Origin of the sequence: Azospirillum ramasamyi, assembly GCF_003233655.1 — a bacterium.
GTDB lineage: Bacteria > Pseudomonadota > Alphaproteobacteria > Azospirillales > Azospirillaceae > Azospirillum > Azospirillum ramasamyi.
Window position 1 is genome coordinate 1 of the sequence record NZ_CP029831.1, and the last position, 56,943, is coordinate 56,943.

Consider the following 56,943-nt stretch of genomic DNA (forward strand, 5'->3'; position numbering starts at 1 on the left):
CGCCCCTCGTCTCGGGGCAATCTACGATCCAATTGCCACCATCCCGTTCCGTTGCGTTCCGGAAGTTTTGCCATGTCCATGAATCTGCCCACGCCCACCGGCTCGTCTTCGACGGGAACGGGAGACGTGCGCCTGACGGTTCGCGGCCTGCGCAAGGTCTTCGCCGACGATCCGCGTCCGGCGCTGGAGATGCTGCGCCGCGGCGCGACGAAGGCGGAAGTGCTGAAGACGCTGAACGTCAATGTCGGCGTGGCGGAGGCCAGCTTCGACATCCGCGCCGGCGAGATCTTCGTCATCATGGGTCTGTCCGGATCGGGCAAATCGACCATCGTCCGCCTGCTGAACCGGCTGATCGAACCCTCGGAGGGGGAGATCCGGCTGGACGGCCGCGACCTGACCCGTTTGTCGCGCGGCGAACTGGTCGAGGTGCTGCGGCGGGACATGAGCATGGTCTTCCAGTCCTTCGCCCTGCTGCCCAACCGCACCGCCCTGGAGAATGCCGCCTTCGGGCTCGAGGTCGCCGGGGTGCCGCGCGGGCAGCGGCGCAAGGCGGCCATGGCGGCGCTGGAGCGGGTGGGGCTGGGAGCCTATGCCGACCGCTACCCGCAGGAGCTTTCGGGCGGCATGCAGCAGCGGGTCGGACTTGCCCGCGCGCTCGCCAAGAATCCGACGATCATGCTGATGGACGAGGCGTTCTCCGCGCTCGACCCGTTGATCCGCACCGACATGCAGGACGAGCTTCTGCGGCTCCAGCGCGAGGACGCCCGCACCATCGTCTTCATCTCCCACGATGCGGAGGAGGCGATGCGGATCGCCGACCGCATCGCGGTGATGGAGGAGGGGCGCATCGCCCAGATCGGCTCGCCCGCCGAGATCCTGCGCGCACCGGCCGATGACTATGTCCGGGCCTTCTTCCGCGGCGTCGATTCCTCCCGCGTTCTGCGCGCCCGCGACCTCGCCCGTCCACCGACGCCGGGGGACGCCGCCGGGGAGGGGGAGGGGACGCGGTTCCGCTACCGCACCGATGCCGCCGGCCATTTCCGCGGCGTGCTGGCCGGCGACGGCACATCGGCGCTGTTCGGGCTGGAACCGGTGGCGGCGGACACGCCGCTGCATTCGCTGTTGGGCCGGGTGGCCGCGGCGCCCTGCCCGCTGCCAGTGGTGGAGGCGGATGGACGCTTCGTCGGCGTGATCTCCCGCGCGGCACTGCTGGCCGCACTGGACCGGAACGATGGCGCCGGCCGCGAGGCTCGCCATGGCTGAGGCGCCGTTCATCGACGTGGAGCGGTTGAGCGAGACCATCGGCGGCGGCATCGCCCGCGGTTCCGAATGGCTGGTGACGACGATCCTCGACCATGGCCAGCCGGCGCTGGACGCCATCGCCGGGGTGGTCGACGGTCTGGGAGGGGCGCTGGACGGGCTGCTGCTGGGGGTGCCGCCCTGGCTGCTGGCGCTGGTGCTGGCCGGGATCGCCCTGTGGCGGGTCGGGCGCGGCTTCGCCCTGTTCACCCTGCTGGCCTTCGCTGCCATCTTCGTGATGGGCCTGTGGGAGCCGACGATCTCGACCCTCGGCCTCGTGCTCGCTTCCACCGCGCTCAGCCTGATCGGCGGGGTGCCGCTGGGCATCTGGATGGCGCGCAGCAGGCTGGCCGACGGGCTGGGCAAGACCCTGCTCGACCTGATGCAGACGATGCCGGCCTTCGTCTATCTGATCCCGGCGGTGATGTTCTTCGGGCTGGGGCGGGTGCCGGGCATCATCGCCACGGTGGTGTTCGCCATGCCGCCGGCGGTGCGGCTGACCGCGCTCGGCATCCGGCAGGTGCCGGAGGAACTGGTGGAGGCCGGCCGCGCCTTCGGCTGCCGCGACCACCAGCTGCTGTTCAAGGTCCAACTGCCCAATGCCCTGCCGTCGATCATGGCCGGCGTCAACCAGACCATGATGATGGCGCTGTCGATGATCGTCGTCGCCTCGATGATCGGCGCCGGCGGGCTGGGCAATGTGGTGCTCCAGGGCATCCAGCGCCTCGACATCGGCCTCGGCGTGCAGAGCGGGCTGAGCGTGGTGCTGCTCGCCGTCGTGCTCGACCGCATCACCCAGAGTTTCGGCCGGGGCCTTGGGAGCGGCTTTCGCCGCCCGGCTGCCGCCGGAACGGCCGAGCGGCGCCGGTGGCGGCGGTGAGGTCAGGCGTTCAGTTCGGAATCGAGGTAGCCCAGCGCCACCGCCCGCGCGGCGCTGCCGTCGATGGCTCCGGTCAGGGCGAAGCGCAGCCACAGCCCGTCGATCATCGCCGCCAGCCCGACGGCCACCCGCTCCGCCCGTTCCGCCGGCAGCAGGGGGCGCAGGGCGTGCAGCAGGTTGGAATGCAGGCGGCGGGCGTTGATCCGTTGCAGGCGCGCCAACGCCGGGTTGTGCGGCGCCTGCGCCCAGAAGCCCAGCCATGCGGCGACGACCCGCGGCTCGAACTGGCCGGGGGCGAAGTTGCAGTCGACGATGGCCTCCAGCCGTGCGCGCGGCGACTCCGCGGTCGCCAGCCGCTGGGTCGCGTCGTCGCGCAGCTGCTGCAGCATGCTGCGCATGGTGGCGGCCAGCAGCTCGTCCTTGCCGCCGAAATAATGATGGATGATGCCGGGCGACACGCCGGCCCCGCGGCTGATCGTCTGGACCGTGGTGTCGACCAGTCCATGCTCGCCCATCGAGGTGATGGTCGCGTCGATCAACTGACGGCGGCGGATCGGTTCCATTCCGACTTTGGGCATGGGGCGAGCGGTCTCCTGTCCATCTCCGCCATGGTTGGCCGCAACCGGCACCTTGGCTTGCGCCGCAACAAATGCGCCATTTTCGCCGCTCCGTCGATGACGAAAACGGCAGACCGACGAACCGGAACCACAGGAAAGAGGAGTTGAGGACATGAGCGGATGGATGGCCCTGGCCAAGGGGATCGCGGGCGTGAGCGTCGCGGCGGCGGTGGCGCTGGGGGCCGGCGGGGCGTCGGCCGCCGATCCGGCGTCCTGCAAGGCGGTCCGCTTCGGCGACGTCGGCTGGACCGACATCGCGGCGACGACGGCGCTCGCTTCCGTCACGCTGGACGCGCTCGGCTACAAGCCGACCACGACCATGACGTCGGTGCCGCTGGTCTATACCGGGCTGAAGACCAAGTCGCTCGACGTCTTCCTCGGCAACTGGATGCCGACGATGGAGCCCTTCCTGAAGCCGGTGCTGGAAGACGGCTCCGTCGAGGTGACGCGCGTCAACCTGGAAGGCGCCAAATACACGCTGGCGGTTCCGAAATACGCCGCCGAGGCCGGGCTGAAGACCTTCGCCGACATCGCGAAGTTCAAGGACAAGCTGGGCGGCAAGATCTACGGCATCGAGGCCGGCAACGACGGCAACCTGATCATCGACAAGATGCTGAAGGCCGACGCCTTCGGCCTGAAGGACTTCAAGCTGGTGGAGTCCAGCGAGGCCGGCATGCTGGCCGAGGTGAAGCGGGCCGCCCGCAACAAGGCCTGGGTCGTGTTCCTGGGCTGGGAGCCGCACCCGATGAACAAGAGCTTCGAACTGACCTATCTGGAGGGCGGTGACGACTGGTTCGGCCCCAACCTGGGGGGCGCCACGGTCGCCACCAACGTCCGCAAGGGCTATGCCGCCGAATGCCCGAATGTCGGCAAGCTGCTGTCGAACCTCTCCTTCACCCTGGACATGGAAAACGCGGTGATGGACGACATCATGAACGGCAACAAGAAGCCGGATGCCGCCGCGAAGGCCTGGCTGAAGAAGAATCCCGACGTGCTGAAGGGCTGGCTGGACGGCGTCACCACCATCGACGGCAAGGACGGTCTGGCGGCCGTGCAGGCCAAGCTGGGCGTGGCCGAGAAGTCGTGATGTGATCCCGGAGGCTTCCGGGGCATTGCTTGGCTGTGATGCGGTCGCCATATCGGAAGGCGTTCCCTCGTGCCCGCCCCGGAGCCCCCATGTTTTTCGGCCCGCTTCCCCTGTCCGACGCAGAGGGCGCCATCCTCGCCCATTCGCTCCGCCTCGGGGCGCTGGCCTTCAAGAAGGGCCGCCGCCTGTCGGCCGGGGATGTCGCGGCCCTGCGGGAGGCGGGCATCGGCGAGGTGATCGCCGCCAAGCTGTCGGATGCCGACATCGGGGAGGACGCCGCCGCCACCCGCATCGCCGCCGCGGTGGCGGGCGGTGCCGTGCAGGCCGCCGCCGCCTTCACCGGCCGCGTCAACCTGTTCGCCGAGGCGCGCGGCCTGCTCCGTCTCGACCCGGCACGCATCGACGCGATCAACGCCATCGACGAGAGCGTCACCATCGCCACCCTGCCGGATTACGCTCCGGTCGAACCGGGCCAGATGCTGGCGACCGTCAAGATCATCCCCTTCGCCGCCCCCGCCGCAGCGGTGGAGCAGGCGGAGCGTCTGGCGGCCGACGGTGCGCCGCCGCTGGCCGTTCTCCCCTTCCGCCCGCTGTCGGTGGCGCTGATCCAGACCCGGCTGCCGGGGGTGAAGGAGAGCGTTCTCGACAAGACCGTGACGGTGACGCGGGAGCGGATCGAGGCGCTCGGCGGCACGCTGGCCCATGAGGCGCGCTGCGCCCATGACGAGGGCGTGCTGGCGGAACTGATCGCCGCGCTGCCGCCCGCGGATCTGCTGCTGATCGCCGGCGCCTCCGCCATCACCGACCGGCGCGACGTGCTTCCGGCGGCCATCGGGCGGGCGGGCGGCGTGGTGGAGCATCTCGGCATGCCGGTGGATCCGGGTAACCTGCTGCTGCTCGGCCGGCGCGGGGGCAAGCCGGTGCTGGGCCTGCCGGGCTGTGCGCGCTCGCCCAAGTTGAACGGCTTCGACTGGGTGCTGCAGCGCATCGCCGCGGGCGTGCCGCCCGGCCGGGCGGAGGTGATGCGGATGGGTGTCGGCGGACTGCTGGCGGAAATTCCGACGCGCCCCCTGCCGCGCGCCGGCTTGGCGGCGGAAACGCCGCGCGCGCCGCGCGTCACCGCCCTGGTGCTGGCCGCCGGCCGCTCCAGCCGCATGGGGCCGACCAACAAGCTGCTGGCGGAGGTGAACGGCGCCCCGCTGGTCGCCCGCGCGGTGGATGCCGCGCTGGCCTCCCAGGCCGCCAGCGTCATCGTCGTCACCGGCCACCAGGGGGAAAGCGTGGCGCGGGCACTGGCCGACCGTCCCGTCACCTTCGTCCACAACCCCGCCTTCGCCGAGGGGCTGAGCAGTTCGCTGCGCGCCGGGCTGGCGGCGGTGCCGGGAGAATCGGATGCGGTGGTGGTGTGCCTGGGCGACATGCCGCGGGTGGCGTCCGGCGTGATCGACCGGCTGATCGCCGCCTACAGCCCGCTTGAAGGCCGCGCCATCTGCGTGCCGACCACCCATGGCAAGCAGGGCAACCCCGTGCTCTGGGACCGCGCCTTCTTCGCCGAGATGGCGGCGCTGACCGGCGATGCCGGGGCGAAGCGGCTGATCGGCCAGCATGCCGACCGGCTGTGCGAGGTGCCGGTGGAGGATGCCGGCATCCTCTATGACGTCGATACCCCCGACCTGCTCGCGGGCTTCACCGCGGCCGTCGGCAGCGAAGCGGTCAGCGCGCCAGATCCAGCCAGCGCCGGGTCATGACGCGGGTGAACTGCTCCGCCACCGGCAGGTGGGTGGCGATGGCATCCTCCAGCCCGTGCAGCATGTCGGCATTGCTCGCCCGCGCCTCGTCCCGGATGCGTGAGGCCCAGCCGCGCAGGATGTCGCCGGTCGCCTCCGGGTGGAACTGGAAGGCGTAGGTGGCGCGGCCGAGCCGGAAGGCTTGGCGGTCGCAGGCCTCGCTATAGGCCAGCGGCACCGCGCCCTCGGGAAACTCGAAGGTGTCGTAATGCCACTGGGCGAGGTTCAGCTCCGGGCCGAAGCCGCCCAGCAGCGGGTCGTCCTGCGCGCCGTCGGTCAGGCTGACCCGGTGGATGCCCAGTTCCGGCGTTGTGTGGCGGTAGACCTTGGCGCCATAGGCGCGGGCGGCGAGCTGCGCGCCCAGGCAGATGCTCATCACCGGCCGGCCGGCATCGGTGAACTCGCGGATAGTCTCCATCACCCGGCCGAAATGTGGGCCCTTCTCGTCGTCCCAGGCGTCCTGCGGACCGCCCAGGACCACGAGGCCGGCATAGCCGTCCTTCACGGGAATCGTCTCCCCCTCGTTGGCGGCGATGGTGTGGAGGGTGGCGCCGTTGTCGGTCAGCGCCTCGCCCACCAGACCGATGGGAGCGGTGCGGCTGTTCTGAACGACCAGGATGCGCATGGGTCTGCTCGGCTCGCGTCATTGGCACGGGTGTCATCAAGTTGTGAGACGGTAGCGGGCGGAGTTCAAGCCGCAGGCGCTTCCAAACCCATGCTTTGCCCCGCAAAGCCGCTATGCACGCTGCCGGGCCGGTGGTCTAAAGTGCCTGGCATCCATCCGTTCCGCTGCGCCCCGGAGATCCGTCCCCATGTCGTCCCGCCCCCGCACCCGCCTTCTCGCCGCTCCGCTGATCGCCGCCATTCTCGGCATGACCTTCCCGGCTTGGGCGCAGAACGGCTTGCTGACCTTCCTGCACATCAACGACGTGTACGAGATCGCGCCGGTGAAGGGGCAGGGCGGGTTCGGGCCGCTGATGACCCTGCTGAAACGCGAGCGCGACGCGGCCCCCGGCGCCTTCACCACCGTCGGCGGGGATTTCCTGTCGCCGTCGCTGCTGTCGGGCACGACCCAGGGCGAGCAGATGATCACCCTGTTCAACGCCATCGGCGTCGATGCGGTGACCTTCGGCAACCATGAGTTCGACTTCGGACCCGACGTGCTGAAGCGGCGGATGTCCGAATCGAAGTTCCCCTGGATCGGCACCAATGTGCGGTCCGCCGACGGTTCCGCCTTCGCGACGACGGTGCCGAGCTGGACCAGGACGGTCGACGGCATCACCGTCGGCTTCATCGGCCTGATTACCCCCGACTCCGCCCGGCTGTCGAACGCCGGCCCCGGCCTCAGCTTCCCGCCCGTGCTGGAGACGGCCGCCGCCGCGGTGAAGGAGTTGCGGGCCGGGGGCGCCGCGGTCGTCGTGGCGCTGACCCACCTGACCATCGAGGAGGACCGGCAGCTGGCTTCCAAGGTCAAGGGCATCGATCTGATCCTGGGCGGCCACGACCACGACCCGATCAGCTTCTACGAGGGCTCCACCCTGATCCTGAAGGCGGGGCAGGATGCGCGTTACCTCGGCGTCGTCAAGCTGGCGGTCGAAACCAGGGACGCCGGCAAGGGAGCGGCGACCACCACGATGCCGGCCGAATGGCGCTTCGTCACCACCGCCGGCGTCGCCCCGGACCCGGGGGTGGAGGCGTTGGTGGAGGGCTATACCAAGCGGCTGGACAGCGACCTCGCCGCGGTGATCGGCACCACCGCGACCGAACTGGACAGCCGCAAGGACGTGGTGCGCAGCCGCGAGGCCAGCATGGGCAACCTGATCGCCGACGCCCTGCGCGAGACGCTGAAGGCCGATGTCGCCATCACCAACGGCGGCGGCATCCGCGCCGATGCGCTGCATCCCGCCGGGGCCAGGCTGACCCGCCGCGACATCTTCGCCGAGCTGCCCTTCGGCAATGTCGGCATGCTGGTGGAGATGTCGGGGCAGGATCTGATCTCCACCCTGGAGCACGGCGTCGGCAGGGTGGAGGAGAAGGCCGGCCGCTTTCCCCAGGTGTCGGGCCTGACCATGATCTACGATCCCAAGGCCCCGTCCGGCCGCCGGGTGATCTCCGTGACGGTGGGCGGCAAGCCGATCGACCCGCAGGCGACCTATCGCGTCGCGACCAACGACTATCTGCTGAACGGCGGCGACGGCTATGCCGCCTTCCCGCGCTCCAAAGTGATCGTCGATGCTTCGGGGGCGGTATTGCTGGCGACCATCGTGATGAACCACGTGGAAGCCAAGAAAACGGTCGCGTCGGCGGTCGAAGGGCGAATCGTGGCAAAATAACGCCTCCGCCGGGACATTATCGGGCCGCGACACGACGCTCCGTTGCGCAGCCGCAGCATTTCCCATTAGGGTAGCCCGTCTGTCCTATATCCGCGCCGGAAGCCGCCGCATGTCCGATACCCTGCCCAGCCGTTCCAACGACTTCGCCCAGGCCTTCAACACCGCCCATGGCGAAGCCGGCCTGGGCCGGGTGTCGATCGCCCATATCCTGCAGCGTATCCAGGCGGAGCCGAACTTCCTGTTCAGCGAGGAATTCCGGCAGGGCGGCGGCCAGTGCCCGTTCCATGCCGGAGCCGGGCAGGACGGGACGGAGGGTGCGGCGCCGATCCCGCAGGACGATGCCGACAAGGTCGCGGTCAACAGCCTGCTGGCGCTGCTGTTCAACCGGCTTCGCGACCACATCGCGGAGAAACTGCCCTTCGATGCCGAAGGGCGGCCGATGCTGCCGATCCCGCCGCGCTCGCCGCATGGGCTGGACCCGGCCGACCGTGCCGCCATGGCCGCGGCGGCGCCGGACGTCCTCTGCTCCGTCCTGCGCGACGCCACCTGCCACCTGCTGGACGGGCTGATCACCGGCTGGGCCGTCGATCTGGTGCATGAGGAGGAGTATTTCCGCTCCCAGGGGGCCGGCGCCATCTCGCTGGAGGCGGCGGCCACCTTCGTCCTGCGCAGCGTGCTGGAGCATTCGCCGCTCTACCAGCGCGCCGGCTACGACATGCTGTCGATCACCAAGACCGGCAGCCACACCGCGATCCACATCTGCTGGGCGTTGGTGGAGGCCGCTCCGCTGCTGGTGCCCGGCCGCGACGCCGCCTTCTACGACGACCTCGTCCACCGCAGTTTGAAACAGATCGTGCCGCTGTCGATGGCCAGCCTCGGCATGCTGGTCCATTACATGGAGGAAAGCGGGATCGAGCCGGCCGACGGGCTGGCGGTGCATCGGCTGCCCAAGGACCAGACCGCCTTCGTGCTGGACGGCAACGGCTTGATCCGGCTGAACGCCGACCCCATCGTTACCTTTGCCAAACCGGGCGAGCGTTACTACACCGGCTGCCCGGCCTTCTACACCACGAACCTGATCAAGCTGTATCTGGACATCGTGGCCGGGCTGGCACTGGAATATTCCGTCTACGACCGTCTGCAGGAGGGCTGAGCCCGATGGCCCGGACCAACGATTTCGCGCTCACCTACGCCACGGCGCATGAGGAGGCCGGGATGACCCGGATCAACCTCGCGCCGATCCTGCACCGCATCGCCGAAGATCCGAACTATCTCCTCAGCGAAGAACTGCTGACGCTGGCCGGCCACTGCCCAGCCCATGCCGACACCCGCAAGGAGGATTTCGAGAAGGTCGCCATCAACACCCTGCTGGGCTTCCTCTATGTCGATCTGCGGGATCACATCATCGCCCGCATGCCGCTGAACGATGCCGGCCATCTGGTGCTGTCGACCCCGCCGGACTCGCCGCACGGGCTGGATTTCGCCGATCCCGCCGGCATCGATGCGGCCGATCCCGACCGTATGGTCGGCTTCCTGCGCGATTCCGTCTGCCACCTGCTGGACGCCATCATCAAGGACTGGGCGATCAAGGTGATGGTGGAGGAGGACCGCTGCCGGACGGGGGGAACCATCACCGATCTGGCCGCCGCCGGCTATGTGCTGGGGCGTGAATTGCAGAAATCGGTCCTGCACGGACCGTCCGGCTACGACATGCTGTCGATCACCAAGACCGGCAGTCACACCGCCCTGCATGTCTGTTGGAATTTGGTGGAGGCTGCGCCGCTGCTGCGTCCGGGGCTGGAGGCCGACGCCTATGACGATCTGGCCCGCCGCAGCCTGAAGCAGGTGCTGCCGCTCGCCATGGGCAGCCTGGGCATGCTGTGCCAGTTCATGGCGGCGGGAAGGATCGAGGCCGACGACCATCAGGCCATCCACCCGCTGCGCTCCGACCAGTCGGCCTTCCTCTATGATCCGGACAAGGATCTGATCGTCCTGAACACCGACCTGATCGAGCCGACGGCGATGGTGGGGGAGCGCCATTACACCGGCTGCCCGGCCTTCTACGCCAACGGCCTGATCAATCTTTACATGGAAATCGTGCTGACCCTGGCCGCGCAATACGGCATGTATGTGCGGCTTCAGGGGAAGTCGGCGTGATGTCGGCGTGACAGTGGTTCTTGACGGAACGGCGACCATGCCTATGTTGGCGTTCCGTCAGAGTCGAAAGGTCTAAGTTGGCGAAGAAAAGCTATCTGCGGACGGTCACCACCACCGCGCTGGCCGACGCGATCAAGCGCAGCCGCAGCCGCATGGCGACGCCGTGGCAGCGTACGCTCGGCCATCTGGAAAGCGTGTTCATTGATCACGCCTGCTTCCGGCTGATCTATTCGAACACCTACCGCATCTCGCCCAACATGTACCGGGCAAGCCAGCCCTCGCCTTCGCACATCGCCGCGGCGGCGCGCAATGGGATCAAGTCGATCCTGAACCTGCGCGGCTCGCGCGACTGCGCCTCCTACATCCTGGAGGCGGAGGCCTGCCGCGCCCATGGCCTGGAACTGGTCGACTTCCCGGTGAACTCCCGCGACATGCCCAAGAAGGAAACCCTTCTGAAGGCGCGCGAGCTTTTCAAGACCATGAGCTATCCGGCGCTGATGCACTGCAAGTCGGGGGCCGACCGCGCCGGCTTCATGGCGACGCTGTACCTGTTCGCCCATGAAGGCAAGCCGCTCGACGAAGCGATGAAGCAGCTGTCCTGGCGGTACGGCCATTTCAAGCAGGCCAAGACCGGCATTCTTGACTATTTCTTCGAGCTGTACGCCGCCTACAACCAGAAGCGTCCGATCGAGTTCTGGGATTGGGTCGAGCGCGTCTATGACCCGGTCGAAGCCAAGGCGAGCTTCCGCTCGCGCGAATGGGCCGACGCCGTGGTCGACCGGGTGCTGGGCCGCGAATAGGGCGGCCCGCTCCGCTTACCTGGCGACGTACCAGTCGGCGCGGTGATTGAAGGCGACGAAAGCGTTCAGCACCGCCGCCCCCAGGATCGAGGCGAGCAGCGCCGGCCATTCCAGAACGAAGGCGGCGGCGGAGAAGACCCCGAGATCGAACAGCGCCTGAAGCCAGCCGGCGCGGAACCCGGTCTTCTCCTGCAGATAAAAGGCGAGGATGCCGATACCGCCACCGCTGGCGCCGTGGCGGAACAGCCCGATCACCCCGATCCCGACGCAGAAGCCCGCCAGCACCGCCGCGACATAGGGGTTGATGGCGCTGAAGCTCATCATCGACGGCAGCAGGCTGGAGAGGACGGAGATGCCGGTGACGGCGATCAGCGACTTGACCGTGAAGCCGACGCCGATGCGGGCCAGCGCAAGGAGGTAGAAGGGCAGGTTGACGAGGAAGAACAGAATTCCGAAGTCGATGCCGGTCGCATAGGAGATCACGAAGCTCAACCCTGCCGCCTGTCCGGTGACCAGCCCGGCGGCATGGAGGATGGCGATCCCGAACGACGTCATCACGACGCCGAACAGTTGTCCTTGCAAATTGTCAAAGACACTGTGCGCAGCCTTTGGCCGCTCGTAAATGATCGATGTGGGGGATGACGAAATGGTCGGGGCGGAATTGTTCGTCATGCCAATCACCCTTCGGCGTCGCCTGTGTGTTTACACGCGACGCCCAATATAGGTCATTTCTGCTGACCTATCCATACTTCACTTCGGTGACGGGGGAGCTATGCGATTTGCGCGGGATGGTGCGAAAGCGGTCCTTTGGTTCTTTTGCAGGAGAGCGGGGGGTAATCACGCCGCCAATGTCCGTGCCAGCGTGTCGCCATCGACGTTCCGGCCACTCAACACCGCCACCGTCCGTCCGGTTCGCCCCAGCCGGCCGCTCAGCACCGCGGCGACACCGGCGGCGCCCGCCCCCTCGGCCACCACGCCGAAGGAGCCGTGCAGGGCGCGCATCGCGGCGGCGATCTCCGCCTCCTCCACCTCGACCACACGGTCGACCAGCGTGTCGACGATGGCCTGGGGCAGCTTGCCCAGAGCATGGACGTTGATACCGTCGGCCAGCGTCGGGCCGCCGCGCCGGGCCAGCCTCACGCCGATGACCCGCACGCGCGGACGCTGTGCCTTCACCGCGGCGGCGACACCGGCAAGCAGCCCGCCGCCGCCGACCGGAACCACCACCGTATCCACATCCGGGCGGTCGGCGAGGATCTCCAGCCCGACGGTGCCCTGGCCGGCGATCACGTCGGGATCGTCATAGGGGTGGAGGAAGGTCAGCCGCCGCTCCGTCGCCAGTTCCAGCGCCTTGCCCTTGGCCTCGCCCACCGTGGCGCCGTGCAGCACCACCTCGGCCCCGAGGGCGGCGGTCCGCTCCACCTTGCAGCGGGGCGCCGTCTCCGGCATCACGATGGTGGCCTTCACCCCCAGCCGGGCGGCGTGCAGAGCCACGCCCTGGGCGTGGTTGCCGGCCGACATCGCCACGACCCCGCCGGCCCGCTCCGGCGCGGTCAGCCGCAGCAGGCGGTTCAGCGCGCCGCGCTCCTTGAAGGCGCCGGTGGCCTGGAAGACCTCCGCCTTCAGCCACAGGTCACGGCCCAGGGCCGACGCATGGAGCAGGGGCGTGCGGACGATCTGGCCGGACAGCCGCCGGGCTGCGTCGGTCACCGCCGACAGCGGCAGCCAGGCAGGCAGACGGTCTTCATCGAAGGCGGGGGTGTGGACGGGCGTGCAGACGGACAGGGTGCGCGCGGCATCGGCATGCGCGGTGAGCATCGCGAAATTCCTCGACGAACGAATTTTGGGTAGGACGGGCTTGACCCGGACCGCCTCAGCGGACCGGGTGAATAATTCGCGCCGAGCCACACATTCGCTCGCCGAGACGGACACCGGACTGCGGTGCCGCGACAGCGGTCAGACGGAAGGACTTGTCATGATCCGGATTGAGGGTTCCGGGAACCACAGGGTGCAGCGACACGCCACACACTCCACACGACCAGTGAACACGAATACGGCAACTCTCCGACGCTCTCAGAGCGCCGGGGCGGTAATTCGCATTCGCATGGTGGCGGTGGTATCCATAGAATCTGAATACCTGCTGCCGCGGCGCCGGTCAAGGCGTGATCGAGCAAAATGTCGCAGGATCGCTCCGAAGGGCGTCAGGTAAGCTCGACCCGGTTGCGTCCCAGTGCCTTGGCCCGGTAAAGCGCGTGATCGGCGCGGCCGAGAACGCATTCCACAGTATCCGCCAGCGGACGGACTTCCGTCAGGCCGAAACTGCCGGTCAATTGGAAGCGCTGGCCGTCCGGCAGGGGGATCGACAGCGCCGCCAGACCACTGCGCAACCGTTCGGCGATCACCGCAGCATCGTTCCGGCCGGTATCCATCAGCAGGATCGCGAACTCCTCGCCACCGATGCGGCCGATCTGATCGGTTGGGCGCAGATGGCGGCGGATCTCCTCCACCACGCTGCGGATGGCGGCATCGCCGGCGGCATGGCCCAGCCCGTCGTTGATCCGCTTGAAGTGGTCGATGTCGAGCATGATGAGGCAGGCCGGCCCCACAACGGATTTGGGGTCGGCGCCGCCTTGCCGGTTCAGCCGCCGCTCCAGCAGGTCCAGGATATGCCGGCGGTTGTGGGCGCCGGACAACGGATCGGTGGTGGCCAGACGGTGCAGCTCATGCTCCATGAGCCGGCGTTCGGTGATGTCGGTGGCGATGCCGATCAGGCCGGCGGGCGCACCGTCCGCCCCGGTCAGCGGGCGCTTCACCACCAGCAGTTCGCGCGGCGCTCCATCCGGTCCCACCACGCTGGTCTCGAAGGAGAAGGTCTCGCCGCCGGTGCCCTTGCGCCCATATCCGCCGATGGTCCATTCGATCCCGCCGGCGGCATCCGGGAACAGCTCGCGGAAAGCCCGGTTGCACAGGGTGCAGCTGCCGGCGGCGTCCCGGTACCAGACCGGGCTCGGCATCATCTCCACCAGATTCTCGATGAAGCGGCGCTGCTGGTCGGCCAGCGCGCTCTGCCGTTCCAGCTCCGCCGTGCGTTCGGCGACCCGGCGTTCCAGCGAGTGGTTCAGGGTTTCGATGGTGACGAGATCGCGCCAGCCGCGCACCGCGCCGATCAGGCTGGTGAACAGCTTCTGCGCGGTCAGCTCGGCCTTGCTCTTGTAGTCGTTGATGTCGTAGGCGACGATCACCTCGCGCTCCGGCGCCTGTCCGGGCTGGCCGGTGCGCAGGATGATGCGGATGTGGCGGTTGCCCAGGTCACGGCGGATGTGATGGACCAGCCGCAGCCCGGCGTCATGGGTCTCCATCACCACGTCCAGCAGAACCACCGGCAGATCCGTCCGCTGGGCCAGGATCGCCCGTGCCTCGGCCGCGGAAAAGGCGCTGACGATGGCGAAACGGCGGTCTTCGAACTCGAAGTCGTTGAGCAGGATGCGCGTCATTGCGTGAACCTGCTCGTCGTCGTCGACCACCAGGACCGGCCAGGGATCCAGGCTTGCCGCCCGCTGTTCCGGCGGCGTCTCCGCCTGTTCGTTGCCGAACATCAGCTCGTCGGAAGACATTGTCTCGGGCGAAGGGTGTCCAGGAGAGGTTTGCATATCCCTGCCGCTCACGGGGCCTCTATATCGACGCCTGAGAAATCCTGTTTGAATATGTTGTTCGTATAATTCTTAACCTCTTTGCGGTGAGCGACGACAATGTAAGTGTTGGCTATCGGGAACCACGGCATCTCTCGGTTGAATATTCTCTGCGCCTTCCGGTAATACACGGCGCGCTTCTCAATATCGCTGTCGGCCTTCGCCTTGGTGATCTGCTCTTCGAAATCTGGATTGCACCACCTTGCGACATTGGAGCCGCCCGGATGCACCCCGGTGCAGCTCAGCAGGAAATACAGGAAGTTGTCGGGATCGCCGTTGTCGCCGGTCCAGCCATAAATCACCATGTCCTGCTCGCCCTGCGTCACCCGGCTGCGGTAACTGCCCCAGTTCTCCGTCTTCAGCGTGACCTTGATTCCGATGCGCTCCAGGTTCTCCCGGATCATTTCGGCGGCGCGCTTGCCGTTGGGCATGTAGGGGCGCGTGACCGGCGGATACCAGAGATCGAGGGTGAAGCCCTCCGGATACCCGGCTTCGATCAACAGGCTGCGCGCGGTCGCCGGGTCGAAGGGGTGGTCTTCGATGCTGTCGTCGTAAGACCACATGCTGGGCGGGATCGGGTTCTTTGCCGGCCGCCCTCCGTTCTGATAGACGGCATCCACCAATGTGCGCTTGTCGATCGCCAGTGTCACGGCACGCCGCACCCGCACATCGTCGAGCGGCGGCTTCCGGGTGTTGAGCGCCATATAGGCGACATTCTTCCCGTCCTGCTGCTCGATGACCAGATTGGGATCCTTCTCGATCTTTCCCAGTTCCGCCGGATTCGGGAAGATCATCACATGGCATTCGCCGGAGCGCAGCTTGTTCAGGCGCACGGCGATGTTCGGGGTGATCGAGTAGATCAGGTTGTCCAGGGGCTGGCGCCCCTGCCAATAGCCGTCGAACGCCCTGTAGCGGATCGCGAGATCGGGCTGGTACGACACGAGACTGAACGGTCCGGTGCCGATGGGTTCCTCGTCGAACAGTTCCGGCCGCTTCGCCTTCATCAGGCTGTCGGCATATTCCGCCGACTGGATCGACAGGAACGGCATGGCGAGATCGGCCAGGAACGGGGCTTCCGGCCGGTTCAGCGTGATGCGCACCGTATGGTCGTCCTGCTTCTCCACCGACTTCAACAGGGTGGGCAGCCCCATGCCGCGGAAGTAGTCGTAAGTTGCCGGGCCGACATCGTGGTAGGGATGATCGCTCTTCCATTGCCGCTCGATCGAGAACAGCACGTCGTCGGCATTGAGCGTCCGGCCGGGCGTGAAATGCCCATTGGAATGAAACCGCACGTTCCGGCGCAAACGAAACTCGTAAACCAGGCCGTCGTCGGAAACCGTATAGGATTCGGCAAGGGCCGGAGCGATAAGCTGCGTGTCGCGGCCGAATTCCACCAGATTGTTGAACAGCGGGCTGGCCGCATTCACGCTGGTGCCGGAGGTGGACACCTGCGCGTTGAAGCTCTGCGGATTGCCTTCCGTGCAGTAGACGAGCGACTTGTCGGCCTGTGCAGCGCCGGACGTTCCCGCAATCACGACGAGAGCAGACAGCCCCTTCGCGAGCCTTTTGGTGAATCCCTGCGTCGGCAAAGGCATTTCACTGCTCCTGCACGGATCGTGCTTCTATCGCAAGCGCGAAGTTATCAGTAGCAACTCGCCGTGGAAAGCGAATGGTGAAGCGCACGCCCTGGCCGGGTCCACTCTCGACCGCGACCTTTCCGCCCAACCTGTTCGCCACGAGATTGTAGACGATGTGCAGCCCAAGCCCGGTGCTGCCGGTGCCGCGGCGGGTGGTGAAGAACGGATCGAACACCCGTCCCAGATCGGCCGGCGGAATGCCCCTGCCGTCATCGGTATAGACCAGCTCCACCAGTTCCGGGCCGGGCGCGCCGGCAGCGATCAGAAGATGCCCCTGCTGCCCGTCCCGATAGCCATGGATGAGGGAATTCATCACGAGATTGGTCAGGATCTGAGCCAGGGCGCCGGGATAGCCGTCGATCTCGATGCCGTCGGGACACTCGACACGCAGGCTGTGCCCGGTGCGGCGCCAGGACGGGCTGAGGCTGGTCGCCAGATCCTCCAGATAGGGCCTCAAGGCGAAGCGCCGCCCTTCGCCGCTGGTCTGGTCGGTGGCGACCTGCTTGAAGCTCTGCACCAGTTCGCCGGCCTGACGCAGGTTCAGCACCATCAGCCTTGCCAATTCCTCCGCCGTTTCCTGGAAATCGGCGAAGTCGCAGCGGCGCAGGTTTCCCTCCTGGGCCAGCCGTCCGATCGAGTCCAGCCGATCCTGCAGATGGGTGGCCCCCATCAGGGCGTTGCCGAGCGGCGTGTTGATCTCATGCGCCATGCCGGCGACCAGGCCGCCGAGAGAGGCCATCTTCTCCGCCTGGATCAGATCGGCCTGGGTGCGGCGCAGATCCTCCAAAGCACGGTCGGCACGCTCCTTCGCCTCGCGGGCCGCCTGCTCCCGCAGACCGATTTCTCGGATGAAGAAGTCGGCGGCGCGCGCCATCGCGCCGAATTCGTCCTGACGGCGCGTGTCGCCGATCGGGCCGGCCAGCGGATCCTCGGCCAGCCGGGTCATTTGCCGCTGCAGCCGCAGGACCGGCCTGCTGATGGACCGCGCGACAAGGACCGCCGCGCCACCGCCCAGCAGCAGGCCGATGGTGGCCCCGATGATCAGGATCCGGGTCAGCAGCTCGCCGATGCGCGCCGCTTCGTCGCGGAAAGTCTCGTCCAGCTGGCGGGCGGTCTCCACCAGGGCGCCGGCATCGCGATCCATGGTGAACAGCAGCTGGTTCAGCCGGCGCAGGCCCTCCGCGGTCCGTCCGAGGCTGTCGCGCCAACTGCGGATGGCCGACAGCACCTCGTCCTGCAGCAGCGGCGACATGGGAATCCCGCGGACGGTTTCCAGCAACGTGCCGGCATCGTCGACGATGCGGTCGGCTTCCTCCACGTCGCGCATCGCCACGGCGTCGGCGGCCCGCCGCCCCAGGCGCAGGGCGACGATGGCGACATTCTGGGTTTCCTGCTCGGTATCGTTGGCCTGGATGGCGTAGGCGATCAGTTGCACCACCTCTTCCTGAAGTGCGGTGTAACCGGTCGCCTTCACCATCAGGATGCGGGCGGTCAGCGCCTCGATGGCCGATGCGGCTTCGGCACTGGCATACTGTGCATCGGCAAGCCGCCGCTGCGTGGCGATGGAACGCGCCTGCACCTGCTGCAACTCCTCCAGTGCCGGACGGACCGACGGCAGGAGACTGGACAGGGAGGTCACGTCAGGCTGCCGGTCGAGGGTGCCGGTCAGGACCAGCGCCCGCACCGCCGGCAGGGTCCGGTTGACCTGCTCCGCCAGCATCCGTTCCCCTGGGCCGGCGCCCGGCCTGCGGTATTCGGCGAAGCCGGCCGCCTGGACCGCCGTTTCGAACCGGTTCAACGCCGCGTCGCGCTCCGCCCGCGTTTCGTGAAGCGCCTGCACGGCGGATTGCAGGTCGGCGACCGCCGCGGCATAGCGACCGGCGGTTTCCGTCGCCGGATAGCGGCTGGCCAGCGGATCGGTGCGGCGCAGCGCCGCCTGGAGCCGGTCGGCGGTGGCGGTCAGCTTGTCGGTGGCGATGCGGAAATCCGCGGCGGTCAGTGGCCGCCCGGTCCCGAAGACTCCGACGCCGAAGGCCAGAGCCGCGACATGCTGCGCCTCCGCCCGTTGCAGCGCCAGCATCGCCTCGCGCAGTTCATGGGCCCCGTCGACCACGTCGCGGCTGTCGCGCAGGCGCTGGTCCGCTTCCGTCAGCGAACCGAGCGAATCCACATTGGCGGCATGCTGGCGCTTTCGGGCGCGATCGGTCAGCGCCATCAGGCTGGCGGCATGCCGGCCCATGTCGGCGACGGCCGCGTCGTTGGCGCCCGCCACCTCGATGAAGGCGCGCATCTGGCCGACGTAGCGCTTCAGAACCGCGGTGGCGCGTTCGACTTCGGGCCGGTGGGTGGCGGCCGATCCCGATTTGCCCAACTGCCGCAGTTCGGCACCCGCCGAGGCCGACAAGGCTTCGAACCGGGCGACACGGCCGGCACGGTCGGCGGGCGCGACCTGGAGATAATCGATCCGCGCCGCCGTCGCCGCCAGTACGTCGCGATAGACGGAACCGGCAAGCACCGCCGCCTCGTAAACCTTCTCGCTGCGGTCAAGCAGCAGCCCGCCGGTGAGGGCGATCACCGCGCCCACCGCCACCGGCACGCCCCCTACCATCGCGATACGCGACCGAATCCTCATGCGCGCCCCGCCGCGGCCGTCCGCGCGCAGGCTGTCCCGGCGGAAAGCCGGGGAAAGGAAGAGGATGACCGGCGGTCCGCCACGAACGCTCCGCACACAGGATCACTGGTGCCATATCAGAGCAACAGGCGGGGGCAAAGGAGTAATGACAACCGGAAGAGTGGAGTACCACGGGCGGGCCGCCGTCGCGCCCGCCCGTGGCCCCGCATCAGCAGGGATGGTTCTCCCCGCGCCGCACGCAGGTGATCTGCCCCATGATCGAGATGGCGATTTCGGCCGGGGTGACCGCCCCGATGGACAGGCCGACCGGACCACGGATCCGCTTGACCTCGGCCTCGCTCAGCCCTTCGTCGCGCAGGCGGTCCAGGCGCAGCGCGTGGGTGCGCTTGCTGCCCAGCGCGCCGACATAGAAGGCGGGGGAGCGCAGGGCGGCGATCAGCGCCGGATCGTCCAGCTTCGGGTCATGGGTCAGGGTCACGATCGCGGTGCGGGCATCGGGCTTCAACTCCGCCAGGGCCTCGTCCGGCCACAGGTGGTTCAGCTTGATGCCGGGGAAGCGCGCTTCGGTCGCGAAGGCGCCGCGCGGATCGATCACCGTCACGTCGTAGCCGGTCAGCGCCGCCGCCGGGGCCAGCGCCTGGGCGATATGCACGGCGCCGACGATCAGCACCCGCATGGCCGGATTGTGGACATGCACGAACAGGCGGAAGCCGTCCTCGTCCTGCGGATCGACCAGCAGGCCGGAACGGTCCTGGCGGATGCGCCGGCGCACCTCGTCCAGCAGGTCGGGCTCAAGTCCGAATCCGCCATGGATGGTGTCTTCGAGAACAAGGCTCTGCAGACCGCTGTTGAGGTCCGTCACCAGGGCGACCGGGATCGCGGCGGCCTTCGCCGCAAGCAGCCGGTCCAGAATATCGCGTTTCATTCCACGGCCTCGACATAGACCTGTACCTGCCCGCCGCAGGCCAGCCCGACTTCCCAGGCCATTTCGTTGGTGATGCCGAAGGACAGCAGGCGCGGTTCGCCGTCCTCCATCGTCTTGGCCGCCTCATGCGCGACCGCTCCCTCGATGCAGCCGCCGGACACGGAACCGGCCATGGAACCGCTTTCGTCGACGGCCATCTGGCTGCCGACCGGGCGCGGCGATGAGCCCCAGGTCGATACGACGGTCGCCAGGGCCACCTTGCGGCCGGCGGCGCGCCATGCGGCAGCCTGCTCCACGATGTTGTCCGCCATCAGGGTGTCGCTCATCCCGCCGCCTCCTTCAACCAGCGGCGCAAGCCCGGGCTACGTCGCGGACCGTCGGTCGACAGGGCGCCGGCCAGATCCGCGAGGCTGTTCAGGCTGTGGGCCGCACGAAAATCGTCCACATGAGGCAGCAGCGCCCGGATGCCCGAGGATTTCGGCGCGAAGCCTTCCCAGCGCAACAAAGGATTCAGCCAGACGAGCCGCCGACAGCTTTTGTGCAACCGATCGGCCTCCGCCGCAAGCCCTTCCCCTGCATCCCTGTCCAGCCCGTCGGTAATGAGCAGCACCACCGCGCCCTGGCCCAGCACCCGCCGCGCCCATGTCCGGTTGAAGGCGTGCAGTGCAGTGCCGATCCGCGTTCCGCCCGACCAGTCGGCGACCGCGCCCGACACGGCGTCGAGTGCCACGTCGACATCCTTGTGCCGCAGATGGCGGGTGATGTTGGTCAGACGGGTGCCGAAGACGAAGCTGTACACGCGGTCACGGTCGTTGGTGACCGCATGCATGAAATGCAGCAGCATCCGTGAATAGCGGGTCATCGAGCCGGAAATGTCGCACAGAACCACCAGCGGCGGCGGCCGGGTGCGGCGGCGCTTGCGTGCAAGGTCCGACAGATCGCCGCCGGTGCGCAGCATTCGCCGCAAGGTGGCGCGCGGATCGACGCGCGGTCCCATCGGGTCGGGGCGGTGGCGCCGGGTGGTGAACTCCGCCAGCGGCAGGGCGAGACGGGTCAGCAGGCGCTTGGCCTGCGCCATCTCCTCCCCCGTCATCTTCTCGAAATCCTTGTCCTGCAGCCGTTCGGCGGCGGAAACGGTGAAGGAGGCGTCGAGTTCGATCTCGGTCTTGTCCGGCTCCTCCTGCTCGGCGCCGCTGCCGTGCAGCGCCTCGGCGAGGCGCTGGGACATTTCCTGCCGGTCGCTCGCGGCCTCGGTCCGCACCTTCGGCAGCATCAGCGACATCATCCGCTTCAGGATGTCGGGGTTGCGCCAGAAGACGTGAAAGGCCTGATCGAACAGCTCGCTCTGGTCGTGGCGGTTCACGAAGACGGCATGCATCGCCCAATAGAAATCGGTGCGGTTGGACAGCCCGACCGCCTCAACCGCCTCGACCGCCTGCAGCACCTTGCCCGGCCCGACCGGCAGGCCGGCGGCGCGCAGCGCACGGGCGAAATGCATCAAATTGAGGGTGAGGCGGCCGGCAGGCGCGTCGTCCGTCATCGCTGCCTCACCTTGCGGTGGTGGCGGCCAGCTCGGTCTTGACCTGGGTCAGGATGCGCGCCGCCTCGCTGCCCTGGATGCGGGCGATGTCGTCCTGATACTTCAGCAGCGTGCCCAGCGTGTCGTTGATGACGGAGGGCTCCAGCTCCAGCTGGTTCAACTCGACCAGCGCCTGCGCCCAATCGAGCGTTTCCGCCACCCCCGGCGCCTTGTAGAGGTCCATGCCGCGCAGGGTCTGGACGAAACCGACCACCTGCGCCGCCAGCCGCGCGTCGGCCTGCGGCGCCTTGACCGCCAGGATCTCCCGCTCGCGCGCGGCGCCGGGATAATCGACCCAGTGGTAGAAGCAGCGCCGCTTCAGCGCGTCGTGGATCTCGCGCGTGCGGTTGGAGGTCAGGATGACGACGGGCGGTTCCGGCGCATGGACGGTGCCGAATTCCGGGATAGAGACCTGATAGTCGGACAGGATCTCCAGCAGATAGGCTTCGAACGGCTCGTCGGTGCGGTCCAGCTCGTCGATCAGCAGCACCGGCGGCCCGGCGAGGTCCGGCTCCAGCGCCTGGAGAAGCGGGCGCTTGACCAGGAAGCGTTCGGAAAACAGGTCGGAGGCCAATGATTCTCGATCCTGCCCGCCCGACGCCTCGGCCAGCCGGATTTCCATCATCTGCCGGGCATAGTTCCACTCATAGACCGCGGACGAGGCGTCCAACCCCTCATAGCATTGCAGCCGCAGCAGCTTGCGGCCGAGCGTCGCCGACAGGACCTTGGCGATCTCCGTCTTGCCGACGCCGGCCTCGCCCTCCAGGAACAGCGGGCGCTTCAGCTTCAACGCCAGGAACAGCGCGGTCGCCAGCGAGCGGTCCGCGACGTAGTTGCCGCGGGTGAGAAGCGCCAGCGTGTCGTCGACGGAGTTGGGGAGGGGGGTGGTCATGAAGGGCCTTGGAGATGGTCGATAAATGCCCTCTCCCGCCCCGGGAGAGGGAGGGGACCCACCGAAGGTGGGGAGGGTGAGGGGGATCCAGCAAACCGGAAGCGCATGGTTTTAGCACTGCCCCTCACCCTTACCTCCGCTTCGCGGCGGGCTCCTTCCCTCTCCCGGGGCGGGAGAGGGGGTAAATCACCCTGCCGCTTCGACCGCGCGCTTCGCCATCACGGTGACGAGGTGGGCGCGGTAATCGGCGCTGGCGTGGATGTCGGCGTTCAGGCCGTCTGCTTCCACCGACAGGCCGTTCAGGGCTTCCGCCCGGAAGTCGGCGGCGAGCGCCGTCTCGAACGCCTCGGCGCGGAAGACCGAGCCGGCGGCGCCGGTCACCGCCACCCGCACCTCCGCACCGAACCGGGCCACGAACACGCCGACGATGGCATAACGGCTGGCCGGGTTGCGGAACTTGGCGTAGGCCGCCTTGTCGGGGCGGGAGAAGCGCACCGACTTGACGATCTCGCCCGGCTCCAGCGCCGTCTCGAACATGCCGGTGAAGAAATCGTCGCCCGCAATGGTCCGGCGGTCGGTCGTCACTACCGATTTCAGCGCCACCACCGCCGACGGATAGTCGGCCGACGGGTCGGCGTTGGCGATGGAGCCGCCGAGCGTGCCCATGTTGCGGACCTGCCGGTCGCCGATGCCCTCGGCGAGGCTGGCCAGCGCCGGGATCACCCGCTTGACCAGATCGGAATGGGCGACCTCGGCATGGCGGGTAAAGGCGCCGATCTCCAGCCCGCCGCCATCGCCCTGGGCAACCTCACGGATTCCCTTCAGCTCGGGAATCGCGCCGAGGTCGATCAGGTCGGTGGGACGGGCAAGGCGCTGCTTCAGCGTCGGCAGCAGGGTCTGGCCGCCGCCCAGCAGCTTGGCGTCCTCCGCCTGGATGGCGGCCGCCGCGTCGGCGAGCGATGTCGGCCGTTGGTACGTGAACGCGTACATTCTCTAGCCTCCTTCTTCTTCGGCCGTCTTATTCCGCCGCCATGGCCGGGGTGAGGGCCGGGGCGGCGTCGCGGATGGTCCTCCAGACCTTTTCCGGCGTCGCCGGCATGTCCATGTGGGTGACGCCGTATTCCGACAGCGCGTCCACCACCGCGTTCATCACGGCTGCGGCGGCGCCGATGGTCCCGGCCTCGCCGCAGCCCTTCACGCCCAGCGGATTGTGGGTGCAGGGCTGGTCCTCGTGATAGCGCACGGTGAAGGATGGGACATCGTCCGCCCGCGGCATGCAATAGTCCATGTAGGAGCCGGTGACGAGCTGGCCCGATTCCTCGTCATAGACGCAATTCTCGTACAGCGCCTGCCCGATGCCCTGGACCAGGCCGCCATGCACCTGCCCCTCGACGATCAGCGGGTTGATGACGTTGCCGAAATCGTCCACCGCCGCGAAGCTGACGATGGTGGTGACGCCGGTGTCGGGGTCGATCTCCACCTCGCAGACATGGCATCCGTTGGGATAGGTGAAGTTCTTCGGATCGTAGAAGGCCTGTTCGTCCAGCCCCGGTTCCAGCTCGTCGAGCGGGAAGTTGTGCGGGACATAGGCCTGAAGGGCGATGTCGCCGATGCCCAGGCTCTTGTCGGTGCCGGCGACGGTGAAGCGGCCGTCCTTCACCTCGATGTCGGTCTCGGCGGCCTCAAGCATATGGGCGGCGATCTTCTTCGCCTTGCGCTCCACCTTGTCCATCGCCTTCACCAGGGCCGATCCGCCGACCGCGAGCGAGCGCGAGCCGTAGGTGCCCATGCCGAAGGGGATCTTGTTGGTGTCGCCGTGAACGATCTCGACATTCTCGATCGGGATGCCGAAGCGGTCGGCCACGATCTGGGCGAAGGTGGTCTCATGGCCCTGACCGTGGCTGTGAGCGCCTGTGAAGACCGTCACCGAACCCGTTGGATGGAAACGGACTTCCGCGCATTCATAAAGTCCCGCGCGAGCGCCGAGCGCGCCGGCGACATTGCTGGGGGCGATGCCGCAGGCCTCGATGTAGGTCGCGAATCCGATGCCGCGCAGCTTGCCGCGCGCCTTCGATTCCGCACGGCGCTGCTGGAAGCCGGGGTAGTCGACCAGGGGAAGGGCGATGTCCAGGTTCTTGGCGAAGTCGCCGGTGTCGTATTGCAATGCTACCGGCGTCTGGTAGGGCATCGCCTCCTTCGGCACGAAGTTGCGGCGGCGGATCTCGGTCTTGTCCATGCCCATCACGCCGGCCGCGACATCGACCAGCCGTTCGATCAGGTAGCAGGCCTCCGGCCGGCCGGCGCCGCGATAGGCGTCGACGGGGGCGGTGTTGGTGAAGACGGCCTTCACCTCGGCATAGATGGCCGGGGTCTTGTACTGGCCTGCCAGCAGGGTGGCGTAGAGGTAGGTCGGGATCGACGGGGCGAAGGTGGACAGATAGGCGCCGAGATTGGCCAGCGTCGAGACGCGCAACGCCAGGAAATTGCCGTCGGCGTCCATCGCCAGCTCGGCATGGCTGACATGGTCGCGGCCATGGGCGTCGGTCAGGAAGCTCTCGGAACGGTCGGCGGTCCACTTCACCGGACGGCCGACCTTGCGCGCCGCCCAGGTGACGACGGCCTCCTCGCCGTAGTGGAAGATCTTCGAGCCGAACCCGCCGCCGACGTCGGGCGCCACCACCCGCAGCTTGTGCTCTGGAATGCCCAGCACGAAGGCGCCCATCAGCAGGCGGGTGACGTGCGGGTTCTGGCTGGTGGTGGTCAGCGTGTATTCGCCGTTGGACTGGTCGTATTCGCCCATCGCCGCCCGCGGTTCCATCGCGTTCGGCACCAGGCGCTGGTTGACCAGATCGATCTTCGCGACATGGGCGGCGTTGGCGAAGGCGGCATCCACCGCCGCCTCGTCGCCCAGATGCCAGTCGTAGCAGACATTGTCCGGCGCATCGTCATGCACCAGCGGGGCGCCGCCGGCGACCGCGCGGGTGGATGAGCCCACCGCCGGCAGTTCCTCGTAATCGACCACCACCATCTCGGCGGCGTCGCGCGCCTGCTCGCGGGTTTCGGCGATGACCACGGCCACCGCGTCGCCGACATAGCGCACGCGGTCGCGCGCCAGCGGGTAATGCGGCGGCTCCTTCATCGGCGAGCCGTCCTTGGAGTGGATCTGCCAGCCGCAGGGCAGGCTGCCGACCTTGTCGGCCTCCATGTCGGCCCCGGTCAGAACGGCGACCACACCCGGCATCGCCGCCGCGTCGGTGAAGTCGATGCCCAGGATGCGGGCATGGGCGTAGGGGGAGCGCACATGGACCGCATGGGTCATGTTCGGGCGCTTGAAATCATCCGTGTAGTTGCCGCGGCCGGTCAGAAAGCGCTGGTCTTCGCGCCGGCGCACCGGGGCGCCGATGCCATTGGGGTTCGCCATCTCGTGTTTCCTCCCACAGGAACGCGTAAGATGCGGAAATAGCTGGGTCTGGGCTTTTCGCCCTTATTCGGCCGCGACCGGCGCCGCTTGCGCCCCCGCCATAGCCTCGGCCCCCGACTTCACCGCCTTGACGATGTTGTGGTAGCCGGTGCAGCGGCAGATGTTGCCCTCCAGCCCCTCGCGGATCTCGGCCTCGGTCGGGTTGGGGTTATCGCGGACCAGATCGACCGCGCTCATCACCATGCCCGGCGTGCAGAAGCCGCACTGCAGCCCGTGATGCTCGCGGAAGGCGGCCTGCATCGGGTGCAGCGTGCCGTCGGCCGCCGCCAGCCCTTCGATCGTCGTCACTTCCGCCCCGTCGGCCTGGAGGGCCAGCGTGGTGCAGGACTTCACCGACCGCCCGTCCACATGGACGACACAGGCGCCGCACTGGCTGGTGTCGCAGCCGACATGGGTGCCCGTCAGGCCCAGATGCTCGCGCAGGAAGGTGACGAGCAGCGTGCGCTCCTCCACCTCGCGCGAGACCGTCTTGCCGTTGACGGTCATCGAAACGGTACAGGACATCGGTTTTCCTCCCGCTGGCTGAAGTCTGTCTTGCAGTCGTTTGGCGTGCAGTTTGGACTTGTTGCTGTCGCGTGACGCGCCTTGAGCCGGAGCGGTGGTGGTGCCTGCTTCGGCCGGCGGTCTTCCGCCACAAGGATAGGGGGCGACCGGCCGTCGAGGTCAAGGAGCCTGTGCATATCTTGGCCGAAAGAATGGTTCCTTCACCATCACACTATCGGATTGTACGTACTGGCGCGCAATTTTATGACGCGTTACATTTGCTTGGGACTGCCCGCACCCTTGCGGGTACACGAACAAATCAGCCCGGCACCGATCCGGGCGCAGCAACGATAATGGGGAGAGCCGTTATGAATCGCCCGTCCGTGAAACGTCATGTCCTGGCCCTGTGCACCGCCGCCGGCCTTGGACTTAGCCTGGGACTCGCCGCTCTGCCGGCCAAGGCGGAGACCTTCATCACCGTGCTGACCGGCGGCACCAGCGGCGTCTATTACCCGCTGGGCGTCGCCATGTCGAACGTGTACGGCAAGGCGCTGCCCGGAGCCAAGGTGACGGCGCAGGCGACCAAGGCGTCGGTGGAGAACCTGAACCTGCTGCAGGCCGGCCGCGGCGAAATCGGGTTCACGCTCGGCGACTCGCTGAGCGACGCCTGGAAGGGCAACGAGGAGGTCGGCTTCAAGCAGAAGCTGGAGAAGTTGCGCACCATCGCCGCCATCTATCCCAACTACATCCAGGTGGTCGCCAGCAAGGACTCCGGGATCAAGACCCTGGCCGACCTGAAGGGCAAGCGGGTGTCGGTCGGCGCGCCGAAGTCGGGGACTGAACTGAACGCGCGGGCCATCTTCGGCGCCGCCGGGCTTACCTACAAGGACTTCGCCAAGACCGAGTATCTGCCCTTCGGCGAATCGGTGGATCTGATCAAGAACCGCCAGTTGGACGCGACGCTGATCTCCGCCGGCCTCGGCGTGGCGGCGATCAAGGATCTGTCGGCCTCGCAGGAGATCACCATCGTCAGCATTCCGGCCGATGTGGTGCAGAAGGTCGGCGACGCCGCCTACATCACCGAGACGATCCCGGCCGGCACCTATCCGGGCCAGAGCGAACCGGTGCCGACCGCCGCGGTCCGCAACCTGCTGGTCAGCCATTCCGGCGTGTCGGACGACGCCGCCTATGCCATGACCAAGACGCTGTTCGAGAATCTCGACGCTCTGGCCGCCGCCCATGTCGCCGCCAAGCAGATCAAGCTCGACCAGGCCGCCACCCAGTCGCCGGTGCCGCTGCATCCCGGCGCCGCCAAGTACTACAAGGAAAAAGGGTTGATGTAAGCAACGGAAAGGCGAAGGCCACGGAGAGCGCAGACTGATGACTCAAGACAATCAGGCGGATGCCCAAACCCGCCAAGCAATAGACCGGGAGAATCCCGCCCATGTCGCCGCCTTCGAAGGCTTCGACGGGCGGGCGGTGTTTGCCATCGCCGTGGCCTTTTCCGTCTTCCAGATCTGGACAGCCGCCTTCAATCCGCTGTCCACCGTCGTGGTGCGGTCAATCCATGTCGGCTTTCTGCTGCTGATGACCTTCACCCTGTTCGGCGCGCGCAAAACCGGCACACGCCGGGGGGTGCCCTGGTATGACTGGCTGCTCGGCCTCACCGGGTTCGCCATCGGCGTGTATCATTACGTCTTCGAAGTAGACCTGATACTACGGTCCGGCGATCCGAGTACGGCCGACATCGTCGTCGGCACTGTCGCGGTCGCCCTGGTCTTCGAGGCGGCCCGGCGCATCATGGGGCTGGCGCTGCCGATCCTGTGCGGCGTGTTCATCCCCTACGCCCTGTTCGGACGGGAACTGCCCTTCGGGCTGGCCCATCGCGGCTATGGGTTCGATCAGGTGATCGACACGCTGTTCCTGTCGACCGAGGGAATCTACGGTACGCCGACCTTCGTGTCCGCCACCTATATCTTCCTGTTCATCCTGTTCGGCGCCTTTCTGGAACGGGCGGGGATGATCAAGCTGTTCAACGACGTCTCGCTGGGCCTCGTCGGCCATACCAGGGGCGGACCGGCCAAGGTGGCGGTCTTCTCGTCAGGCTTCATGGGCACGATCAACGGGTCGGGGGTCGCCAACGTGCTGACCACCGGGCAGTTCACCATCCCGCTGATGACGCGCTTCGGCTATCGTCCCGCCTTTGCCGGCGCGGTGGAGGCCACCGCCAGCATGGGCGGCCAGCTGATGCCGCCGGTGATGGGCGCCGCCGCGTTCATCATGGCGGAAACCATCGGCGTGCCCTACAGCGAGGTCGCCATCGCCGCCGCCATTCCCGCCATCCTCTATTTCGGCAGTGCCTACTGGATGGTTCATCTGGAGGCGGGCAAGCGCAATCTGGTCGGCCTGCCGAAGGAGGAGTGCCCCAGCGCGCTGCGTGCCCTTCGCGACGGCTGGTATCTGGTCCTGCCGCTGGCGGCCCTGGTTTATCTGCTGTTCTCCGGCTTCACGCCGCTGTTCGCGGGCGTGATCGGCATCGCCGCAACCATCGCCCTGATCCTGGGCATGAGCCTGGTCACCTCCATCGGCCCCACGGCGCTGCGCGCGGGGTTCTGGGTGCTGCTGGGCCTGATCGCCGCGGGGCTTTGGCGGATGGGCCTGCGGACGGAGCATATGGCCTTCGCCATCGTCGGCTTGCTGGTCGTCCCCTGCCTGATGCTCAAGGGAGGGCGGGATACGCTGCGGCTGTTGGTGAACGCTACCGCCGACGGGGCGAAGAACGCCATCGGCGTCGGCGTCGCCTGCGCGCTGGTCGGGGTGCTGATCGGCATGATGACGCTGACCGGCCTTGCCTCGAGCTTCGCCACCACCATCGTCAACCTGTCGGGCGGCAACCTGCTGATGGCGCTGGTCCTGACGATGCTGACGTGCATCGTGCTGGGCACCGGGCTTCCGACCACGGCCAACTACATCATCACCGCGTCGATCGCGGCCCCCGCGCTGCTGACCATGGGCGTGCCGCTGATCGTCAGCCACATGTTCGTCTTCTATTTCGGCATCATGGCCGATCTGACCCCGCCGGTGGCGCTGGCCGCTCTCGCCGCGTCCTCCATCGCACGGGCCGGGCACATACAGATCGGCTTCATCGCCACGCGGATCGCGATGGCCGGCTATGTGGTGCCCTTCATGGCGGTGTACGATCCGGCGCTGGTCCTGCAGACCGAGAGCTGGATCGCCGTGGCCTACATCGTCTTCAAGGCCTGCATCGCCATCGGCTTGTGGGGTGCCGCCACCATCGGCTTCTTCTGGACCACCCTGCCGATGCCGGCCCGCATCTTCGCCGCGGCGACGGCCTTCCTGTTCGTGTTGGCGTTGCCGATCACCGACGAGATCGCCTTCGCCATGTCCGCCCTGTTCCTGCTGTGGCAGTACCGCCGCCGCAGGAGCGTTCCGGCCGCCGCCCCGGCCTGATGCGGGCGCGGCGACGTGGCCGGTCTCTGCCTGTTCGCCCTCGGCGGCGCGCTACTCGCGTCGCTGCCGGGGACGGATTTCACCCTGTCCTGGACCCATTCCATCGAGAAGACCGAATGGCGCGAACGCTGGTCGGTGGCATCCGGCCGGCTGCGGCCGGTGGAGGCCCGGATCCGGGGGACCGGCGCCGGCATGGAGCCGGGACCGGACGCCCGGCCGGCCGGCGACGGCTGGCTGGCCTGGGTGCCCGGCCTGCCGCCGCAGGAGAGCGTCACGCTGGCCGCCTCCGGCTTCACCGGCGAGCACCGGCTGTGCGCGGGGGCCGATTGCCGGCCGCTGTCGGGCTGGACCGGGGTTTCGGATCAGGCGGTGGTGATGCGCTCCTGCCGGTGATGCGCTCCTGCCGGTGATGCGCTCCTGCGTCATATCATCGAGCGTAAAGTCTGACACATCAGACTTTACGCTCGCCCTCAGACGGCGGGCGCGGCCGTCCGGCCGCTTGCCTTCGCAGGCATGGGCCTGCGGGGCCGCAGTCGCGGCCTTTACCTCCGAGCATAAGTCAGGACTTACGCTCGGCGGTATCAGTCCGTGAAAGTTGGTATGGTAGTGCCCCTTCCGGCTTGGCTTACGTTCTCTCAAATCGCATACTCCCGGTCCTTTTGTCAGCCTGCCGTTCGGACCGATGACCAACTCCTCCCCCTCCCGCCGCCCATCACTTTTCCCAGCCTTCTTCGCCGTGGCGCTGGCCGCCGGCGGCCTGTTGCTGGGCACGCATGGCGCCCTGGCGGCGGAGGTCGCCCATGGCGGAGCGCCACATCTCGACGGCCGGATGCTGAGCGCCGTGTGGGTGGTGCCCTTCGCCGGCATCCTGCTGTCGATCGCGCTGTTCCCGCTGCTGGCGCCGGTGATGTGGCACCATCATTTCGGCAAGATCTCGGCCGTATGGGCGCTCGCCTTCCTGGTGCCCTTCGCCGCGACCTTCGGGTTGGAACTGGCGACCTACGAACTGCTGCATACCGTCCTGCTCGAATACATCCCCTTCATCGTTCTGCTGACCGCGCTGTTCACGGTGGCGGGCGGCGTGCGGGTGGCCGGGTCGCTGGTCGGCACGCCGCTGGCGAACACGGTCGGGCTGGCGCTCGGCACCGTTCTGGCCAGCGTGATGGGCACCACCGGCGCCTCCATGCTGCTGATCCGCCCGATGCTGCGCGCGAACGAGCACCGGCGCGATAAAGTCCACACGATGGTGTTCTTCATCTTCCTGGTGTCGAATGTCGGCGGATCGCTGACCCCGCTGGGTGACCCGCCGCTGTTCCTGGGCTTCCTGAAGGGCGTCGATTTCTTCTGGCCGACCGTCCATCTGTTCGCGCCGATGCTCTTCCTGGCGGTTCTGCTGCTGCTGATCTATTTCGTGCTCGACGTCTTTCTGCACAGCCGCGATCCCGGCAAGCACCCGCTGATCGAGGGCGTGCACGAGCGGGAGTCGATCCGCATCGAAGGCTCGGTCAACCTGCTGCTGCTGGCGGCGATCGTCGGCGCGGTGCTGCTCAGCGGCGTCTGGCATCCGGGGGTCGGCGTCACGCTGTACCATGTGACGGTGCCGCTGGAGAGCATCGTGTCGAACCTGCTGCTGCTGGGCATCACCGGCCTGTCTCTGGCCCTGACCAGCAAGCAGAGCCGCCGCCTGAACGGCTTCAGCTGGGGTCCGATCCTGGAGGTGGCGAAGCTGTTCGCCGCCATCTTCCTGACCATCATCCCGGCCATCGCCATCCTGAAGGCCGGCACCGACGGCGCGCTGGGCGCGATCATCTCGGCGGTGAACGAAGGCGGGACGCCGAACCCGGCCGCCTATTTCTGGGCGACCGGCCTGCTGTCCAGCTTCCTCGACAACGCGCCGACCTACCTGATCTTCTTCAACACGGCCGGGGGCGATGCGACGGTTCTGATGACCGACCTGTCGCTGACGCTGACCGCGATTTCCGCCGGCGCGGTGTTCATGGGCGCCAACAGCTACATCGGCAACGCCCCCAACTTCATGGTCAAGGCCATCGCCGAGGAGCGCGGCGTCGCCATGCCCAGCTTCTTCGGCTATATGGCCTGGTCCTTCGGCATCCTGGTGCCACTGCTGGGCCTGGCCACGCTGGTGTTCTTCCTCTGACGCGCGGCCATAGGTGGCGGGATCGCGCTGCCAGGACGTCAGGCAGCCCCGAAATCGGGGCTGTCGGCTGACCGCGTGCCGTCGTCCGCCCAGCCCTGGGCGCCGATCAGCGGCACGAAGGAAACGCGGTCCCGCTCCTCCCGCTCGAACTCGCTCTCACCACGGCGGACGACCTTCACCAGCCTCTGGTCACGGCGGGCGCCGACCGGGATCACCATCCGCCCGCCGATGGCGAGTTGGTCCATCAGGGCCTTCGGCACTTCCGGCCCGCCGGCCGACACCAGGATGACGTCGAAGGGCGCTTCCTCCGGCCAGCCCCGCGTCCCGTCGCCGGTGAGCACCGTCACGTCGCCGAAGCCCAGATCCTGCAGGTGGCGCCGTGCCGACTGGGCCAGACTGGGGTGCCGTTCGACCGCGAAGACGCGGCCCCGGCCCTGACGGGCGATGTGCCCCAGCAGCGCCGCGACATAGCCGGAACCCGCCCCAACCTCCAGCATCCTGTCGTTCGCGCCGACCTCCGCCGCCTCGATCATCGCGGCGACGACGCTGGGCTGCGAGATCGTCTGCTCCTCCCCGATGGGCAGGGGCGAGTCCTCATAGGCGAATTCCGCCAGTTCGGGCGCGACGAAATGCTCGCGCGGGACGGCGCGCATGGCGTCGAGGACGGATTCGGCGCGGATGCCGCGGCGGGCGATCTGGATGTCGACCATCCGCTGGCGCTGGCGATTGACGTTGGCCACGGCTTTCTCCCCGGGGCAGGAACAAGGCGGCCGATTGCCGGCGAACTGCCGCTCGATGGCCCAACAGGTGGGAGGCGGCGGCGTTCCATTCTCCGCACCGGTGCGAACCCGATAGGGCTCAACAAAAAAACGCCCGGAGGCCGATGCCGCCGGGCGCCAGGTCACAGTACGAAAGAGGTTCATCAGCGGTGATGATGCAATCGGGAGATCGATTGTGGAGGCACCCTCGCATGGACCGCAGGGGGCATCCCTTGACCTCGATCAAGCTTGAGCCAAAGAGTTGGGCATCAATCCCCCAGCGCCGGATTCGGCAGCGCGCCGTTCGGCGCGTTGTTCTCCGCCTCCTCCGTCTCCGGCCGGGGCACGCGGAACCAGGCGGCGTAGAGCGCCGGCAGGAAGAAGATCGTCAGCACGGTGGCGCCCGCCAGACCGCCCATGATGGCGACCGCCATCGGCCCCCAGAAGACGCTGTGCGTCAGCGGGATCATGGCGAGGATCGCCGCGGCTGCGGTCAGGGCGATGGGACGGGACCGGCGCACCGTCGCCTCCACGATGCTGTCCCAGCGCGACCGGCCGCCGCGGATGTCCTGCTCGATCTGGTCGACCAGGATGACCGAGTTGCGCATGATGATGCCGGCCAGCGCGATGACGCCCAGCATGGCGACGAAGCCGAAGGGCAGGTTGAACAGCAGGAGCGAGGCGGTGACGCCGATCAGCCCCAGCGGCGCCGTCAGCAGGACCATGAACACGCGCGAGAAGCTCTGCAGCTGCAGCATCAGCGTGGTCACCATGATCAGCAGCATCACCGGAATCATGGCGTTGATCGAGTCCTGGCCCTTGGCGCTTTCCTCGATGGCGCCGCCCATGGTGATGGCGTAGCCGTCGGGCAGGGTGGCGCGGAGCGCGTTCAGCTGCCCGTTCAGCTGGGTGCTGACCACCGGGGCCTGCAGCCCGCCGGTCACGTCGCCCTTGATGGTCATCGTCGTCTCGCGGCCCCGGCGCCACAGCACCGGTTCCTCCAATTCGTAGTGGACGCTGGCGACCTGGCTCAAGGGCACGGTGGTGCCGCGGCTGGTGCGGATGTTCAGCTCGCCCAGCCGCGACAGGTCCGCCCGCTCCTCCGGCGTGGTGCGCAGCAGGACACCGATCAGTTCGGTGCCCTCGCGGTACTGGGTGACCGGCATCCCGTTCAGCAGCAGTTGCAGGGCGTTGGACAAATCCTGCTTCGACACGCCCAGCGCACGCGCCTTGGCGGTGTCCACCTCCAGCCGGACGCGCTTGGACAGCTCGTCCCAGTCCAGATGGACGTTGGCGGTGTTGGGGTGGGCGCGCATGGCGTCGCGCACCTGATAGGCGATCTTGCGGATGGTCGCCGGGTCGTCGCCGGTGACGCGGAACTGCACCGGATAGCCGACCGGCGGGCCGTTCTCCAGCCGGCTGATGCGGACGCGGGCGGCCGGGAAGTCTGATTCCAGCGTCGGCTCCAGCCGCCGCATGAAGTGCTCGCGTTCCTCCAGCCCCTTGGTCATCACCATGAACTGGGCGAAATTGGCGGCCTCCAACTGCTGGTCGAGCGGCAGGTAGAAGCGCGGGGAGCCGCCGCCGGTGTAGGCGACCCAGTAATCGACGTCCGGGTCCTGGGCCAGCACCGCCTCCATCCGCTTCACCTCGGCGGCCGTCGCCTCGAAGGAGGAGCCTTCGGCAAGGCGGATGTCGATCAGCAGTTCCGGCCGGCTGGCGGAGGGGAAGAACTGCTGCTGCACATGACCGAAGCCGACCAGCGCCGCGGTGAAGGCCGCCGCCGTCACGCCGATGGTCAGCCAGCGCGCGCGGACGCAGGACTCGATCATCCGGCGCAGGATGCGGTAGCCGCGGGTGTTATAGATGTCCAGCTCGTGCCCGTCCGGCACCATATGCTTGGGCTTGGGCAGCAGGAGCCAGCCGAGATAGGGGGTGAAGATCACCGCCACCACCCAGGACAGCATCAGCGACAACGCCACCACCCAGAAGATCGAGTTGGTGTATTCGCCGGCCGCCGACGCCGCGAAGCCGACCGGGACGAAGCCGGCGGCGGTGACGATGGTGCCGCTCAGCATCGGGAAGGCGGTGGAGGTGTAGGCGAAGGCGCCGGCCTTCAGCCGGTCCCATCCCTGTTCCATCTTCACCACCATCATCTCAACCGCGATGATGGCGTCGTCCACCAGCAGGCCCAGCGCGATGATGAGCGCGCCCAGCGAGATGCGCTGCAGGTCGATGTGCAGGATCTGCATCGCCACCAGCGTCATCGCCAGCACCAGCGGCACGGCCAGCGCCACGACGATGCCGGTGCGCCAGCCCAGGCTGACGAGGCTGACCAGGATGACGATGCCGAGCGCCTCCGCCAGCGACCTCATGAACTCGCCGACCGAGTTCTCGACCACCGTCGGCTGGTCGGCGATCTGCGCCACCTCCAGCCCGACCGGAAGCTCGGCCTTGATCTTCTCCATCGCGGCGTCGAGCTGCTCGCCCAGCGTCAGGACGTTGCCGCCCTTCGCCATGACGACGCCGAGCCCGATGGCGTCGCGGCCGTTGTAGCGCAGGGTGTAGCGGCGCGGTTCGACATAGCCGCGCTTGACCTCCGCCACGTCGCCGATGGTCAGCAGCCGCCCGCCGCTCTCCACCGGGATGGCGCGCACCGCCGCGGCGGTGTCGAGGCCGAGGTCGAGGCGGACATAGACCCGCTGCGATCCGGTATCGACATCGCCGGACGCGGCGATGGCATTCTCGCGCTGCAACGCCTGGATCACCGACTCCACCGGCAGGCCGAAGCTGGCGAGCCGCTGGCTGGAGATCTCGACATAGACGCGTTCCTCCTGCGGGGCGATCAGGTCGATCTTCTCGACGCCGGGCAGTTTCAGCAGGCGGGCACGCGCCTGCTCCGCCACCTTCTTCAGCTGGGCCGGGGTGAAATCCTCGCCCATGAAGCCGTAGATGGCGGAATAGACGTCACCGAACTCATCGTTGAAAAAGGGACCGACCACACCGTCGGGCAGCGTATAGGCGATGTCCCCGATCTTCTTGCGCACCTGATACCACAGGTCGGCCACCAGTTTCGGCGGGGTGTAGTCCTTCAGCTGGACGAAGACCACCGACTCGCCCGGCTTGGAATAGCTGCGGGAGACGTCGTAATAGGGCACCTCCTCCAGCTTCTTCTCGATGCGGTCGGTGACGAACTGCTCCACCTCGCGCGCGGTGGCGCCGGGCCATTGGGTACGCACCACCATCACCTTGAAGGTGAAGGACGGATCCTCCACCCGGCCGAGATTCACATAGGCGAGCGCGCCGGCCAGCACGCTGGCGAGCATCATGAACAGCACGAGCGTGCGGTGCGCCAGCGCCCAGGCCGACAGGTTCATGCGGGAGTGGTTCATCGCGCCGGCTCCGTCCAGACGCGGACCTTCTGCCCGGCATCGAGCTTGTGGACGCCGGCGGTGACGACACGCTCGCCGTCCTTCAGCCCGCCGCCGATCAGCGCGAGATCGCCGGCATAGGCGGCGACGGTGACGGGGCGCAGTTCCAGCCGGTCATCCGGCGCGGACAGCACCCAGACCGCCGGCTTCTGCTCGTGCTGGGTCAGCGCGCTCAAGGGCAGGCGGGCGACCGGCGCCCCATGATCGGATGCGGCGATGACGGTCGCGGTCATGCCGAGCTGGACCGTCGGCGGCGGATCGACCAGCGCGATCTTCGCCTGGAAGGTGCGGGTGCCGGCATCGGCGCTGGGCGAGACCTCGCGCAAGCTGCCGGCAATGCTCCGGCCGGGATGGGACCAAAGCTCCACAGACAGTTGCTGGCTGGGCAGGGCGCCCACCTGCTGTTCGGGGATGTTGGCGACCGCCTCAAGCGCCCCCAGCCGGGCCACGCGCAGGGCGGTCTGGCCGGATGCCACGACCTGTCCCGGCTCGATCAGCGTCGCGGTGACGATGCCGGCCTCGTCCGCCGCCAGCGTCGCATATTGGGCGGAGTTGTTGAGGACGCGGAGCTGCGCCTCCACCTCCCGCACCTTCGAATCGGCCTTGTCGAGGGCCGTCTTGCGGCGGTCGTATTCCTGGCGGGTCGTCCATTCGCCCTGTCGCAGGCTGGCGTAGCGCTGGAAATCGCTGCGCGCGTTGGCCGCGTCGGCCTGGGCGGCGGCAAGCTGCGCCTGCGCGGCGCGGATCTGCAACTCCAGGTCCGTGGGGTCGAGACGGGCGAGCGGCATGCCGGGTTCGATTCGGGTGCCGACCTCCACCAGCCGGGCCGTCACCTTGCCGCCGACGCGGAACCCGACATCCGCCTCCACCCGCGGGCGGATCACCGCCGGATAGCGCACGCTGTCGACCAGCGGTTCCAGCGCGACCGTGGCGACGCGGACCGGCCGCACCTCGGCCTCCGCGGGGGCGGACGCCGAATGCGTCTCGTTGCAGCCGGTTAGCAGGCCCGCCACCGCCAGCATCGCGGCGGTCGCCGTCACTGTGGACGCAAACCGTCTTTCGCGGAATTGGGCCATACCACGTCTCCACACTGGACTGGACTGTATCGTACTGCTACCGTCCTACTCCGGCCTCCGGGCAACGTCAAGAGTGAACGGTACAGTTCAGTGCAGTCATTGGAGCAGAAACAACCGACCGCGCCCGCTGCCCATGACGCGAAGGCGGAGCAGATCCTCGCCGCCGCGCGCGAGGTGTTCCTTGAACTCGGCTACGCCGCGACCTCGATGGATCAGGTGGCCCAGCAGGCGCGCGTGTCCAAGACCACGCTCTACACCCGCTTCCCGTCGAAGGAGGAGCTGTACACGGCGGTGATCTCCGCCGAATGCGAACGGCGCGGCCTGCGCTTCGCAGCGGAGATGTTCGACGGCCTGCCGCTGCGCGAAATCCTGGTCCAGGTCGGCCGCCGCTTCGTCGATCTGGTCTGGTCGGAGGCGGCGATCCGTGTCCACCAGTCGGTGGCGGGGGAGGCCACGCGGATGCCGCTGGCGGCACAGCTGTATTTCCAGGCCGGGCCGGAGCAGGGCATCGCCAGTTTCGTCGCTCTGTTCACCCGCCTGGCCGAGCGCGGCGTGATCGCGACCGACGATCCAGCCTTCGTCGCCCGGCAGTTCCTGGCGGTCCTTCAGGGCGGCTCATACTGCCAACTGGTGCTTGGCCTCTGCCCCCGGCCGACGGAGGAGGAGCGTTACGCCTTCGTCGACAAGGCGATCGACCTGTTCCTGCACGGCGTGGCACCTGCTACACGATAGCCGGCCCCGATTTTCGCCGCCTCGATTTTTCTGCGATGGAATGCCTGTCCATGTCCGCCTGCCCCTGCGGTTCCGGCCGCGACTTCGACCTTTGCTGCTGCCCGATCCTGGCCGGGGAGCCCGCCCCCAGCGCCGAGGCGCTGATGCGGTCCCGCTACACGGCCTTCGTCCGCCACGACATCGACCATATCGAGCGCAGCTGCGCGCCGGAGACCCACGCCGCGTTCAGCCGTGACGATGCCGTCCGCGTGGCGGAGGAGTGCGAATGGGGACCGCTGACCGTGATGAAGGCGGAAGAGAATGGCGACGACGGCATGGTCGAGTTCTTCCTGACCTTCCGCCGCGACGGGGAGGACTGGCCGGTGCATGAGCGGTCGCGCTTCCGCCGGATCGATGGCCGCTGGCTCTATGTCGACAGCGTGCTCAATCCCAAGGACCCGCCGCGCCGCGTGGTGAAGGTCGGCCGCAACGATCCCTGCCCCTGCGGGTCTGGGCGCAAGCACAAGGCCTGCTGCGGGCGCTGACCTCGACGCCCGCAGCCGAACCTCAGCTCATCCCCAGATAGCGTCCCGGCTTGTGGTTGATCGCCAGCGTCAGGTTGACGATGGCAGCGCCAAGCACCGACAGCAGCAGCCGGTCCGGCGCCAGCACGAAGAAGGCGCCGGCCAGGATCGCCAGATCGACGCCCAGCTGGAAATAGCCGGCGCGGATGCCGTGGCGCTCCTGCAGGTAGATCGCCAGGATGTTGACGCCGCCCAGCCCGGTGCGGTGGCGGAACAGCATCAGAAGGCCGGTGCCGCACAGGCCGCTGCCCACCACCGTCGCATAGACCGGGTCGAGATGGGTGAACCCCACCCATTGGTCGGTCAGGCGCGAGAAGATCGTCACCAGCCCGACCGCGATGAAGGTGCGGGCGGTGAATTTCCAGCCCAGCCGCTTCCAGGCCAGCCAGTAGAAGGGCAGGTTGATGACGAAGAAGATGATGCCGAACTGAACCTTGGTGACGTAGCTCAGCAGCAGGGACAGCCCGGCGGTGCTGCCGGTCAGCAGCATCGTCTTCGAATAGATCAGCATCCCCAGCGCGATGAACAGCGTGCCCATCAGCATGGCGAGCGCGTCTTCATACAGCTGGTGGCGCTCCCCCGCCGCGGGCGGGGCCTGAAGGGTCGCGGCCATCCTCGTCGTCTCCCGGATCAGCGAAGGGCGGCGAACTTCGCGACCACATCATCGACCTCGGCCGTCTTCAGGCCGGCGATGTTGATGCGGCCGGAGGTCGGCATGTAGATGGCGTGGTCGGCGCGCAGGCGCAGCACCTCCGCTTCGGTCAGCGGCAGCAGGGAGAACATGCCCTCCTGCTCCGCCACCGCGGTCAGGGAGGGGAAGGCCTCGGCGAGGCCGGCGGCCAGCTTGCGGCGGATGCCGGCGATGCGGGCGCGCATGCCGTCCAGCTCGGCCGTCCAGTCGGCGGTGAGCGCGGCGTCGCTCAGGATGGTGCGGACCACAGCGGCACCGTGGTCGGGCGGCATGGAATAGCTGGTGCGGGCCAGCGCCATCAGGTTCGACTTGGCGAGTTCGGCCGGCCCCTGGGTCGCCGCCACGGCGAAGATCGCGCCGGTGCGCTCGCGGTAGAGCCCGAAGGACTTGGACGACGACACGGCGACAAGCGCCTCCGGAACCGCGCCGATCAGGTGGCGCAGCCCCTCCGCATCCTCGTTCAGCCCGCGGCCGAAGCCCTGATAGGCGAGGTCGACCAGCGGCAGCGCGCCGCGCTTCTCCAGCACCGCCGCCAGAATCTTCCACTGGTCGAGCGACAGCGGCGCGCCGGTCGGGTTGTGGCAGCTGCCGTGCAGCAGGGCGACGTCGCCGGGCTGCGCCGCCTCAAAAGCCGCGACCATGTTGTCGAACAGGACGGTCTGGCCGGCGGTATCGAAGAAGGGATGACTCACCACCTCCAGGCCGGCGGCGGCGAAGATGCCGACATGGTTCGGCCAGGTCGGCTGGCCGACCAGCACGCGCGTCGAACCGCCGCGCAGGACGAGATCGGCAGCCAGCCGCAGCGCGCCCGACCCGCCGGGAGTCTGCACGCCGGCCGACGCTACCCTGGTGCCGGCATCGCCGCCGACCAGCGACCACAGACGCTCCAGATACAGCGCATCGCCTTCCAGCCCCAGATAGGACTTGCTGTCCTGCCCGTCGAGCAGCAGGCGTTCCGCCGCCTTGACCGCGCGGAAGACCGGGGTGCGCCCCTCCTCGTCACGGTAGACCCCGACGCCGAGATCGACCTTGCCCGGCCGCGGATCCTGCCTGTACAGCCCGATCAGGGCGAGCAGGGCGTCGTCGGGCTGGCGGGATAGCGCGTTGAACATGGCGGTTCGTCCGGTCCTTGAGTTGGAAAGCCGATGATGACGGACCGTTGTAACGGGAAGCCGGCCCGGCCGCGGCGATCCTCCACCTTTGCCGCCCCGCCGACAATGTCGAAGATCGCAACGGCGCATTGTCGCGGCGCCTATGCCATACTCCCGCAGGTCTTCCACCTGACGAAGGCGCTGCCGGCACTGTACCCGCCGGTCGCCTGCGCAGCCCGACGCCATAAGGATCATCGATTATGACCGACGCCAATGCCGCGACTCCCGCACCGGTGAAAATCGGGATCGTCACCATCTCCGACCGTGCCAGCCGTGGCGTCTACGAGGACAAGGGCGGCCCGGCGATCCGGGATGAGCTGACACGCATCGTCGCCTCGCCCTGGACCGCCGAGGTTCGGGTCATCCCGGACGAGTTGGACCTGATCGCTGCGACCCTGGTCGAGTTGTGCGACGTCGCCGGTTGCGATCTGGTGGTCACCACCGGCGGCACCGGTCCCGCCCCGCGCGACGTGACGCCGGAAGCCACGGAACGGGTTTGCGACAAGATGATGCCGGGATTCGGCGAGCTGATGCGATCGGTCAGCCTGCGGGTGGTGCCGACCGCCATCCTGTCGCGCCAGACCGCCGGCATCCGCGGCCGCAGCCTGATCGTCAATCTGCCCGGCAAGCCGTCCGCCATCCATGACTGCCTGGAGGCGGTGTTTCCCGCGATCCCCTATTGCCTGGACCTGATCGGCGCCGGCCGCATCGAAACGGACCCGGCCGTCTGCGTCGCCTTCCGCCCGAAGTCGTAGCGGGAAGATCCCCATTCGTCGCACCGAATAAAAGCCGGCGACAATGCCACACCCAGGCATTCGAATCGGCGGCGGCAAAGGGAGAGGGGCTTTTAGGATCCCATACCCGAAAAACAAAGAAGGGCCGCCGTTGCCGGCAGCCCTTCCATTGTCAATCCGTGTGTCGTCGACACCACGGCGCAGTCCTTAGCGGACCGAAATCCCCTTCGCGAAGAAAGAGACCTCGGCCTTGGCGCTCGACGACGAGTGAGACGGACAATGAGACACGAGATCACCTCCTTTCTGTTGTTGGCGTACGACACCCTATATAGGCCGGTTCGGGCGCACCGCAAGGCGATTTGTTGACCGCCCCGCTGTGACATTTGCCGGTGGTCTCACATCAGCGCGTTGGGAACGAACAGAACCAGGCCGGGCCACAGAAGCATCACCACCACCAGACCCACCACCGCCACGACGAAGGGGAGGGATTCGACGATGTATTCCTCGATGGGGCAGTCCAGCAGGCTGCACACCGTGTACATCGCCACACCCACCGGCGGGGTCATCGAACCCAGCGTGACGATGGTCATCATCAGGATGCCGAAATGCACGGGATCGACGCCCAGCGGCTGGACGATCGGCAGGAAGATCGGCGTCAGCAGAAGCACCAGCACCGTGCTTTCGATGAACAGGCCGGCGATGAACAGGAAGACCAGGATCATCGTCACCACCAGCGCCGGCTCCCGCGTCAGGCCGGTCATGGCGGCGGCGATGCTCTGCGGCGCCTGTTCGAAGACGATGGCGTAGCCGACCATGCCCGAGAACAGGATGATCAGCATGATCAGGCCGGTATCCGTCACCGCCTCGACCAGCGCATCGATCATGCCCTGCATGGTCAGTTCCCGGTGGGCGAAGAAGCCCACGAGCACGGCATAGACGACGGCGAAGGCACCGACCTCCGACGGGGTGAACAGGCCGCCGCGGATGGCGACCAGCAGCGCCACCGGGAACAGCAGGGCCCATTTCGCGTCGACCACCGCCGCCCACACCGCCTTGGCGGTCGGCCGCTGGGTGGTGGCGGCGCGATAGCCGCGTCGCCGGGCGATCCACCAGACGGTGACCATCAGCACGGTCATCATCAGGAGGCCGGGAACGATGCCGGCCAGGAACAGCCGGCCGATCGATACGTTGCCGACGAAGCCGTACAGGATCAGACCCAGGCTGGGCGGAATGGTCGCGGTGATCAGCGACCCCACCGCGATGACGGCGGAGGTGAAGCCCTTGGAATAGCCGCTGCGGATCAGGTCCGGGCCGAGGATGCGCGCCTCCATCGCCGCGTCGGCGACGGCGGAGCCCGACACGCCGCCCATCAGCGTGGACAGCACGATGCAGACCTGCGCCAGACCGCCCGACATCCAGGAGACCAGCACGTTCGAACAGGCGATCAGCCGGTGGGTGATGCCGGTCCGGTTCATCATGTGCCCGGCCAGCACGAAGAAGGGAACAGCCAGGAGCGGGAAGCTCTGCGAGGCGGTGGCGACCTGCTGCACCCCGATGGACATCGGGATGATGCCGTTGGTCAGGAAGAACGTGAAGCCGGCGATGCCGATGGCGAAGGCGATGGGAACGCCCAACCCCATCAGGACGAAGAAGGAGACGGCGAGCAGGATCACGGCATCACCTCCTCGGCGAGCGGAACTTCCGACGGCGTGTTGAAGATCGGGCGCGGGGTGCGGCGCAGCCGGCCGATGGCGGCCACCGTCTGCCCCAGCAGGGTGAAGGACAGCAGCAGGCAGCCGACCGGCACCGCCGCCGTGACGAAGGCATAGCTGATGCCGCTGTCGCCGAACTGCCGCTCAAGATTCAGCATGGTCAGCTGATAGCCCTTGACCGCCATGGTCAGCAGGAAGGCCAGCACCACCAGCGCCAGCAGGATGTCCAGCACCGCGCGCGGCCGCGCCGGCAGGCGCTTGACCAGATAGTCGATGCCGATATGGGCATGCTTGCGCAGCGCGAGGTCGGCGCCGAGGAAGCTGGCCCAGGCGAACAGCAGCTGGGCGACGTCCACCGACCAGACCAGCGGGTAGCCGAACCAGCGGCTGATGCCGGCCAGGAAGACCAGCAGGACGATGACGGCGAGCAGCGTCGTCGCCAACACCGCCTCCGCCTTGACGTACAGGGATTTCATCGCAAGGGGATGCTCCGGTCCGGCCCGCCGGGGTCGTCACCGCGGACGATGGCTGCGAGCGTCGGTTGCAGGAATGGGGAGCGGGAGGAAAGGGGGTGAACCGGGCAGGACACCCCCACTCCGATTACTGCTTCAGCAGCGCCTCGACCTGCTTCTGCAGGTCGCCATAGCCGAGCTTCTCGTAAACCGGGGCCGTGGCGGTACGGAAGGGCGTCACGTCGATTTCGACGACCTGCATGCCCTTGTCCTTCATCTGCTTCTCGAAGTCGGCGAGCGAATCCTCGGTCGCCTTCGAGGCGCTGTCGCCGGCCTTCAGCGATTCCTCGCGCAGCAGCGTCTGCATGTCCTTCGGCAGGCCGTCGAACCAGGCGGCGCTGGTGACGATGCCGGTGATCAGGTTGATGTGGCCGGTCTTGGTCAGGTACTTCGCCACCTCGTACAGGCGGGAGCCGTAGATGGCCGGATCCTGCGCCTCCGCCCCGTCGATCACCTGCTGCTGCATGGCGGTGTAGACCTCCGACCAGGGCAGCGGCGTCGGCGTGGCGCCCATGGCCCGGATCGTCTCCATCCACACCGGCGCACCGGGGGTGCGGACGCGCACACCGCTGAGGTCGGCCGGCACCTTCACCGGCTTGTTGGTCAGCATGTGGCGCTCGCCCTGCCACCAGTTGAAGGACAGCACCTGATGGCCCGAGGCCTTGCGCAGCTTCTGCACCCACTCCTCGAACATCGGGGAGGTCACGACCTTGCGGATGCCGCCATAGCCCTGGGCGACATAGGGCGCGCCGAGAACGCCGAACTCCTTCACGAAGACGGCCAGCCGGCCGCCGTCCACCACCACCGCGACGGGCGCGCCGGCGCGCGCCTGCTCCAGCAGATCCTCGTCCTTGCCCAGCTGCGAGGCGGGGAACAGCCGGACGCTCATCTTGCCGGCCGACCGCTTTTCCACATTGGCCTTGAACTCCTCCAGGCCCTTGTAGAGCGGGTCCTGCGGCGACAGCGCCGTGTTGACGCTGAGGATGTAGTCGGCGGCCGACGCGCCGAACGAGGCCAGGGACATCACCGAACCGAACAGCGCCGCGCGCACGGCCTTCGCCATGACAGACATCTCTTTTCCTCCCAGCAAATTGGACTGTCGGCGGCATGGAAACCGCCCTTCGACTGGTGCGTGTTCGGCCCGACGCCGGGGTGCCGGCAACGCCCCGCATCACGGGACTCCGGCAGGGAAGGGAATGGCCGATGACCAGATTGTTTAAACACTGGTATGGTAGTATGTATGAATCGGCTTGGCAATAGCGTTTCGGACGGAATGTCCGTTTTGCCCGCAGGACGGCCCTTGAGCGGTATCCCCATAAGCGAAAGGCCGGCACCCAGGGGAATGCCGGCCCTTTTCTCATGCGCGTTCAGCAAGCCTAGCGCGGCCGCGGCGTCATCCTGCTCATGGCGAAGCCCAGCCCGCCCGCCAGGATCAGCCCGGCGGCGACCGCCAGGCCGCGGGCGGTGCCGCCGGGGGCGGCAAGCCGCAGGCTGTTGTGCGGCAGGCCGAAACGGCCGCGGGTCCGGTGCAGCCCGTCGACGGGGTGATAGAGGTTGTCGGGCCGGCCGGGGATCTCGCGCTCCTCCGTCAGCTGGCCCTCAACCGCATGATTGGCGAGGTAGCGGTCGGCGAAGCCGGGAGCGAGGAAGTTGCCGAGGATGGCCTGCATCGCCGATCCGCCCAGCCAATATTCGCGGCGGGGATTCTCGGCGGCGTGCAGGATGGCGCGGGCGATGTCCTCCGGCTGGAAGATCGCCCCCATCGGGCGGGGACGGCGCGGCATGTGGCTGCGCGCCCAACCGAACTGCGGCGTGTTGACCGCCGGCAGATGCACCGCCGTCAGGGCGATCCAGCTGCCGTCGTGGATCAGTTCCGGCCGCAGGCTGTCGACGAAGCCCTGCACCGCATGCTTGGCCGCGCAATAGGCCGACTGCAGCGGAATCGACCGGTAGGCCAGCGCCGAGCCGACCTGCAGGATCGTACCTTGCCCCCGCGCCCTCATCCGCCGCAGCGCCGTCTGGATGCCGTAGGCGGAACCGAGATAGGTCACCTCGGTCACACGCCTCAGTTCCTCCGCCGTCACCGCGTGGACAGGGCCGAAGACTGTGACCATCGCCGCATTGATCCAGACGTCGATTGGACCGAAGGTCTCCTCCACCCTTTCCGCGGCGCTGTCCAGCGCATCGGCGTCGGCCACGTCCAGCGGCAGCACCAGTGCCCGGCCGCCCAGCCGCTCAACCTCCGCCTTCACCTCCTCCAGCGCTTCTTCGGAGCGGGCGATCAGGCCGATCGAGGCCTGCCGATAGGCGGCGAAGGCCAGCGCCGTGGCACGGCCGACCCCGGCCGACGCGCCGGTGATGCAAACGACTGGGGCGGACGGAAGGGGCATGGGGATTGTCCTGATGATGGAACCGTCAGGCGGCCGGCGGGGCGCCGCCGCTTAACTCTGTCCAACGACCGGCATCGCTCCCGGTTCCCCGCCGGTCGCTCAGCGCCTCCTCCTCAACCTGGATGCGGCGGCGGGTGAGGGGAATGTTCAGCAGCGTGGCGGCGACGGCGACCCAGACATTGCCGAACACCAGCGGCAGCACCGCCAGTTCGCCCGCCACCACCAGATAGTTGGGATGCCGGACCCAGCGGAACGGGCCACGGCGGACCAGCGGCGCCCCGTCCAGCGTGATGATCCGCGTGGTCCAGAAGCGGCCGAGCGTCGCGATCACCCAGACCCGCCCGGCCTGCAGCAGCACGAACAGAGCCAGCAGCCAGCCATTGATCGGCGCATCGGCCGGCACCGTAAGGAACAGCGCCAGCAGCCATCCGGCATGGAGCACGACGAACAGCGGATAATGGGCGGCTCCGACCTCCCGCGCGCCTTCGGCCAGCAGGCGGGCGGTGTTGCGGCGGGCGACCACCAGCTCAAGCAGCCGCTGCGCCGCGACCGCCAGCAGGATGACCTGCGGCCAACCGAAAAAATCCATGGTCACAGATCCACCAGGGTGAGACCGGCGGTGAAGCCGGGGCCGAGCGCCAGCATCAGATGAGGCCCGGTGGCCCCGCTGCGCATCCGGCGGTCGAGCACGAACATCACGCTTGCCGCCGACATGTTGCCGCAGTCGCCCAGCACCGCCCAGGAATCATCCATGCCGTCGGTGGCGGGGGCCAGCACCTCGGTCAGCGCCTGAAGCACCTTGGCACCGCCGGTGTGGCAGATCACCCCGGACAGATCGGCGCGGGTCATGCCGCGGCCGGTCAGGAATCCGTCGACCACCGGGGCCAGCCGCTCGCGGATCAGGCGGGGGATGTCCTGGCTGAAGACGACGCCGAAGCCCTCGTCCTCGATCCGCCAGCCCATGATCCGCCGGGTGCCCGGCCAGGTGTGTTCGGCACTGTCGACGAAGCGCGGGCCGGGGGCATCGCCGCCGTCGGCCGGCGCCCGCAGCAGGGCGGCGGCGGCACCGTCAGCGAACAGGGCGCTCGCCACCACATTGGTGGGGGAGGCCTCTTCCGGCCGGTGCGACAGGGTGCAAAGCTCGACCACCAGGAACAGCACGGTACGCCCCGGCATGGCGCGCGCCATCATTCCCGCCCGCGCCAGCCCCAGCGCCCCGCCGGCACATCCCAGCCCGAAGACCGGCAGCCGCACCGTGTCGGGCCGGAAGTCCATGCGGTCGAGCAGCAGCGCCTCCAGGCTCGGCGTGGCGATGCCGGTGGTGGTGGCGCAGACGATGGCGTCCACATCGGCGGGGCGCAGCCCGGCCTCGTCCAACGCCTTGCCGGCCGCCTGTTCCAGCAGATCCAGGGCGACCCTCTCGAACACGGCGGCGCGCTCGCCCCAGCCATGGGGTTCCAGATACCAGGACAGCGGGCAGGCGGCATGGCGGCTGCGGATGCCGGTGTTGGCGAAGACGGGGGCCAGCCGGTCGAAGTCGCGCAGGCGATGGGCGAACACCGTCCGGGCGACGGCCAGCGTCTCCTCCTGCTCGAAGCGGTGGGGCGGCAACGCTGTGGCGACTGCCAGCAGCCGCGGATCGAATGACATCCTGCCTCCTGAATGCTGCCGTCGGACGGGGGGCGCCCGCCGAACCGGCAAGCCTGTCCACCAGTGGTCCGACCAACAGCGGGAACGCGGCGCTGTTGCCTTCCCGCCGGCCGCATCGGAGGGCTAACGCCTTTCGGCATGCCCCGGTTCCAACGGAAGGGGCGGCGCCCCTTCGAGCGCCGCCCCCGGTCATTTCATGATGATCCGCGTCGGGATCACGGCCCCTCAGGCCTGTCGCGGCCGCAGCGGCGGGCCGTCGCGGAAGGGCTTGTCGACACCGCCCTTGTCGTTGGTCTGGTTCTCGACGTCGCCCTCGAAGGTGCTTTCGCCCTGGGCCAGATCCAGGTCGTCCGGCGTCATGCCGGCGGCGCGGGCGCCCTTGGACCCGCCGATCTGCGGGTTGTTCTTCAGGTCGGTATCGGTCGGCTTGTCGGTCTTTTCGTGCTTGCTTGCGCTCATGGCGGCGTCTCCGTTCCGGTTCCGCGAATGTCCTTCTCTCAACCGATCCCGCCGCCGGTTGTTGCGGTCCCGCCCCTTCTCCGGTCCATCCGCCTTCGGTCCATCCGCCGCGGCGATTGCCTCTTCTTCCGGCCGGGGAGATGGTTAGGATGAGGGGGGCCGGCGTCGCCGGAGAACTTCCGAAGGGCTTCCATGTCCCATGACGACGAGCGGCTGAGGCTCCGCGTGCGCGGACGGGTGCAGGGCGTGGGCTTCCGCCCGCACGTCCACGCGCTCGCCCGGCGCTATGGCCTGACCGGCTGGGTGCGGAACGACCCGCAGGGTGTGCTGATCGAAGTGCAGGGCGCCGACACCGCCGCCTTCCGCACCGCGCTGTCCGATGAGGCGCCGCCCCTTGCCCGCATCGACTCTGTGGACTGCGAGGCCCTCGTTCCGATCCCCGGCCCAACCGGCTTCACCATCCGTCACAGCGAGACCGGCGGCGCCATGGCCACCGGAATCGGTCCCGACGCGGCGGTCTGCCCCGCCTGCCTTGCCGAGTTGTTCGATCCGGCGGAGCGCCGATACCGCTATGCTTTCCTGAACTGCACCCATTGCGGCCCGCGCTATACCATCACGCGGCGGCTTCCCTATGACCGGCCGCAGACGGCGATGGCCGGGTTCCCGCTCTGCCCCGACTGCATGGCGGAGTACGAGGATCCCGCCGACCGCCGCTTCCACGCCCAGCCGACCGCCTGTCCGGCCTGCGGCCCCCACCTTTCGCATCCGCCGGAGGACATTCTGGCCGCCCTTCGGGATGGCAGGATCGTTGCCGTCAAGGGGCTGGGCGGTTTCCACCTCGCCTGCGACGCCGCGCGCCCGGACGCGGTGAAGCGGTTGCGGCGGGTCAAGCAGCGCAACGGCAAGCCCTTCCCCCTGATGGTCGCCAATGCCGAATCGGCCGCCCGCCATGTCGGCATGGACGATGACGAGCGCCGGCTGCTGGAAGGGGCGGCGCGCCCCATCGTCCTGCTGCGGCGGCGGGAGGATGCGCCGGAACTGGCGCCCGACATCGCCCCCGGTCTGGCATGGCTGGGCGTCATGCTGCCCTACACGCCGCTGCATTACCTGCTGTTCCACGAGGCGGCGGGACGGCCGGAGGGCACAGGCTGGCTGCGCGAGCCGCAGGAACTGACCCTGGTCATGACCTCCGCCAATCCCGGCGGCGAGCCGCTCGCCATCGGCAACGAGGAGGCGCGGGAGAGGCTGGCCGGCATCGCCGACCTGATCGTCGACCATGACCGCGACATCCTGATCCGCGCCGACGACAGCGTGACGCGCAAGCTGGCCGGAGCGCCCGCCTTCCTGCGCCGGGGCCGCGGCCATGTGCCGGAACCGATCCGGCTGGCCCGCCCGGTGCCGCCGATCCTGGCGGTCGGCGGTCATCTGAAGGCGACGGTCTGCGTCACCCGCGGCGACGAGGCCTTCCTGTCCCAGCACATCGGCGACCTCGACAATGCCGCGACTCTGGATTTCCTGGAGGAAACCGTCGCCCATCTGCTGCACATCCTGGATGTCGAGCCGGTGGCGGTCGCCCACGACAAGCATCCCGATTTCCAGTCCACCCGCTTCGCCGAGAGAACCGGCCTGCCATGCGTCGCGGTCCAGCACCACCACGCCCATGTCGCCGCCGTGATGGCCGAACACCGGGTGGAGGGGCAGGCGCTGGGCCTTGCCCTCGACGGCTTCGGCCTGGGAGAGGGGGGAGGATCCTGGGGCGGGGAGATGCTGCTGGTCGACGGCCTGCGGTCGGAGCGCCTGGGCAGTCTGGCCCCGCTCGCCCAGCCCGGCGGCGACCTCGCCGCCCGCCAACCCTGGCGAATGGCCGCCGCAGCTCTGCTGCGCATGGGCCGTGCCGACGAGATCGTTCCGCGCTTTGCCGGTCACGGTCCGGCCGAGGGCGTGCGCCGGATGATCGAACGCGGCATCAACGCGCCGCCCACCAGCTCCTGCGGGCGCTGGTTCGATGCGGCCTGCGGGCTGCTCGGCATCCGTGCGATGGCGGGTTTCGAGGGCGAGGCGCCGATGGTGCTGGAATCTCTGGTGCGCCGTCCTCGGGTGGCGGCGGGGGCTTGGCGGATCGCGGGCGGCGAGCTTGACCTGACGCCCCTGCTGGAGCGCCTGCTGTCCGCCGCGGATGCGGTGGAAGGAGCGGAACTGTTTCACGGCACGCTGGCTGCGGCGCTGGTGGATTGGACGCTGCCGGCACTGCGCGCGCGTGGCCTGGACCGGGCGGTGCTGTCCGGCGGCTGCCTGATGAATGGGGTGTTGGCCGAGGAACTGGTTGCCGGCTTCCATGCCGCCGGGGTTGAGGCGCTGCTGCCGAGGCTGGCTCCCGCGAATGACGGCGGGCTCAGCCTCGGTCAGGCGTGGGTCGCGTCCTTCGCCCTGTAGGGGAAGAGCGGCATCTGGACCGGCGCCCGCAGCCTGGTCTTGGGCGCAGGAACATCGGCATTGCGGCCGGCCTTGTCGAACCCGTAGAGGCCGCGATACTTGCCGATATAGCCCTTGCGGCAGGCGCGGTGGAACCGCTGCGATGCGGTTTCCCAATCGTCTCCCGGCCGCAGCCAGCTGACATAGGTGGTGCCGCTGCGCGGATCGGTGCGCAGGAACCGGCCGCGCCCCTTTTCGCCCCGCACCCACTGGCCGGGCTTCAGCGTGAGCGCCCCGCGCGCCAGCAGCATCTTCACCTGCGGGGTCAGGTCGATGGTGGGAAAATAAGGCATGACGTCCTCCGGCCGCACCCGGACGGGGCGGCGCTGATCTGGGATTCCCGGCTGTTTCGGAACCTCCCGGATATGGGAACGCATAAAGAACAAATCAAGGTTTTCAAGGGGTGTGGGGCGCTGGCGGGGGCGGAGTTATACCCCCTCCCCAACCCTCCCGCCAACGGCGGGGCAGGGGGCGGGGAGGGGGCAGAGAACCTCAATCCATCAGACACTCACCCCACACGCGCCGCCTTCTTCACCGGACGCTCATGTTCCTGGTCGGCCGGGGCCTCGGCGTCCTTGAAGGTGCGAACGCCGCTGATCATGGTGGAGATGATCGACTGGCGGGACATGATGTCCTCGCGCACGGCGGCATAGACGTGGACGATCACGAACAGCAGGATCGCCCACATGCCCAGATGGTGCCAGGTGTGGACGTCCATGCTCTGGCCGAACAGCGGGATGACCCAGCCGAACAGACGGTCCTGCCAGCTGCCCAGCCCGGTGCCTTCGCTGTAGAGCGCGAAGCCGGTGAAGATCATGAAGACGCTGCCGACCGCGATCGCCCAGAACATGGCGAACTGGGCCAGCGGGTTGTGGCCGACATACAGCTTCGGCTTGCGCTCCAGGAACAGGTACCAGCGCGCCTCCAGGAACAGCTCCCCCCACCAGTGGCGGTCCCAGAAGGGGAAGCGGAACAGCTGCTTGGCATGGTGGTTGCCGGCGAAGGCCCAATAGAGCCGGCCGATGAAGCCGATGGTGAAGATGTAGGCCGCCGCGAAATGGACGAAGCGGATGTAGCCCATCAGGTAATTGGCGCTCGCCTCGCCCGGCATGCTGGGCAGCGGGTTGGCGATCAGATAGCCGGTGATCGACAGCAGCGTGATCGCCAGCGCGTTGACCCAGTGCCAGATCCGCACCGGCACCTCGTACACATAGATCGCCTTCAGGAAACGGCCGGCCGCCGGGGCGGCCGTCCCTTCCTCGTCCGGTGGCGCGACCGGCTTCGCATCGTCGAGAGGAGCCATGACGTAATCCTCCGCGGTTGCCGGTCAGCGCACGGTGACGCGGGCCAGTTCGGCGCCGTCGGGCGCCATGACGTGGGTGGAGCAGGCAAGGCACGGGTCGAAGCTGTGCAGGGTGCGCAGGATCTCCACCGGCTCGTCCGGGCGGGCCATCGGCGTGTTCAGCAGCGAGGCCTCGAAGGCGCCGATGTTGCCCTTGGGATCGCGCGGGCTGCCGTTCCAGGTCGTCGGCACGACGCACTGGTAGTTGTCGATCTTGCCGTCCTTGATCTTGATCCAGTGGCCGAGCCCGCCGCGCGGGGCGGCGACGGTGCCGACGCCCTTGGCCTCCTTCGGCCAGGTCTTCGGATCCCACTTCTCGACATTGGCGGTGGCGGTGTCGCCGGCCTTGATGTTGGCGATCAGGGCGTTCCAGTCGTCCATCATCATGGTGCAGCAGTACTGGCATTCCAGCGCGCGGGCCAGGGTGCGGCCGATGGTGGTCGGCAGCGCCTGCTGCGGCGTGAAGCTGGTGCCGGCCAGCGCGTTGAAGGCGCCGAGCGATTCGGTGATCTGGTCCTTCACATAGCCGACGCCCTGGGCATAGGCCAGGATGTAGCGGGGCAGGGGGCCGACCTCCACCGCATGGCCGCGCCAGCGCGGGGCCTTGATCCAGGAATACTTGGCGGCCTCGTCAAGCTCCTTGATGTCGGTGCGGGTGCCCTTGGTGTTGGCGCCGAGTTCGAACCTGGCCTCGGTCACGCCGTCCCACGGGTGCAGGCCCTTGCTCTCGTCCTCGTAGTGGTACCAGCTGTGGGCGACGAACTCCTGCACCTGCGCCGGGTCGCGCGGGTCGATGGGATGGACCTCGTTCCAGTTGCCGTTCAGGATGACGCCGCCCGGCAGCTGGCAGGTCGAATGGTCGTACGGCACCTTCTCGTAATCGCCGTAATCCATGACGTTGGTCGCCGCCAGCCCGCCGCCATAGAGCCAGTCCTTGTAGAAGCTGGCGATGGCGAGCACGTCCGGCAGATAGACGTTCTCGACGAAGGCGGTCGCCTCCTGGATGCGGGCGCGGATGAAGTTCAGCCGCTCCATGTTCAGCGGCGCGCCCGAAGACCCGTCGCCCTCCATGTTGATGGCGCAGGGAACGCCGCCGACCATGTAGTTCGGGTGCGGGTTCTTGCCGCCGAGGATGGTGTGGATCTTGACGATGTCCTTCTGGAGATCGAGCGCCTCCAGATAATGGGTCACCGCCATCAGGTCGGCTTCCGGCGACAGCTTGTAGGCCGGGTTGTCCCAATAGCCGTTCTTGAAGATGCCGAGCTGGCCGCTCTCCACGAACTTCCTCAGCCGGGTCTGGACGTCGCGGAAATAGCCGGGGCTGGACTTGGCGTGGCGTGGCGCCACCGCCTGCTGCAGCGCCGAGGTCGCCTGCGGATCGGCCTTCAGCGCGTTGACCGGATTGACCCAGTCCAGCGCGTGCAGGTGGTAGAAATGGACGATGTGGTCATGGACCTGCAACGTCTTCGCCATGATCTCGCGGATCAGGTGGGCGTTCTTGGGGATGCGGATCTGCAGCGCATCCTCGACCGCGCGGACCGAGGTCAGCGCGTGGCAGCCGGTGCAGACGCCGCAGATGCGCTCGACGAAGGCCCACGCGTCGCGCGGGTCGCGGCCCTTCAGGATCACTTCGAGGCCCCGCCACATCGTGCCGGTGGACACCGCGTTGCGGATGATGTTGTCGCTGTCGACATTCACCTCGCAGCGCATATGGCCTTCGATGCGGGTGACCGGATCGACGACGATGCGCTTGCCGCCGTTGTCGAGCGAGAACCCGTTCGGGGTCTGGACGATGGCCATGGTCAGACGTCTCCCTTGTGCTGCGCGCGCTTCAGGGCGCTGACCGCCGCGTGGGCGGCGATGATGCTGCCGACGCCGATGGCGGCGGTGGTGCCGATCTCGTCGGCGGTGGCCTCGATCCCGAACTGGTGGATGTCGGACTGGCGGGCATACCAGGAGCCCTTGTCCCAGAACCCGTCCTCCGAGCAGCCGATGCAGCCGTGGCCGGACTGGATGGGGAAGCTGGTGCCCTCGTTCCAGCGCACCGTGGAGCAGGCGTTGTATGTGGTCGGGCCCTTGCAGCCGACCTTGTAGAGGCAATAGCCCTTGCGCGCGCCCTCGTCGTCGAAGGATTCCACGAACTGGCCGGCGTCGAAATGCGGCCGGCGATAGCATTTGTCGTGGATGCGCTGGCTGTAGAACATCTTCGGCCGGCCCTGGCGGTCCAGTTCCGGGATGCGCTCGAAGGTCAGCATGTAGGTGATGACGCCGGTCATCACCTCGGCGATCGGCGGGCAGCCGGGAACCTTGATGATCGGCTTGTCGGTGATGACCTCATGCACCGGCGTGGCGCGGGTCGGATTCGGGCGCGCCGCCTGGACGCAGCCGAAGGACGCGCAGGAGCCCCAGGAGATGATCGCCTTGGCGTCCTTGGCGACCTTGCGCAGCTGGTCGGTGAAGGGCTTGCCGCCGACGATGCAGGACATGCCGTCCTGGTTCAGCGGCGGATTGCCCTCCACCGCCAGGATGTAGTTGCCCTTGTACTTCTCCATCACCTCGTCGAGGATCGCCTCGGCCTGATGGCCGGCCGACGCCATCAGCGTGTCGTCGTAGTCCAGCGAGATCATCGACAGCACCACGTCCTTCACCAGCGGATGCGCGGAGCGGATGAAGGATTCCGAGCAGCAGGTGCATTCCAGCCCATGCAGCCACAGCACCGGGGTGCGCGGCTTCGTTTCCATGGCATGGACGATCTGCGGCACCAGTTCCGGCCCCAGCCCGAGGGCCGCGGCGGTCAGCGAGCAGTATTTCAGGAACGAACGGCGTGTGATCCCCTGCCGCCGCATCACCTCGTAGAAGGTTTCCAGCGTTGCCATCGGTTTGTTTTCTCCCGTCGGGCGGCACCGGCGTGCGAGGGGCCGGTGCGCTTCTCCGTCGGGCATAGGCAACAACCGTGCCGTAATACGAACATTTGACAAAGCAACGGTTTCACGCCCGGACGGCCGCTCCTCTCTGGCAAGTCCCCGGCCGAAACGACGGCCGGGGTGGCAGGGGAGTTGCCGGTGGTCGTCAGGCCGACTGGCCGCTCTCCTCCCGCCGGCCGATCAGCCGGTGAAGGGCCAGACCCAGCGCGGCGCCGGCCGCATGCAGTCCGGCGGTGCTGGTCAGAAAGCCGGCGGCATAGCCCAGCGCCGCGGCGTCGGCCGGCATCTCCGCCCCATGGGCGAAGCCGTGGAACAGGCCGAAGAAGGCGGCGAACAGGGCACCGACGATGCCGTTGCGCGACATCGGCATGACGCACAGCAGAGCCAGCACGACGGTGGAGGCGTAGATGGCCGGCTCGACCAGCGGCAGTTCGCCGCCGGTCAGCGCGAACAGCCCTCCGGCCAGCATCGCCGCCATGAAGGCCCCCGGCACCGCCAGCACGGCGCGCCCGCCGATGGTGGCGCCATAGACGCCGACCGTGACCATGGCGATCAGGTGGTCGAACCCGCCCAGCGGATGCCCGATGCCGTCGAGGAAGCCGGCCCCGGCGAGATGGCCGGGATGGGCCAGCGCCGGGGTGGCGGCAAGCGCGACGGCTGCGGAAAGAGCGGCAAGGCGGATGGTTTTCGACATGTCGAACGGCTCCTCGGGGTTCTTTTGGTTTGGGTGGCCTCTCCCGCCCCGGGAGAGACGATTGGAATGCCTGTCAGTGCCTCTGCGCCGCCCCGCGCTCGATGCCGTAGCGCTCCAGCTTGGCGCGCAGGCCCATGCGGGACAGGCCCAGTTCGTCGGCGGCCTTGCTCTTGTTCCAGCGGCAGCGGACCAGCGTTTCCATCAGGATGCCGGCCTCCACCCGCTCGATCCGCGATTTCAGCGGGCCGCCCTGGCCGATCAGGTCGAGCGGCGGCAGCGGTCCGTCCTCCGGCGAGGCGGGGCGGGCGTTCAACGCGGCGCCGTGCAGGACCTGATCGGACAGCAGATCCGCTCCCAGCGTGTCGCCCTCGCACAGCACCAGCATGCGCATGATCTCGTTCTGCAGTTCGCGCACGTTGCCGGGCCAGCCATAGGCCTCGAGGCAAGCCAGCGTGTCGGGGGCGAAGCCTGCGACAGGCTTGCCATGGGCCGCCGACAGCCGGTCCAGGATGTGGCGGGCCAGCACCGGGATGTCGTCCGGCCGGTCGCGCAGGGGCGGCATGGTCAGCGTCATGGTGCTGAGCCGGTAATAGAGATCCTCGCGGAAGCGGCCGGCCTTCACCTCGGCGGTCAGGTCGCGGTGGGTGGCGGCGACGACGCGGACATCGACCCGCCGCGTCTCGTTGGAGCCGACCGGCCGGATCTCGCCCTCCTGCAGGAAGCGCAGCAGACGGACCTGGAAGGCCGGGCTGATGTCGCCGATCTCGTCCAGGAAGATGGTGCCGCCGTCCGCCTGCTCCAGCAATCCGACACGGTTGCTGTGCGCGCCGGTGAAGGCGCCCTTCTTGTGGCCGAACAGCTCGCTTTCCAGCAGCTCGTCCGGGATGGCGCCGCAATTCTCGCAGTAGAAGGGCTGGTCGGCGCGCGGGCTGCCGTAATGGATGGCGCGGGCCAGCAGTTCCTTGCCGGTTCCCGTCTCCCCCAGCACCAGAACCGGCACGTTGAAGCCGGCCACCCGCTCCGCCTGCCGGCAGACCTCCTCCACCGGGCTGCCCTCGGCCCGGACCAGCCCGTCGAAGCGGTAGAATTGCCGCACCCGCTCGCGCTTCGAGGCCACGCGGGTCTCGGCGACCGGCGGCAGCAGCTTCAGCTCGTTGGTCAGCCGGTCATGCTCGCGCTGCAGCTGGTACATCTTCGCCGCGTTGCGGGCGGTCAGCAGCAGATGGTCGGGATGCCAGGGCTTGGTGATGAACTGGTGGATGCCGGCGGTGTTGATGGCGCCGATGATGTCCTCGGGGTCGATGTAGCCGGTGATGACGATCCGCACCACCTCCGGCCAGCGTTCGCGCACCTGGGTCAGGAACTCCACGCCGCTGACCTCCGGCATCCGCTGGTCGGAGAAGACCACCTGGATCCATTCGGTTTCCAGCAGGCGCAGGGCCTCTTCCGCCGACAGGGCGGTGAAGACCTCGAACTCCTCGTCCAGCAGGCGGGCGATGACCTCGACGGAGCGCGGCTCGTCATCCACCACCAGGATGCCGGGGCGGGCGGGGGCGGTCATCGCGCGGGATCCTTCCTCATTCAACCGGCCTCACTCGACCTCGAGATCCTTGATCGTCATTTCGGTGCCGCCGTTGGGATGCAGCCGGCTGCCGCCGCAGTGTGGGCAGGGCGACAGCCGGTCGTCCAGATCCACCGTGTCGCTGCAGTCGAAGCACCAGCCGCGGCCCGGCACGTCCAGCACC

General features: G+C 68.0%; 49 protein-coding genes (1 of these 49 only partly in view). 16 read left to right on the forward strand and 33 right to left on the reverse strand.

Annotation, left to right across the window (positions count from 1 at the left end; translation table 11 throughout):
• Positions 1 to 78: 78 nt before the first annotated feature.
• Positions 79 to 1,263: a quaternary amine ABC transporter ATP-binding protein gene (locus DM194_RS16665; protein WP_111069188.1), complete on the forward strand. Its 1,185-nt coding sequence runs from the start codon at positions 79 to 81 to the stop codon at positions 1,261 to 1,263.
• Positions 1,256 to 2,179: an ABC transporter permease gene (locus tag DM194_RS16670; RefSeq protein WP_111069189.1), complete on the forward strand. Its 924-nt coding sequence runs from the start codon at positions 1,256 to 1,258 to the stop codon at positions 2,177 to 2,179. Before DM194_RS16665 ends, DM194_RS16670 begins: the two co-directional genes overlap by 8 nt.
• A 2-nt stretch (positions 2,180 to 2,181) precedes the next feature.
• Here the strand turns inward: DM194_RS16670 and betI are convergent, their stop codons facing one another.
• A complete protein-coding gene (gene betI / locus DM194_RS16675) occupies positions 2,182 to 2,757 on the reverse strand; it encodes a transcriptional regulator BetI (RefSeq protein ID WP_111068720.1) in 576 nt (191 codons plus the stop codon).
• 151 nt (positions 2,758 to 2,908) lie between these two features.
• Here betI and DM194_RS16680 point away from each other — a divergent pair, with 151 nt between their 5' ends.
• Together DM194_RS16680 and DM194_RS16685 are read left to right on the forward strand one after the other, a co-directional pair.
• Entirely contained in the window at positions 2,909 to 3,883 is a 975-nt protein-coding gene (locus DM194_RS16680; protein WP_111068721.1) for a choline ABC transporter substrate-binding protein, read from the forward strand.
• Positions 3,884 to 3,972: 89 nt separating this feature from the next.
• The gene (locus DM194_RS16685; RefSeq protein ID WP_111068722.1) at positions 3,973 to 5,631 is read left to right on the forward strand and encodes an NTP transferase domain-containing protein; all 1,659 of its coding nucleotides are present in this window, start codon (positions 3,973 to 3,975) and stop codon (positions 5,629 to 5,631) included.
• Here DM194_RS16685 and DM194_RS16690 read toward each other — a convergent pair.
• Complete coding sequence (locus DM194_RS16690; protein WP_111068723.1) at positions 5,597 to 6,295, reverse strand: type 1 glutamine amidotransferase; 699 nt, start codon at positions 6,293 to 6,295, stop codon at positions 5,597 to 5,599. The genes DM194_RS16685 and DM194_RS16690 overlap by 35 nt on opposite strands.
• Before the next feature lie 187 nt (positions 6,296 to 6,482).
• Here DM194_RS16690 and DM194_RS16695 point away from each other — a divergent pair, with 187 nt between their 5' ends.
• The 4 genes from DM194_RS16695 to DM194_RS16710 all read left to right on the forward strand — a co-directional run bounded on the left by DM194_RS16695 (position 6,483) and on the right by DM194_RS16710 (position 10,960).
• Complete coding sequence (locus DM194_RS16695; protein ID WP_111068724.1) at positions 6,483 to 8,003, forward strand: bifunctional metallophosphatase/5'-nucleotidase; 1,521 nt, start codon at positions 6,483 to 6,485, stop codon at positions 8,001 to 8,003.
• A 109-nt stretch (positions 8,004 to 8,112) separates the two neighbouring features.
• The gene (locus DM194_RS16700; RefSeq protein ID WP_111068725.1) at positions 8,113 to 9,156 is read left to right on the forward strand and encodes a hypothetical protein; all 1,044 of its coding nucleotides are present in this window, start codon (positions 8,113 to 8,115) and stop codon (positions 9,154 to 9,156) included.
• Between the two features lie 5 nt (positions 9,157 to 9,161).
• Positions 9,162 to 10,160: a hypothetical protein gene (locus tag DM194_RS16705; protein WP_111068726.1), complete on the forward strand. Its 999-nt coding sequence runs from the start codon at positions 9,162 to 9,164 to the stop codon at positions 10,158 to 10,160.
• A gap of 77 nt (positions 10,161 to 10,237) precedes the next feature.
• Positions 10,238 to 10,960 (forward strand): fused DSP-PTPase phosphatase/NAD kinase-like protein, encoded by a 723-nt coding sequence (locus tag DM194_RS16710; RefSeq protein WP_111068727.1) that lies wholly within the window; start codon positions 10,238 to 10,240, stop codon positions 10,958 to 10,960.
• Between the two features lie 15 nt (positions 10,961 to 10,975).
• On the opposite strand, the gene DM194_RS16715 is transcribed toward DM194_RS16710, so the two are convergent.
• From DM194_RS16715 to DM194_RS16775, 12 genes are all read right to left on the reverse strand, one after another.
• Entirely contained in the window at positions 10,976 to 11,641 is a 666-nt protein-coding gene (locus DM194_RS16715) for a YitT family protein (RefSeq protein WP_111068728.1), read from the reverse strand.
• A gap of 156 nt (positions 11,642 to 11,797) precedes the next feature.
• Positions 11,798 to 12,778, reverse strand: a complete 981-nt coding sequence (locus DM194_RS16720) for a pyridoxal-phosphate dependent enzyme (RefSeq protein ID WP_111068729.1) — start codon at positions 12,776 to 12,778, stop codon at positions 11,798 to 11,800.
• Between the two features lie 383 nt (positions 12,779 to 13,161).
• Positions 13,162 to 14,574: a diguanylate cyclase gene (locus DM194_RS16730; protein ID WP_111068730.1), complete on the reverse strand. Its 1,413-nt coding sequence runs from the start codon at positions 14,572 to 14,574 to the stop codon at positions 13,162 to 13,164.
• A 47-nt stretch (positions 14,575 to 14,621) separates the two neighbouring features.
• Positions 14,622 to 16,244 (reverse strand): ABC transporter substrate-binding protein, encoded by a 1,623-nt coding sequence (locus tag DM194_RS16735; RefSeq protein WP_111068731.1) that lies wholly within the window; start codon positions 16,242 to 16,244, stop codon positions 14,622 to 14,624.
• A gap of 1 nt (position 16,245) precedes the next feature.
• Positions 16,246 to 18,918, reverse strand: coding sequence for a sensor histidine kinase (locus tag DM194_RS16740; protein ID WP_246024420.1), 2,673 nt, complete (start codon positions 18,916 to 18,918; stop codon positions 16,246 to 16,248).
• Positions 18,919 to 19,126: 208 nt separating this feature from the next.
• Positions 19,127 to 19,843, reverse strand: coding sequence for an XdhC family protein (locus DM194_RS16745; protein ID WP_111068733.1), 717 nt, complete (start codon positions 19,841 to 19,843; stop codon positions 19,127 to 19,129).
• The gene (locus DM194_RS16750; RefSeq protein WP_111068734.1) at positions 19,840 to 20,169 is read right to left on the reverse strand and encodes an XdhC family protein; all 330 of its coding nucleotides are present in this window, start codon (positions 20,167 to 20,169) and stop codon (positions 19,840 to 19,842) included. The genes DM194_RS16745 and DM194_RS16750 overlap by 4 nt, the downstream gene beginning before the upstream one ends.
• Positions 20,166 to 21,383 carry a vWA domain-containing protein gene (locus DM194_RS16755; RefSeq protein WP_111068735.1) on the reverse strand — a complete coding sequence of 406 codons (1,218 nt, stop codon included), beginning with the start codon at positions 21,381 to 21,383 and terminating at the stop codon, positions 20,166 to 20,168. Before DM194_RS16755 ends, DM194_RS16750 begins: the two co-directional genes overlap by 4 nt.
• 7 nt (positions 21,384 to 21,390) lie before the next feature.
• On the reverse strand, positions 21,391 to 22,314 hold the full coding sequence (locus tag DM194_RS16760) for an AAA family ATPase (RefSeq protein ID WP_111068736.1): 924 nt from the start codon (positions 22,312 to 22,314) through the stop codon (positions 21,391 to 21,393).
• A gap of 186 nt (positions 22,315 to 22,500) precedes the next feature.
• Positions 22,501 to 23,304 (reverse strand): FAD binding domain-containing protein, encoded by an 804-nt coding sequence (locus DM194_RS16765; RefSeq protein WP_111068737.1) that lies wholly within the window; start codon positions 23,302 to 23,304, stop codon positions 22,501 to 22,503.
• 28 nt (positions 23,305 to 23,332) lie between these two features.
• Positions 23,333 to 25,735 (reverse strand): xanthine dehydrogenase family protein molybdopterin-binding subunit, encoded by a 2,403-nt coding sequence (locus DM194_RS16770; RefSeq protein ID WP_111068738.1) that lies wholly within the window; start codon positions 25,733 to 25,735, stop codon positions 23,333 to 23,335.
• A 63-nt stretch (positions 25,736 to 25,798) separates the two neighbouring features.
• Entirely contained in the window at positions 25,799 to 26,299 is a 501-nt protein-coding gene (locus DM194_RS16775; protein WP_111068739.1) for a (2Fe-2S)-binding protein, read from the reverse strand.
• 347 nt (positions 26,300 to 26,646) lie between these two features.
• On the opposite strand from DM194_RS16775, the gene DM194_RS16780 reads away from it, so the two are divergent.
• From DM194_RS16780 to DM194_RS16795, 4 genes are all read left to right on the forward strand, one after another.
• Complete coding sequence (locus tag DM194_RS16780) at positions 26,647 to 27,621, forward strand: TAXI family TRAP transporter solute-binding subunit (protein ID WP_111068740.1); 975 nt, start codon at positions 26,647 to 26,649, stop codon at positions 27,619 to 27,621.
• Between the two features lie 37 nt (positions 27,622 to 27,658).
• Positions 27,659 to 29,749: a TRAP transporter permease gene (locus DM194_RS16785; RefSeq protein WP_111068741.1), complete on the forward strand. Its 2,091-nt coding sequence runs from the start codon at positions 27,659 to 27,661 to the stop codon at positions 29,747 to 29,749.
• Positions 29,750 to 29,764: 15 nt separating this feature from the next.
• Positions 29,765 to 30,142, forward strand: coding sequence for a DUF1850 domain-containing protein (locus tag DM194_RS16790; protein ID WP_111068742.1), 378 nt, complete (start codon positions 29,765 to 29,767; stop codon positions 30,140 to 30,142).
• A 289-nt stretch (positions 30,143 to 30,431) separates the two neighbouring features.
• Positions 30,432 to 31,907: a sodium:proton antiporter gene (locus DM194_RS16795; RefSeq protein WP_111068743.1), complete on the forward strand. Its 1,476-nt coding sequence runs from the start codon at positions 30,432 to 30,434 to the stop codon at positions 31,905 to 31,907.
• Positions 31,908 to 31,945: 38 nt separating this feature from the next.
• Here the strand turns inward: DM194_RS16795 and DM194_RS16800 are convergent, their stop codons facing one another.
• The 3 genes from DM194_RS16800 to DM194_RS16810 form a co-directional block, all read right to left on the reverse strand.
• The gene (locus DM194_RS16800; protein WP_246024421.1) at positions 31,946 to 32,647 is read right to left on the reverse strand and encodes a protein-L-isoaspartate(D-aspartate) O-methyltransferase; all 702 of its coding nucleotides are present in this window, start codon (positions 32,645 to 32,647) and stop codon (positions 31,946 to 31,948) included.
• Between the two features lie 287 nt (positions 32,648 to 32,934).
• Entirely contained in the window at positions 32,935 to 36,057 is a 3,123-nt protein-coding gene (locus DM194_RS16805; protein ID WP_111068744.1) for an efflux RND transporter permease subunit, read from the reverse strand.
• Positions 36,054 to 37,136 (reverse strand): efflux RND transporter periplasmic adaptor subunit, encoded by a 1,083-nt coding sequence (locus DM194_RS16810; protein WP_246024422.1) that lies wholly within the window; start codon positions 37,134 to 37,136, stop codon positions 36,054 to 36,056. The genes DM194_RS16805 and DM194_RS16810 overlap by 4 nt, the downstream gene beginning before the upstream one ends.
• Positions 37,137 to 37,262: 126 nt before the next feature.
• Between DM194_RS16810 and DM194_RS16815 the strand changes: the two genes are divergently transcribed.
• Positions 37,263 to 37,904, forward strand: coding sequence for a TetR/AcrR family transcriptional regulator (locus DM194_RS16815; RefSeq protein ID WP_111068746.1), 642 nt, complete (start codon positions 37,263 to 37,265; stop codon positions 37,902 to 37,904).
• A gap of 50 nt (positions 37,905 to 37,954) precedes the next feature.
• Positions 37,955 to 38,428 carry a YchJ family protein gene (locus tag DM194_RS16820; protein ID WP_111069191.1) on the forward strand — a complete coding sequence of 158 codons (474 nt, stop codon included), beginning with the start codon at positions 37,955 to 37,957 and terminating at the stop codon, positions 38,426 to 38,428.
• 22 nt (positions 38,429 to 38,450) lie between these two features.
• On the opposite strand, the gene DM194_RS16825 is transcribed toward DM194_RS16820, so the two are convergent.
• Together DM194_RS16825 and DM194_RS16830 are read right to left on the reverse strand one after the other, a co-directional pair.
• Positions 38,451 to 39,080 carry a YitT family protein gene (locus DM194_RS16825; RefSeq protein ID WP_111068747.1) on the reverse strand — a complete coding sequence of 210 codons (630 nt, stop codon included), beginning with the start codon at positions 39,078 to 39,080 and terminating at the stop codon, positions 38,451 to 38,453.
• A 17-nt stretch (positions 39,081 to 39,097) separates the two neighbouring features.
• Positions 39,098 to 40,270, reverse strand: coding sequence for an amino acid aminotransferase (locus tag DM194_RS16830; RefSeq protein WP_111068748.1), 1,173 nt, complete (start codon positions 40,268 to 40,270; stop codon positions 39,098 to 39,100).
• 239 nt (positions 40,271 to 40,509) lie between these two features.
• On the opposite strand from DM194_RS16830, the gene mog reads away from it, so the two are divergent.
• Positions 40,510 to 41,064 carry a molybdopterin adenylyltransferase gene (gene mog, locus DM194_RS16835; protein ID WP_111068749.1) on the forward strand — a complete coding sequence of 185 codons (555 nt, stop codon included), beginning with the start codon at positions 40,510 to 40,512 and terminating at the stop codon, positions 41,062 to 41,064.
• Positions 41,065 to 41,438: 374 nt separating this feature from the next.
• Here mog and DM194_RS16840 read toward each other — a convergent pair whose 3' ends face one another.
• The 7 genes from DM194_RS16840 to DM194_RS16870 form a co-directional block, all read right to left on the reverse strand.
• Positions 41,439 to 42,716, reverse strand: coding sequence for a TRAP transporter large permease (locus DM194_RS16840; RefSeq protein ID WP_111068750.1), 1,278 nt, complete (start codon positions 42,714 to 42,716; stop codon positions 41,439 to 41,441).
• Positions 42,713 to 43,231: a TRAP transporter small permease gene (locus DM194_RS16845; RefSeq protein ID WP_111068751.1), complete on the reverse strand. Its 519-nt coding sequence runs from the start codon at positions 43,229 to 43,231 to the stop codon at positions 42,713 to 42,715. Before DM194_RS16845 ends, DM194_RS16840 begins: the two co-directional genes overlap by 4 nt.
• Before the next feature lie 124 nt (positions 43,232 to 43,355).
• On the reverse strand, positions 43,356 to 44,330 hold the full coding sequence (locus tag DM194_RS16850; protein WP_246024423.1) for a C4-dicarboxylate TRAP transporter substrate-binding protein: 975 nt from the start codon (positions 44,328 to 44,330) through the stop codon (positions 43,356 to 43,358).
• Between the two features lie 313 nt (positions 44,331 to 44,643).
• Positions 44,644 to 45,657: an SDR family oxidoreductase gene (locus DM194_RS16855; protein ID WP_111068753.1), complete on the reverse strand. Its 1,014-nt coding sequence runs from the start codon at positions 45,655 to 45,657 to the stop codon at positions 44,644 to 44,646.
• 25 nt (positions 45,658 to 45,682) lie between these two features.
• Positions 45,683 to 46,246, reverse strand: coding sequence for an isoprenylcysteine carboxyl methyltransferase family protein (locus DM194_RS16860; RefSeq protein ID WP_111068754.1), 564 nt, complete (start codon positions 46,244 to 46,246; stop codon positions 45,683 to 45,685).
• Between the two features lie 2 nt (positions 46,247 to 46,248).
• Entirely contained in the window at positions 46,249 to 47,307 is a 1,059-nt protein-coding gene (locus DM194_RS16865) for a type III polyketide synthase (protein WP_111068755.1), read from the reverse strand.
• Positions 47,308 to 47,532: 225 nt separating this feature from the next.
• Entirely contained in the window at positions 47,533 to 47,766 is a 234-nt protein-coding gene (locus DM194_RS16870; RefSeq protein ID WP_111068756.1) for a hypothetical protein, read from the reverse strand.
• Positions 47,767 to 47,958: 192 nt separating this feature from the next.
• Here DM194_RS16870 and hypF point away from each other — a divergent pair, with 192 nt between their 5' ends.
• Positions 47,959 to 50,199 (forward strand): carbamoyltransferase HypF, encoded by a 2,241-nt coding sequence (gene hypF, locus DM194_RS16875; RefSeq protein WP_111068757.1) that lies wholly within the window; start codon positions 47,959 to 47,961, stop codon positions 50,197 to 50,199.
• On the opposite strand, the gene DM194_RS16880 is transcribed toward hypF, so the two are convergent.
• The 7 genes from DM194_RS16880 to hypA all read right to left on the reverse strand — a co-directional run.
• Entirely contained in the window at positions 50,169 to 50,531 is a 363-nt protein-coding gene (locus DM194_RS16880) for a hypothetical protein (protein WP_111068758.1), read from the reverse strand. The two genes, hypF and DM194_RS16880, sit on opposite strands and share 31 nt — an antisense overlap.
• 215 nt (positions 50,532 to 50,746) lie before the next feature.
• A complete protein-coding gene (cybH, locus tag DM194_RS16885; protein WP_111068759.1) occupies positions 50,747 to 51,541 on the reverse strand; it encodes a Ni/Fe-hydrogenase, b-type cytochrome subunit in 795 nt (264 codons plus the stop codon).
• Positions 51,542 to 51,565: 24 nt separating this feature from the next.
• Positions 51,566 to 53,380: a nickel-dependent hydrogenase large subunit gene (locus tag DM194_RS16890; RefSeq protein ID WP_111068760.1), complete on the reverse strand. Its 1,815-nt coding sequence runs from the start codon at positions 53,378 to 53,380 to the stop codon at positions 51,566 to 51,568.
• Positions 53,381 to 53,382: 2 nt separating this feature from the next.
• Positions 53,383 to 54,456, reverse strand: coding sequence for a hydrogenase small subunit (locus tag DM194_RS16895; RefSeq protein WP_176581454.1), 1,074 nt, complete (start codon positions 54,454 to 54,456; stop codon positions 53,383 to 53,385).
• 193 nt (positions 54,457 to 54,649) lie between these two features.
• Complete coding sequence (locus tag DM194_RS16900; RefSeq protein ID WP_111068761.1) at positions 54,650 to 55,198, reverse strand: HupE/UreJ family protein; 549 nt, start codon at positions 55,196 to 55,198, stop codon at positions 54,650 to 54,652.
• Between the two features lie 73 nt (positions 55,199 to 55,271).
• A complete protein-coding gene (locus tag DM194_RS16905; protein WP_111068762.1) occupies positions 55,272 to 56,759 on the reverse strand; it encodes a sigma-54-dependent transcriptional regulator in 1,488 nt (495 codons plus the stop codon).
• A gap of 30 nt (positions 56,760 to 56,789) precedes the next feature.
• A protein-coding gene (gene hypA / locus DM194_RS16910; protein WP_111068763.1) for a hydrogenase maturation nickel metallochaperone HypA crosses the window boundary here: on the reverse strand, positions 56,790 to 56,943 show its end. 188 nt of this gene lie beyond the right edge of the window; 154 of the gene's 342 nt are visible here — the last part of the coding sequence; the start codon falls outside the window, past its right edge; it ends in the stop codon at positions 56,790 to 56,792.

Excerpts from the sequence above, each read along its gene's own strand:
- DM194_RS16845 (WP_111068751.1), bottom strand. The coding sequence starts at position 43,231 with ATGAAATCCCTGTACGTCAAGGCGGAGGCGGTGTTGGCGACGACGCTG.
- DM194_RS16820 (WP_111069191.1), top strand. The coding sequence starts at position 37,955 with ATGTCCGCCTGCCCCTGCGGTTCCGGCCGCGACTTCGACCTTTGCTGC.
- DM194_RS16825 (WP_111068747.1), bottom strand. The coding sequence starts at position 39,080 with ATGGCCGCGACCCTTCAGGCCCCGCCCGCGGCGGGGGAGCGCCACCAG.
- DM194_RS16805 (WP_111068744.1), bottom strand. The coding sequence starts at position 36,057 with ATGAACCACTCCCGCATGAACCTGTCGGCCTGGGCGCTGGCGCACCGC.
- DM194_RS16705 (WP_111068726.1), top strand. The coding sequence starts at position 9,162 with ATGGCCCGGACCAACGATTTCGCGCTCACCTACGCCACGGCGCATGAG.
- DM194_RS16695 (WP_111068724.1), top strand. The coding sequence starts at position 6,483 with ATGTCGTCCCGCCCCCGCACCCGCCTTCTCGCCGCTCCGCTGATCGCC.
- DM194_RS16870 (WP_111068756.1), bottom strand. The coding sequence starts at position 47,766 with ATGAGCGCAAGCAAGCACGAAAAGACCGACAAGCCGACCGATACCGAC.
- DM194_RS16685 (WP_111068722.1), top strand. The coding sequence starts at position 3,973 with ATGTTTTTCGGCCCGCTTCCCCTGTCCGACGCAGAGGGCGCCATCCTC.
- DM194_RS16765 (WP_111068737.1), bottom strand. The coding sequence starts at position 23,304 with ATGTACGCGTTCACGTACCAACGGCCGACATCGCTCGCCGACGCGGCG.
- DM194_RS16795 (WP_111068743.1), top strand. The coding sequence starts at position 30,432 with ATGACCAACTCCTCCCCCTCCCGCCGCCCATCACTTTTCCCAGCCTTC.
- hypF (WP_111068757.1), top strand. The coding sequence starts at position 47,959 with ATGTCCCATGACGACGAGCGGCTGAGGCTCCGCGTGCGCGGACGGGTG.
- DM194_RS16785 (WP_111068741.1), top strand. The coding sequence starts at position 27,659 with ATGACTCAAGACAATCAGGCGGATGCCCAAACCCGCCAAGCAATAGAC.
- DM194_RS16760 (WP_111068736.1), bottom strand. The coding sequence starts at position 22,314 with ATGACCACCCCCCTCCCCAACTCCGTCGACGACACGCTGGCGCTTCTC.
- DM194_RS16740 (WP_246024420.1), bottom strand. The coding sequence starts at position 18,918 with ATGAGGATTCGGTCGCGTATCGCGATGGTAGGGGGCGTGCCGGTGGCG.
- DM194_RS16700 (WP_111068725.1), top strand. The coding sequence starts at position 8,113 with ATGTCCGATACCCTGCCCAGCCGTTCCAACGACTTCGCCCAGGCCTTC.
- DM194_RS16745 (WP_111068733.1), bottom strand. The coding sequence starts at position 19,843 with ATGAAACGCGATATTCTGGACCGGCTGCTTGCGGCGAAGGCCGCCGCG.
- DM194_RS16855 (WP_111068753.1), bottom strand. The coding sequence starts at position 45,657 with ATGCCCCTTCCGTCCGCCCCAGTCGTTTGCATCACCGGCGCGTCGGCC.
- DM194_RS16750 (WP_111068734.1), bottom strand. The coding sequence starts at position 20,169 with ATGAGCGACACCCTGATGGCGGACAACATCGTGGAGCAGGCTGCCGCA.
- DM194_RS16670 (WP_111069189.1), top strand. The coding sequence starts at position 1,256 with ATGGCTGAGGCGCCGTTCATCGACGTGGAGCGGTTGAGCGAGACCATC.
- DM194_RS16665 (WP_111069188.1), top strand. The coding sequence starts at position 79 with ATGAATCTGCCCACGCCCACCGGCTCGTCTTCGACGGGAACGGGAGAC.
- DM194_RS16780 (WP_111068740.1), top strand. The coding sequence starts at position 26,647 with ATGAATCGCCCGTCCGTGAAACGTCATGTCCTGGCCCTGTGCACCGCC.
- DM194_RS16905 (WP_111068762.1), bottom strand. The coding sequence starts at position 56,759 with ATGACCGCCCCCGCCCGCCCCGGCATCCTGGTGGTGGATGACGAGCCG.
- mog (WP_111068749.1), top strand. The coding sequence starts at position 40,510 with ATGACCGACGCCAATGCCGCGACTCCCGCACCGGTGAAAATCGGGATC.
- DM194_RS16890 (WP_111068760.1), bottom strand. The coding sequence starts at position 53,380 with ATGGCCATCGTCCAGACCCCGAACGGGTTCTCGCTCGACAACGGCGGC.
- DM194_RS16680 (WP_111068721.1), top strand. The coding sequence starts at position 2,909 with ATGAGCGGATGGATGGCCCTGGCCAAGGGGATCGCGGGCGTGAGCGTC.
- DM194_RS16755 (WP_111068735.1), bottom strand. The coding sequence starts at position 21,383 with ATGACGGACGACGCGCCTGCCGGCCGCCTCACCCTCAATTTGATGCAT.
- DM194_RS16900 (WP_111068761.1), bottom strand. The coding sequence starts at position 55,198 with ATGTCGAAAACCATCCGCCTTGCCGCTCTTTCCGCAGCCGTCGCGCTT.
- DM194_RS16775 (WP_111068739.1), bottom strand. The coding sequence starts at position 26,299 with ATGTCCTGTACCGTTTCGATGACCGTCAACGGCAAGACGGTCTCGCGC.
- DM194_RS16865 (WP_111068755.1), bottom strand. The coding sequence starts at position 47,307 with ATGTCATTCGATCCGCGGCTGCTGGCAGTCGCCACAGCGTTGCCGCCC.
- DM194_RS16735 (WP_111068731.1), bottom strand. The coding sequence starts at position 16,244 with ATGCCTTTGCCGACGCAGGGATTCACCAAAAGGCTCGCGAAGGGGCTG.
- DM194_RS16730 (WP_111068730.1), bottom strand. The coding sequence starts at position 14,574 with ATGTCTTCCGACGAGCTGATGTTCGGCAACGAACAGGCGGAGACGCCG.
- betI (WP_111068720.1), bottom strand. The coding sequence starts at position 2,757 with ATGCCCAAAGTCGGAATGGAACCGATCCGCCGCCGTCAGTTGATCGAC.
- DM194_RS16850 (WP_246024423.1), bottom strand. The coding sequence starts at position 44,330 with ATGGCGAAGGCCGTGCGCGCGGCGCTGTTCGGTTCGGTGATGTCCCTG.
- DM194_RS16720 (WP_111068729.1), bottom strand. The coding sequence starts at position 12,778 with ATGCTCACCGCGCATGCCGATGCCGCGCGCACCCTGTCCGTCTGCACG.
- DM194_RS16770 (WP_111068738.1), bottom strand. The coding sequence starts at position 25,735 with ATGGCGAACCCCAATGGCATCGGCGCCCCGGTGCGCCGGCGCGAAGAC.
- DM194_RS16895 (WP_176581454.1), bottom strand. The coding sequence starts at position 54,456 with ATGGCAACGCTGGAAACCTTCTACGAGGTGATGCGGCGGCAGGGGATC.
- DM194_RS16880 (WP_111068758.1), bottom strand. The coding sequence starts at position 50,531 with ATGCCTTATTTTCCCACCATCGACCTGACCCCGCAGGTGAAGATGCTG.
- DM194_RS16860 (WP_111068754.1), bottom strand. The coding sequence starts at position 46,246 with ATGGATTTTTTCGGTTGGCCGCAGGTCATCCTGCTGGCGGTCGCGGCG.
- DM194_RS16830 (WP_111068748.1), bottom strand. The coding sequence starts at position 40,270 with ATGTTCAACGCGCTATCCCGCCAGCCCGACGACGCCCTGCTCGCCCTG.
- cybH (WP_111068759.1), bottom strand. The coding sequence starts at position 51,541 with ATGGCTCCTCTCGACGATGCGAAGCCGGTCGCGCCACCGGACGAGGAA.
- DM194_RS16690 (WP_111068723.1), bottom strand. The coding sequence starts at position 6,295 with ATGCGCATCCTGGTCGTTCAGAACAGCCGCACCGCTCCCATCGGTCTG.